This window comes from Lysinibacillus sp. KCTC 33748 (genome assembly GCF_002237755.1).
GTDB lineage: Bacteria > Bacillota > Bacilli > Bacillales_A > Planococcaceae > Lysinibacillus.
In genome coordinates this window covers 1-57671 of sequence record NZ_MWSJ01000007.1, presented here as the reverse complement: position 1 = coordinate 57671, position 57671 = coordinate 1, and the positions used below count along the sequence as shown (strand labels likewise).

The window sequence follows — 57671 nt, the reverse complement described above, 5'->3', positions numbered from 1 at the left end:
TTAATTAGCAATTATTAAAATTAAAACCAGTGACCGTAAAAGGCACTGGTTTTAGTTTGTTTAAAATGTTTATTTTTTATCCCGTATTAACGGGCAGTAATTTAAAAACCCGATTGAAAGACGCCCCCTGATTAAAAGTTTCAATTTATCCTACAAATGCTTTAAATGTAGAGACTGTATTCGAAATATCTTCACTTTCGCAAATTGCGGAAATAACTGCTATTCCATCTGCACCTGCTTTAAATACCGTATGTGTATTCGAGCAGTTTATGCCTCCAATTGCAACGATAGGCAGCTCTGGGTATTGTCCGCGAACTTGCTGTAAAAATTCAGTGCCACTAGGCGGTTTGGCGTCACTTTTAGAAGTAGTTGAAAAAATTGGACCAATTCCTACATAGTCAGCACCATATTGTAAAGCAGTTATTAATTCCGCTTGAGAATGAACAGAAACACCTAGTATCATGTTGCCAATTTTTTTACGTACCATTGACACAGGAAAATCTTCTTGGCCAATATGAACACCATCTGCTCTAAGTTTTATAGCTAGCTCTACATCATCATTAATAATAAATGGAACATGATACTGTTGACAGAGCTTTTGACATTTACGAGCAAAATTTTCATAGGCTCGTCCAGTAAGGGTATTTGGCCCTTTTTCACGGTATTGAAACATAGTAATTCCGGATTGGAGAGCTTTTTCTAATACAATTATTGGCTCCTGATTGAAAACATTACCTGTACCCATAATAAAATATAGCTGTAAATCGTCACGTTTCATGTATGATCACCTCGCAGGAATCCTTATACTGTTGATAAGCAAAATGATTTGTTGGACCATGGCCATTCCCAATAGATAAATCATGAGTTATTGCTAATTGAATAAATTTTTTAGCTTCCTCAATTGCCTTTTCTATAGGTAGCCCAAGGCCAAGAAAAGCAGTTAATGCAGCGGAAAATGTACAGCCTGTACCATGCGTGTTTGCTGTTGCAATACGAGTAGATTGCATAGAAAATGATCCACCATCTTGAAAAAATACATAATCAGTAGCATGACATATATCCTCTAAATGACCGCCTTTCATAACGACGCATTGAACACCTGTCTGTAATAAAATCTGGGCTACTTCTTTAATATCTGCTATAGAATTAATTTTTCTTCCAGAAAGGGTTTCGGCCTCAGGAATGTTAGGTGTTACAATTGTTGCTAAAGGTAGCAAATAATTTCGTAATGCCTCAATTGCTTCTTGCTGTAATAAGCTTTCGCCACCTTTTGCAATCATAACAGGATCTACAATAAGTGGAATATTTACTTCGGCTAAAATATGTGCAATTGATTGGATGATTTCGGAGGAAAACAACATTCCTGTTTTAATAGCACTAATTGAAAAATCCTCGATTAGCGCTTTCAGTTGTTTTTCAACAAAGCTCACTTCAATTGGTAAAACATCTGATACACCCAAAGTATTCTGGGCCGTTAAAGCTGTAATGACAGACGTTCCAAATACTTTTAATTCCTGGAATGTTTTTAAATCAGCTTGTATACCTGCACCGCCGCCACTATCTGAACCGGCAATTGTCGTTACAGTATGCATTATTCTTCACCTTCCTTTGAAAGGCGATGTAGTTCATTCAATACAGCTATTTGAAAATCGCCAATGAATCGAGTAGAAGAAGCGGCTTTTTCTGCTAATTTTTTATAAAGTGATAATGTTTCTAGTAATTGGTCAAATGGTTGATCTCCTGCGGTGATAGAGGCACAACATATTGCACTCAATAAGCAGCCTGTTCCAGTAACTTCTGTCATTTGCGAATTTCCACCTGTAACCCATTGCTGAAGTTTGCCGTCAGTAATAAAATCCTTTTCACCGGTCACAATAACAATACAATTGTATTGCTGAGCTATTTTTTGTGCCTCCATTTCTAAAGAAATTGAACCACTACCACTATCTACGCCTTTTTGTTGCCAGTCTACATTGGCAATTGCTGCAAGCTCTCCGATATTGCATCGAATCGCCGCAAATTTTATTTCCTCCAATAATTGCTGTACCGTTTGTTTCCGGTAAGTCGTTGCACCGGCTGCAACAGGATCTAAAACAACCGGAATGCCAAGAATATTTGCTTTTTTCCCTGCAAGTAACATGGATTCTTTCATTCGCTCATTAAGGGTCCCAATATTGATCAATAAGCCTGAGGCGATTGTGACCATTTCTTCAACCTCATGACCGTCATCAGCCATGACTGGAGAAGCGCCTATTGCTAATAAGCCATTTGCTTGGAAATTAGCAACCACATAATTCGTTATGCAATGAATAAGTGGATTTTGTTTACGGATCGTTTGGAAAATCAATTTAAGTCCTCCTCGTTGGATGGACGTAAGCGTGCAAAAAAGGCCCTTTTTCGTGCAAAAAACACGTAAAAGAGCCTTTCATCAGTAAGTCGATGTGAATTGCTCCCTACGTCAGTATTAACTAACAGGTTCAAAGGGTCAGGTTTTACCTTCTCAACTCTTAATGAGTCCCCCTGCAATCATGCTTTTAGTTGACCAAAATGTACCATATTATTCATTCGCGTTCAATAGGGAGTTTTTTATTTTCATTCAGCAACTCTGTACGAAAGCGACGATTACGCCAATTTGAAATGAATAGAAGCAATACGTGACTGATGCCATATAGCGGAGCATGATAGTTGTCACGACTTTAATGAATTAGAGTGAATTCAATTGAAAATGATAAAAATTGAGTTTTATAATGGGCGTAACAAAAGGGGGCAATTGCCATGAAAAGAGAAGATTTAATCGCACCAGAATGGTATAACATTTCAGAAGAAATTGAAAAATATGCACAGGATCCTACGAAAAATGCATTATTAGTTTATAGCGAAGACGAGGAAATTCAGTACTTAACATATACAACTTTACTTGAAAAGGCGAATCAGGCAGCACATGTATTTACCTCCCAAGGTTTAAAAAAAGGCGATGTTATTTTAGTCATGGTACCGAGATCAGTGGAAGCATATATCGTGTATATTGCAGCTTTGAAGGCAGGTTTAACTATTATACCTAGTTCAGAAATGCTGAGAACTAAAGATATTGAATATCGAATCAATCATGCCGATGCAAAAGGAGTTGTTGCATTTGAGCCTTATATTGAACAATTTGATAATGTGGAAAATTTACAAGCAATAAAGCAATTTGTCATTGGTCATGCACATGAACCTTGGCAACCGTTGCTTGAAAGAATGCATAGCCAACCAACATCTTATATAAGCTCTACTCCAACTAAGAGTACAGACATTGCATTTTTAGCATATACAAGTGGTACAACAGGCAATCCAAAGGCAGCGGTACATACACATAGCTGGGGTTACGCACACTTGCGAACTACTGCACCAAATTGGTTAGGTGTTCAAGAGGGTGACATTGTTTGGGGAACAGCAGCTCCAGGCTGGCAAAAATGGATTTGGAGTCCGTTCCTCGCTACTTTAGGAAGTGGTGCAACAGCATTTGTTTACAAAGGTCACTTTGATGCGGCAACTTACTTTACACTGATTGAAAAATTCAATATTAATATTCTGTGTTGCACACCAACCGAATATCGATTTATGGCGAGTCTTGAAAATTTACAAGATTTTAATGTAAGTACAATACGTCAGGCTGTGTCAGCGGGTGAACCTTTAAATAGTGAAGTGATAAAAGTATTTTCCGAAGTTTATAATTTACAAGTACGAGATGGCTATGGACAAACAGAGAATACATTACTTGTTGGTACAATGGTAGGGATGGAGTCTAGAATGGGATCAATGGGCAAACCTACTCCGGGTAATACTGTTGAAATTATAAATGATCTTGGAAATCCTGTTGCGGTTGGGGAAATTGGAGATATTGCTGTACACTGTGAAACGCCCGCGTTATTTAAAAAATATTTAAACGATCCAGAACGGACAAATTTACAATTTAGAGGCGATTGGTATATTACCGGAGATCGTGCATACAAAGATAATGATGGTTATTTTTGGTTTGAAGGACGCGGGGATGATGTCATTATTTCGTCTGGGTATACGATTGGACCATTTGAGGTAGAAGATGCGTTGTTGAAGCATCCTGCAGTGAAAGAAACTGCCGTTGTTGCAAGTCCAGATGAGATTCGTGGAAATCTCGTGAAGGCGTTTGTTGTGCTCTGTGAAGGAGAAGTTGGTAATGAAACACTTATAAAAAAACTACAAAGCCATGTAAAAACTTTAACAGCCCCATATAAATACCCTCGTAAGATTGAGTTTGTTACTGAGCTGCCAAAGACCTCATCAGGCAAAATTCGTCGTGTCGAATTACGAGAGCAAGAAAAAATCCATTTTATCAAGCATCATTAATTTCCTGGGAAATAATGTCGAAAATCAAAGTTCCTGCTTTTTTATAATATTAGGTAATGTATTATAGGTTGAATAAGTTAAAGCTTTTGCAAAGTGTTGGAGATCAACTTCGTATTAGGGTGATAAGCCATATTATTTGGGGGAGACATCATTAGTTAGTTGGAAAATCAACCCTACATTATTTTAATGAACTTGGAAAAAGGTGCAACCTTAAGTAAACATGGCTGAATAGGTGCGAAAAGATTTTTCAAAAATATTTTTGATAAGCTGTCTCAGTTGCAATTAATTCCCTCCATTTAGTAATATTAAGTACATATGATGATTAGGAGGCGTTTATATGGCACAAGTAACATTTAAAAATGGTCAAGTAACACTTGTAGGGAACGAAGTAAAGGTTGGAGATCAAGCACCAGATTTCTCTATATTAGCGAATGACCTATCACCTGTTACATTAAAAGATTCAGAGGGGAAAATTCGTTTATTTAGCGTGGTACCATCATTGGATACTGGTGTATGCGATGCACAAACACGTCGTTTTAATGAAGCAGCAGCTGGCTTAGGTGATAATGTAGTAATCTATACAGTATCTGTTGACCTTCCATTCGCTCAAAAACGTTGGTGTGGTGCAGCAGGTATTGATGCTGTTCAAACAGTTTCAGATCACCGTGACCTGTCATTTGGTGAAGCATATGGTGTCTATATTCAAGAGTTACGTCTTCTAACACGCGCAGTATTTGTTGTGGATGCAAATGACAAAGTGACATATGTGGAATATGTTCCTGAAGCAACAGACCATCCAAACTATGAAGCGGCAATTGCAGCTGTCAAAGCACTAGCATAATTTATTGATTTTAGGCTAAGATATTACTAGACAAAGGGGCTGTGACAAGTTTTTGTCACGGCTCTTTTCTGCGTGAAAGGAAGTTGTGTATGGAAAACATCGAGAAGTTGTTTGGTATGCTAAATGAACATGCTGAAAAGATAGAAAAAGAACATAATATTACATTGCTAGAGGGTATTCTAGATGGCTTAGAGGCATGGCTAGGTGGGGAAGTTGATTTTTCACAAGAAGGTGCTACGAAGGAAGATGTGCGCAAAGCGATTCAAATTGCTGTTTTAAAGGGAATGCGAAAAGGCTCTCAGCCGAATCATCAGATGACACCAGATACTCTTGGGTTATTAGTTGGTTATTTTGTGGAGCAACTATTTGCAGATCGTCTAAAAACCGAAAAAATTTCGATTTTAGATCCAGCAGTAGGTACAGGGAATTTACTCCTAACAGTTATGAACTTATTAGACGAGAAAATAGAGGCAACAGGTGTAGAGGTTGATGAACTGCTTATTCGTATAGCTGCTGCTACAGCTGATTTGACAGAGCAGCCTGTTTCCTTATACCGTCAAGATGCGTTACAAGATTTATTAGTAAGTCCTGCAGATGCTATTGTTTGTGATTTACCAGTGGGATATTATCCGAATGAAGATATCGCATTAGACTATGAGCTGTGCCCTTCAGAAGGGTTGAGCTATGCGCATCATTTATTTATTGAGCAATCCATTAACTACACGAAGGATGGAGGCTATTTATTTTTCCTTGCACCAACGCATCTCTTTGAATCTGAGCAATCGAAACAACTGCATAAATACATTCAAAAGCATGCTTGGATTCAAGCAATTATACAATTGCCAGATACAATGTTCGCCAATAAAGCACTAGAAAAGAGCATTGTCATTTTACAAAAACAAGGTAAGGATTTCAAAGCCCCAAAAGAGGTGCTATTAGCAAAAGTACCAAATATGCAAAATAAACAAGCTCTAGCTATGTTCTTTGAAAAAGTGAAGATGTGGCAAGAAGGGAAATAAGTAAAAAAGGTATCCGAAATTGGATACCTTTTAGTTTATCTATAATAAAATATGTATCAATGAACAACTGTTGGTTTTCACCCTGAGTTTTCACACCCTAGAATAGGTGAAAAAGTTAAGCCGAAATAGTATTAATTATAATTAATACTAAAAAGATTCAGCTTAAGACTTCCTAATAGAAAAAAGAGAAAATTTTATGTTCCCTAGTGCTAACGTAGCGGCAGCAACAAAGCGCCCAGTCGTAACGGAAATCAACCCCCTCGTTTTTTACCAGAGAGCCATACTTTATTTAATAAGAACTTTAATCCCATTCACATATTAATTTTTCAACAACAAGAAAAAGGTATCTAATATTGGATACCTTTTATGTAATACAAAATTAATTTTCAGGTGTGCGGATAACAAGTACGTCACATTTAGCTGAGCGTACAATCGCTTCAGATACTGAACCGATTAGGAAGCGTTCTACTGCATTTAGACCAGTTGCACCACAGATAATTAAGTCTGCGTCTACAATTTTAGAAAGCTCTTTTGTAATGATATTTTTTGGTGAGCCATATTCAATTACAAGGTTAATATTTGTTAAGCCTTCTTCTTCAGCTTGCTTTTTGTAACCATTTAGTAGCTCTTCAGAGAATGCTTGAGCACGCTCTGCAATTGAACGGTCATATGCTTCAATAGCAGCGAAAGAACGTGTATCAATAACATTTACTAAATTTAATACAGCACCATCGTTACGTTTTGCTACGTCAATTGATTTACGGAAAGCGTATTCAGCTTCCTTCGAACCGTCTACTGCAACTACAATGCTTTTATATTTATTAGCCATTTGTATTACCTCCCTGATTTGTATATGTTGATTATACCAAATGATTTTCTAAAGGAAATACTTTCCGGAAGAAAAAATGTGAAAAAATGAAGACGTTTACAGTGATTCAGTTAATCATCATAACATAGGAGATTCACATTCCTCTAAGGTGCTGCGAACTCCAAAGAGCTGTACAACCTTCACTCTTATTAACTAATAAAGGGAATATGTTTTAATAAATGTCATCCTGGAAGAAAGATAATTGTAGGAAAATTACCACTTTATTAATTTGAATATTTAGCATTATAAAAATATTTTTAATTTTATCTATTATTATTTTAATTAAAGCATTTTTTGTTTATGTTTGGTAATATGGAAATGCAAGGGGTGCATCAATACATCGAAGAGTATGTAACAATATGTGCTTATTTTTTAGGTAATGGAAGGGGATAGGGAAGATGAAGATTGGTATTCCAAAAGAGATTAAAAACAATGAAAATCGTGTAGCCATGACACCAGCAGGGGTTGTTACATTAACAAATTCAGGTCATGAAGTGTTCATTGAAACGGGAGCAGGTTTAGGCTCAAGCTTTACAGATGCAGACTATGTTGCTGCAGGCGCTCATATTGTTGATACGGCAAAAGAAGCATGGGCGCAAGAAATGATTATGAAAGTAAAAGAACCTGTAGCGTCAGAATACGATTACTTCTATGAAGGTCAAATCTTATTTACTTATTTACATTTAGCGCCAGAGCTTGAATTAACGCAGGCACTTTTAAATAAAAAAGTTGTAGGCATTGCTTATGAAACTGTGCAATTAACAAATGGTTCTTTACCGCTTTTAACACCAATGAGTGAAGTTGCTGGTAAAATGGCAACACAAATTGGTGCACAATTCTTAGAGAAAAATCATGAAGGTAAAGGTATTTTACTAGGCGGCGTATCAGGTGTACCACGTGGTAAAGTTACAGTGATCGGTGGCGGTATAGCTGGAACAAACGCGGCGAAAATAGCTGTCGGAATGGGTGCTGATGTAACGGTAATTGATTTAAGCCCAGAGCGTTTACGTCAATTAGAAGATTTATTTGGCCGTGATGTACAAACATTAATGTCTAATCCATATAATATTGCAGAATCAGTGAAAAACTCAGATTTAGTAGTTGGAGCTGTTTTAATTCCTGGAGCGAAAGCACCAAAGCTAGTTTCTGAGGAAATGATTCAGTCAATGCAACCAGGCTCAGTAGTAGTCGATATTGCTATTGACCAAGGCGGTATTTTTGCGTCATCTGATCGAGTGACGACACATGATAATCCAACTTATGTAAAACATGGAGTTGTGCATTATGCAGTAGCGAATATGCCAGGAGCTGTACCACGTACATCAACAATTGCTTTAACAAATAATACAATTCCTTATGCACTTCAAATTGCTAACAAGGGTTATAGACAAGCATGTGTTGAAAACGCTGCATTGAAACTAGGTGTTAATACAATTGATGGACATCTTGCTTACAAGGCTGTTGCAGATTCTCAAGGGTTGCCATATGTAAATGTTGATGAATTAATTCAATAAATAAAGTAATAAAAGGAAGCACCGTGTTTAATTATGGGTGCTTCCTTTTTATGTTGTTGAAAAACTATTCCCTTAGCAAAACGAGGGTTGATTTCCGTTCCAAGCTACTCGCTTTGTTGCTGTCGCTGCGCTTTCGCACAATCAAAACCCTCTGCTGCCGCTTCGTTAGCACTACGCCTTCGCGTAAAAAACATCTGTTGGCCCAAGCGGCTCATCGAACGCCCTCAGGAAAGCGCCCAGCTGGAACGGAAATCAACCACTCGTTTTGCCGGAGAGCGTACTTTAAACTAAAAGAGGAAGCACCATGTTGGTTGCTTCCTTCCTTTTCCTTAAATAAACTTACAGTACAATCAAATCTTTCGGGAATTTTGTAAGTATTTCTACGCCATCTTTTGTTACTACTACATCATCTTCAATACGGACACCTGTCACATCGGACTTATAGATGCCTGGCTCAATTGTAAAGACCATGCCTTCTTCCATAGTCATTTCATTTGCGCCTGTAACAGATGGGAATTCATGTACAGAAATGCCGAGTCCATGACCAAGTCGGTGTGTGAAATAATCGCCATAGCCTGCTTCAGTAATAGTATCACGAGCGATCTTATCTAAATCCATTGCACGAACACCTGGCTTCACAGCTGCAATAGCATTTGTGTTAGCAGATAGTACTGTGTTGTAAATTTCCTTTTGTGCTTCACTAGGTTCACCAAAGGCAACTGTACGTGTAATGTCAGAACAATAACCATCGTAAATTACGCCAAGGTCGAATAAGATCATATCGCCTTTTTCTATTTTTCGAGCACCTGGTTTACCATGTGGAGAGGCTGTTTTTGGACCGCTCAATACCATTGTCTCAAAGGACATCTTGCAGCCTTTATCCTGAATAGCACTTTCTATTGCTGTTAAGATTTCCATTTCTGTTTTGCCTTCTGCGATTTCTTTACAGCCGATTTCAATAGCATAGTCAGCTAGTGCAGCGGCTTTACGTAATTTTTCTAATTCATTTGCCTCTTTAATTACGCGCATAGCATTGATTTTTTCATCAAGGCGGACAAAACTTGCCTGTGGAAATGATTGTTGTAGAGCTTCTAAACGCTCTACAATAAGTTGACCTTTTTCAATAGCAAACGTTTGTGGATTAACATTACGAGCTTTTATCGCTTGTGCAAGAACTTCCATTGAATTTTCAGTATCTTGGTGGCCGATGACTTCATAAGACCAACCTGCATCCTTCGCATCTGGGATCTCCATTTTTGGACAAATTAAAAAAGGTTCTGCCTCTTTAAAAATCATCACGCCTAGCAATCTCTCATGTGGATCACTTTTAAAGCCTGAAACGTAAAAAACATTGTCTGGTGTCGTTACGAAAGCGGCATCAATTTGGTTTTGTTGTAAATAACTTTGAATTTCTTTAACCTTTGACATAAACAGTTCCTCCTCTTATTGCACTGAAAAATTTCCATGTGCTTGGCTAAACTAATAGCTTAACCGGGATGAGGCTTCGACTTTTGAGCGATTTATAACTCTAATTCGATGCTTCATTTTTGTACAAATGAATAAATGTCTTCCCACAAGGTATGCTTTGTTGGGAAAGAATCTATTATTCTCTGTACAAGCATATCAAAAAAAGGGAAAAATCGCATGGATAGCGAATAAAAATGGTGTAGAACAATATGTACCGCAGGGAGGAAACGTAAATGGAAATTAGTTATCATGGACATTCTGTTGTCAAAATTCAATCAAATGGGAAAACAATCTTGGTAGATCCATTCATTAATGGGAATGGACAAACAGATTTAAAGGTTGCTGAGGAAGCACCGGATATAATCTTACTTACACATGGTCATAATGATCATGTTGGTGATACAGTGGAGCTTGCAAAGAAAAAAGATGCACTTGTCATTGCGCCAAACGAGTTAGCCAATTGGATTTCTTGGCAAGGAGTGAAAGTGCACCCGATGCATATAGGGGGAGCCAAGGAATTTGATTTTGGTAAAGTGAAGTTTACGCAAGCTTTCCACGGTTCGTCATATGTAACTGAAAATAACGAAATTATTTATATGGGAATGCCTGCTGGAATTTTACTATTTATCGAAGGATTAACAATTTATCATGCAGGGGATACAGCTTTGTTTAGTGATATGAAACTAATTGGAGAACGCCATCCTATTGACATTGCATTTTTACCAATTGGTGATAATTTTACGATGGGTCCAGAAGACGCAGCTTGTGCCGTGTCATTTTTGAAGCCGAAAATTGTCGTACCAGTTCATTACAATACATTCCCACCAATCGAGCAGGATCCACAAATTTTTGCGGATTTAGTGCAAAATGCAGAGGTTCAAATTTTAAAAGCGGGTGAAAAAGTAAACTGTTCCTAATCAGCGACACTGCTGTACTATATGAGTTGGCACCACGTGCGTAGTTGAAACGATGGGGAAAGTATAACAAATTCATCACTTTATATTAAATATTTTTATAAAAAATATGGTACACTAAGAGCAGAATTGATGATTGAGAAATAGGTGATATTTTGTCTACAAAACATGAGAGAATTTTACAATACATCGAATCATTACCCGTTGGTGATAAAATTTCAGTACGTCAAATTGCAAAGGAAATGCAGGTGAGTGAAGGAACGGCATACCGTGCTATTAAAGAAGCGGAAAATCGTCGTTTAGTAAGCTCTATTGAACGTGTTGGAACAATTCGTATTGAGAAGAAAAAGAAAGAAAATATTGAGCGATTAACCTTCGCAGAAATTGTAAATATTGTAGATGGCCAAGTTTTAGGTGGAAAAACAGGTCTACATAAAACGTTAACGAAATTTGTTATTGGTGCCATGCAATTAGAAGATATGATGCGTTATACAGATGCAGGAAGCTTGCTGATCGTTGGTAACCGTTTTAAAGCGCATGAAAATGCACTTCGAGCTGGTGCAGCTGTTTTAATTACAGGGGGCTTTGATACAACTGAGGAAAACAAATTACTTGCAGATTCCTTGGACTTACCGATCATTTCAACAAGCTATGATACCTTTACTGTGGCAACAATGATTAACCGCGCAATTTATGACCAATTAATTAAAAAAGATATTTTATTTATTGAAGATATTTTTGTGCCGATGACTGATACTTCTGTTCTTCGAAATGATGAAACAATTCAACATTTCCACAAGCTAAATGAACGAACAACTCATGGTGCATTTCCTGTTGTGACAGCAAACAATAAGCTTGTTGGGATGATTACAGTAAAAGACGTTATCGGTCGCGAAGAAAACGAGTTTATTGAAAAAGTTATGACGAAAAATCCGATTGCTGGATCGATGAAAATGAGTGTTGCTTCTGCAGGGCATCGTATGATTTGGGAAGGGATTGACCTGTTACCAATTGTCGATGATGATAATATTTTGCAAGGTGTAATTAGTCGACAAGATGTACTAAAGGCGCTTCAGCTTGCTCAAAGACAACCTCAGCATGGTGAAACGATTGATGATTTAGTGAAAAATGAGATGAAGGTGCTTGGCGATGAAGAATTAATCGTAGAATTTAAAGTAACTCCTCAAATGACCAACCAATACGGGGCAATTTCTTATGGAGCATTTACAACTTTGCTAGCGGAAGTTGGTTCATTCTCATTAAAGCGTCGTAAACGTGGAGATGCAGTTGCCGAAAACATGACGATTTATTTCATCAAACCTGTGCAAATGGAAAGCACACTTACTGTAAAGCCTCGAATATTAGACATGAGTCGTAAGTTTGTGAAAATGGACTTCGAAGTGTTTAATCAACAAATGCTTGTTGGGAAGGCAATGATGATGTTCCAACTACTGGAACGTTAAGAAAACAGAAAAAGGGATGGTCTAGGGTACATGCTAGACCATCCCTTTCATTTCTTTCAGCGGGTGTCATGGAATTATGCCGAGGCATAATTGATTATTTATCGGTTAATACGGTACTCTTCTTCAACAAATTGACCGTAGTGACGAACCTTTTTAGTGTTTTCGACAATAACAAAGATGCCTAAAACGACAAGAATTGCTACAATAATAAATGTAAATAACCCTGGGAATAAATAAGCTTGGTTTAAACCAAACAAAAGAATAAATGCACCGAAACTTACATTGGCTTTACTCTTGTACCAATTTTTAGCGATTGGTAATGAAGAACGAAACTGTTTTGTTTTAAAATAAAAATAAAACACAAATGATATGATTATTGTAAATACAAATATTAAATTGAGCATAGTAAACCTCCTAGCATAACTAGTCATTATTGTAACGATTATTGAAGAAAAATGCTAACGGTTATTACTATCAAGTTGGGGGAAATTAATTTGAAAAGACAAATCATCGACACAATTGCTTCATATGAAACAATCATTATTCATCGCCATGTGCGACCAGATCCAGACGCTTATGGATCTCAGCAAGGCTTAAAAGAGCTTATTTTAGCAAATTATCCGGAAAAGAAAGTTTTTGCTGTAGGTGAGCATGATGAATCATTATCATTTTTAGTAAATCCCGATGACATTACAGATGAAATTTACGATAATGCTTTAGTTATTGTGACAGATACGGCAAATACAGAACGTGTGGACGATCAACGCTATATAAAAGGTAAAACGATTATTAAAATAGATCATCATCCAAATGACGATGCGTATGGTGATTTACTATGGGTAGATACGAATGCGAGCTCTTGTAGTGAAATGATTTATGAGCTCTTTGAGGAAGGGAAACAAGTAGCCAACTGGATTCTACCAGATGCCTCCGCAAGATTATTATTTGCTGGTATTGTAGGAGATACAGGACGTTTCCAATTCCCTAGCACGACCGCAAAAACGTTTAAAATTGCAGGGGAGCTTGTTTCATATGATTTTGATCGAAATCAAATTTTCGATGGAATGTATGAAATGGAGCAAAAGCTATTAAATTTACAGGGCTATATTTATCAAAATTTCAAAATGGATGAGTACGGAGCAGCACATATCAAGCTGACAAAGGAATTGCTAGCAGAATTCAATGTTGTACCGTCAGAGGCATCCCTGTTAGTTGGCTGTCTTGGAAGTGTGAAAGGTATTTGTGCATGGGTGGTCTTCATTGAAGAGGTCGATCAAATTCGTGTGCGTTTACGCTCAAAAGGCCCTGTTATTAACACTTTGGCGAAGGAATTTAACGGTGGTGGACATCCGCTCGCTTCAGGAGCTACAGCTTATTCATGGGAAGAAGCAGAGCGTGTTATAACGAGATTACAGGAAATTTGTAAGGCGTATCGATAAACATTTTTTCATACCTAGAAAGGAAGGGATTCATTTGACACATGTATATACGAAAATGCATACGAGTGCGGATTTATTGCAAAGTACGATTCGGCTTGAGCAATTGATCCCTTTTTTACAAGAGCAAAATACTCAGGCCTGTGCAATCGTCAATTCAAAATTGTACGGGCTTTTGCCTTTTTGTAAAGCATTGCAGCAAGCGAATATTCATGCTGTATTAGGGCTCTCGATAAACGTACAGTGGCAAGATAGAAAGGTTCCAATTGTGCTGTATGCTCAGACGCAAGAAGGCTACCAGCATCTTTTAAAGATTAGTAGTGCAGTTTCGATAAGAGAGGATAATACGCTTCCGTGGAAATGGCTTGAAGGATATGCGGCGGGCTGTGTGGCATTACTTTCTTCGGATGATTTAGTAGAAACTGAGGATTGGACAGAAGTAGCAAGTGCTTTAAACAAGGTATTTGGCAAGCATTTATTTATGGGAATTGCAAGACCAGCAGGAATGAAAGCCGAAAAAGAAGAAACGTTTGTGACGTGGTGTGAAACTATGAATATAACGTTAGTTGCCTCCCAAAGCTGTTATTTTTTACGACCAGAAGATCATTTCGCCTTTGAGGTTGCAAGAGCGATAGATTCAGGTGAAAAGCTTACTGATACAATGCAATCAGCTCATTTACAAGGATATTTCGCTCCGACAGAAGAGGAATGGCGAAGCTGGTTTGCTGATCATCCAGAATGGCTAGCATCTAGTGCAACGATGCTAGCGAGCTGTACGGCGGAAATTCCTGAAATGCACGTTCAAATGCCTAAATTTCCTGTTCCTACAGGTGAAACAGCCGAAAGCTTGCTTGTCAAAGAGACTTTTGCAGGATTGGCAGAACGATTAAAGCAAGCAGAGATTCCTAAAGTTTATCAGGAGCGGCTTCAATACGAGCTTGAGATTATTTGTTCAATGGGCTTTGCAGATTATTTTTTAATTGTTGCAGACTTTATGCACTTTGCTAAAGAAAATCGTATTTTAACAGGTCCTGGTCGTGGTTCATCAGCAAGTTCTCTTGTAGCTTATAGCTTATCTATTACGCAAGTAGATCCATTAGTTTATGGCTTATTATTCGAACGATTTTTAAACCCGGAACGTGTTACACTGCCGGATATCGATATCGACTTTGTCGACAGTAAAAGACAAAAAGTAATCCATTATGTCGCTCAGAAATATGGCAAGGCAAATGTGGCGCAAATTATTACGTTTGGCACTTTATCTGCAAAGGCAGTAGCTAGAGATGTTGCGCGTGTTTTTGGTTTTGACGCTGAAACGTTAGAGAAAATCTCGAAAATGATTCCCAATAAACCAGGAATAACATTGCAAAAAGCAGTAGCCGAATCACAAGGCTTACAAGGCTGGTTAGCTGAGGATGAAAAACATCGTCGTTGGTTAGAGGTGGCGTTAAAACTTGAAGGGGTGCCAAGAAATTCTTCCACTCATGCGGCAGGAATTGTGCTGTCACCTTCTCCATTAGTTAATACGATACCGATTGAAGAAGGGCATGATGGAATTTATTGTACGCAATGGCCGATGGGAGATGTAGAAGCCTGTGGACTTGTCAAAATGGATTTTTTAGGATTGCGCAACCTGACAATTTTAGAGCAAGTGCGTTGGTCAATTTATAAATCCGGTGGTCCTTGGATAGAGTTTGAGCTTATACCGATGCAAGATGAAAAAACATTTCAACTTCTTCAAATGGGAGATACATTAGGGATTTTCCAATTAGAATCGGAAGGTATGAAGCAAGCTTTAAGTGATATTCAGCCAACCCATTTTTTAGATATAGTAGCAGTCAATGCGTTGTATCGCCCTGGTCCAATGGATTTTATTCCGATGTATGCTAGACGGAAAGCGGGAAGGGAATCGGTTACTATGCCTCATCCGGCATTAGAGCCCATTTTACGAGAGACATTTGGTGTCATAGTTTATCAAGAACAGATCATGCAAATTGCCTCGGTGATGGCTGGATTTACAATGGGACAAGCGGATTTATTGCGTCGAGCGGTAAGTAAAAAAAATCGTCAAGTATTAGAAGAGCAACGTACCGCATTTGTAGATGGAGCAATGAAGCAAGGCTTTGACGTCCATGTGGCGGAAGAAGTGTATGCATTAATTGTACGCTTTGCAGACTACGGTTTTCCTAAAAGCCATGCTGTCGCATATAGCGTTATCTCCTACCAAATGGCCTATTTAAAGGCACATTTCCCGCAAAGTTTTTATTCTGCGTTATTATCAAATGCAACAGGAAATGTGGAAAAAATTCTGCAACTTGAGAATGAGGCAAAAGAGAAAGGAATTTCGTTTTACCCGCCATCATTAAAACAAAGTACAAAATTCTTTACTGTTGAGAAGGATGGAATTCGCTACAGCTTGTCCGGAATAAAGGGTGTTCCTTATACATTTATAGAGAAAGTATACGCCTTACGCCAGGCGAAGCCAGAAGCATTGGATAATATATTTGACATGGCAGTTGCATTAAGCGCACAGCATTTTAAACCAAAAGTAATGGAGTCTTTAATTTTCGCGGGGGCTCTCGATTATTTAGATAAAGATCGTGCGGTACTGATAGCGACATTGGAGGCAGCTTTGAAGCATGCAGAACTGCTAAGACCAACTGAGGATATTGATATTGAATCGACTACTACCTTTAGCTTTGGTAAGCCAAAGTATATGGAAGCAGAAGCGATGCCACAAAAGGAAAAATTGCTACGTGAAAAGGAAAGTCTTGGTTTTTATATATCAGCCCATCCGGTTACAGAGGAAAGAGCTTTTTGGAATGAGGTAAATAGTACGTGCAGAGAGTTAAAACAAGCGCGTGACGGAACGTATGTCAAAATGCTTGGCATGATAGAAGAAGTGAAAAAAATACGCACAAAAAAAGGTGAGCAAATGGCCTTTGTTCAGCTTCAGGATGAGTTTGGAGCAATATCTGTAACCTTATTCCCTCAGGTTTTTCATCTTGTTCAAGAGCTGTTACTTGAAGATGAATTGCTTTACATTGAGGGGACACTTGAAAGACGCTTTGGTAAACCTCAAGTGAAAGTAAAACATGCGCAAGCGACGAAAAGAATATGAAATTGAAGAAAATATTAGAAACTGCATAAATTTTTTATGCAGTTTTTTCTTTACTTTTTAACAGTTATTTTGTAAGCTAGAGTCAATGTTCAAAAGTGGCCAGACCACTTTCGGTATGTTTATGTAGCGACAGATACAATTACGCCAAGGCGAAATTGATAATAGGAGTTGATCGTATGGATAAAAAAACCGAACAAAAAAAAGTGTTTTTGGATATCGTCCAACAATTACGACAACTTATTAAAATGGAAGAAATACAGGCTGGAGAAAAACTACCTTCCGAACGAGTCCTTTCAGAGCGTCTAGGTGTCGGGCGATCCTCTGTGAGAGAGGCATTGCGAAGCTTAGAATTGTTAGGTCTTATTGAAACGAAACATGGGGGAGGTACGTTCCTAGCTTCCACGCATAAGCATCAGCTCGTAGAAATACTGTCGATGTTTATACTAGAAGATGAAAAATCGAAAAAAGATGTCGAATTAACGCGACAAATTCATGAAAAGGAAGCCATTCGCGTAATAAGTTGTACAGAGACTCTGCGAACACTACCGGTGTGGGACAGTTTTTTTGTAAAGCTAGAGATAGAGGATGCGATTAGTTGTCGAGATGTATTACGAGAAATAATCATCACGGCGGGAAATCGTCTTTCACTAAAAGTCTGGTTTCAGTTAGCAGCTTATGATGGTGACCGTTTAAATCGAAACTCAACAGAAGAAGAAAAATTGATCATTCAAACTATGTTGAAATCGATGCAGCTTGGCTATGAAAAAGAAGCACTAAAAGCTTACGAGCAATGGATGAAGACTTTACGAAGTAATTAGACAACAAAGGGGGAGTCAAACATGGCAATTCGCAGCATATTTAGTAAAAAGAAAGAGGACGGACAAGAAAAGGGGTTTCCAGAAGGACTTATGACAAAATGTCCAGAATGCCGTCACATTCAATTAACGAAAGAATTAGAAAAAAATAACAAAGTGTGTACAAAATGTGACCATCATTTCAAAATGACTGCACAGGAGCGCGTAGCATGTTTTTTAGATGAAGGTTCATTTGTTTCAATGGACGATCATTTACAAACAAGTAATCCTCTTAATTTCCCTGCTTATGTTGAAAAAATTTCAGCGGACCAACAAAAAACGGGATTAAACGAAGCCGTACTGACAGGTGTGGGTACCCTTGATGGAGAAGAAATTGTTGTAGCAATTATGGATTCTCATTTCCGTATGGGTTCAATGGGCTCAGTTGTTGGAGAAAAAATCACAAGTGCCGTAGAAAAAGCTACGGAATTACGAGTACCGTTTATTATCTTTACTGCAAGTGGTGGGGCGCGCATGCAAGAAGGTGTACTATCATTAATGCAAATGGCGAAAACGAGTGTGGCATTAAAACGTCATAGTGATCATGGACTATTGTTTATTTCAATATTAACGCATCCTACAACAGGTGGCGTTTCTGCAAGCTTTGCCTCTGTTGGAGATATTAATATTGCGGAGCCACAAGCATTGATTGGCTTTGCTGGTCGTCGAGTAATCGAAGAAACAGTAAGAGAAAAACTACCAAATGATTTCCAAACAGCGGAATTTTTATTAGCACATGGACAGCTTGATGCAATCTTCCATCGAAAAGATTTACGAAACCAAGTAGCAGTGCTTGTAAAAATGCATACAAAAGGAGGCGTGCAACATGTCTAAAAATTTAGCTTTTGAAGAACCAGTAGTACAATTACGTGAAAAAATTGATGAATTAAAAACGATTGCTACCGAGGCAGATGTAGATATGACAGGCGAAATTGAAAAGCTTGAAACACGTCTAACACAGCTAGAACAATCTATTTATGCAAATATGAAGCCATGGGATCGTGTACAGGTTGCTAGACATCCAGAACGACCAACAACTTTACAATATATAGAAGCTATGTGTGAAAACTTTATTGAGTTACATGGAGATCGTACGTTTGGTGATGATGCGGCTATTCTTGGTGGGATTGCTCTTTTTGAAGGTCAGCCAGTAACAATTATTGGACACCAACGAGGGAAATCAACGAAAGAAAACATTCGTCGAAATTTTGGTATGCCACACCCAGAAGGATATCGTAAGGCATTACGCTTAATGAAGCAGGCGGAGAAATTTAAACGACCAATTATTTGCTTTATTGATACGAAAGGTGCTTATCCCGGTAAGGCAGCTGAGGAACGTGGTCAAAGTGAAGCGATTGCTAGAAATCTTGTCGAAATGGCGGGCTTAACAGTACCAGTTATTTCAATCGTTATTGGGGAAGGCGGAAGCGGTGGTGCACTTGCATTAGGTGTAGCAAATCGTGTCTTTATGCTAGAAAACTCAACATACTCTGTAATCTCGCCAGAAGGGGCAGCGTCGATTTTATGGCGTGATGGTAGCCTTGCAAAGCAAGCGGCAGAAGCAATGCGTATAACAGCACCTGACTTAAAAGAGCTTGGCGTTATTGATGGAATTATCCCTGAAATAACAGGTGGAGCTCATCGCAATGTAGCAAAACAAGCACTTTATTTAAAAGAATGTATAAGCGACACACTAAAAACATTGAACTCTTTAAATGGCGACCAATTAATTGAAGACCGTTATGAGAAATTCAGAAAGATTGGACAATATACAGAAGCTTAAATCCATTTTTAGGTTTTTGGACATATAAATTTGCTCGTAAAGAGTTAAAAATTGTTTCTTTAAAAAATAAATAACCTAATGATGGAAGAATAAATAGTGCGAAAAATATTACCAAACACTTCAGAAAAATGTTAAATTCAGGATGTTTTTGAATAGAAAGAGTGTGTGAAAGCGCATTCTTTTTATTTTTTATGTAAAAGTTATGTTTTTGTAGCCTAAGAACACTTACATAGTTTGTTTTTTCATGTTAATGTGAATAATAATAGTATCTGCAGGAGGTTCGACAATGAAAAAAATTGCCGTATTAACAAGTGGTGGAGATGCACCAGGAATGAATGCAGCTATTCGTGCGGTCGTTCGTAAGGCAGCATATCATGGAATTAATGTTGTCGGAATTAAGCACGGCTATGATGGCTTAATAAAAGGAAGTATGGAAGATCTTGATTTAGGTTCAGTAGGTGGTATTATTCAACGCGGTGGTACACATTTAAATTCAGCAAGATGTCCTGAATTTAAAGAAGCCGCTGTTCAGCAACGAGGTATAGACAATATGCGTGAAGCTGGCATTGAGGGACTAGTCGTAATCGGCGGAGACGGTTCATACCGTGGAGCTATGGATTTAGTGAAAAAAGGCTTTCCTGTTGTGGGCGTTCCAGGAACTATTGATAATGACGTACCAGGAACCGAGTATACGATAGGATTTGATACTGCGCTAAATACGGTCGTGGAATCCATTGATAAAATCCGCGATACAGCAACTTCTCATGAAAATTCCTTTATCGTTGAGGTAATGGGGCGAGATGCAGGAGACATTGCTTTATGGGCAGGTCTGGCAGCCGGTGCTGAAACAGTTTTAATTCCAGAAGAAGATTATAATTTGGATGATATTGTGGCACGCTTAGACCGTGGTGCAGCGCGTGGGAAAAAGCATAGCATTATTATTGTCGCTGAAGGTGTCATGTCTGGTAGTGAGTTGGCAAAGCTATTATATGAAAAAACAGGAAAAGAGACGCGTGTTTCTGTTCTTGGACATATCCAACGCGGTGGTTCACCTACTGCGCGTGATCGTGTTCTAGCGAGTCAATTCGGTGCACATGCAATTGAATTGCTAATGGAAGGAAAGTCTGGCAGGGCGGTAGGTATCCGTAATCATCAAGTGATTGACTATGATATGCCTGAGGCTTTCGAAAAAAATCATGAGGCAGATGTAAGCTTATATACTTTAATGAAAGAACTATCCATATAATTTGATATAAAAACGGAGTGGGCAGAAAATGAGAAAAACAAAAATCGTATGTACAATTGGTCCAGCAAGTGAGTCACCAGAAGTTTTAGAGAAACTAATTGAAGCAGGTATGAATGTAGCCCGCTTAAACTTTTCGCATGGTTCTCATGAGGAGCACGAAGTACGCATTAATTTAATTCGCGAAGTAGCACAAAAATTAGGGAAACCAGTTGGGATTTTGCTGGACACAAAAGGTCCTGAAATTCGTACGCATAATATGAAAAACGGAGAATTGCATTTAGCAGCAGGGCAAGTTATTGATATTTCAATGACGGAAGTTGAAGGAACAGAAACTAGCTTCTCTGTAACGTACGAACGTTTAATCGAGGATGTTGAGCAAAACGGCATTATTTTATTAGATGATGGACTTATTCAACTACGTGTATTAGCAAAAGATATGGAAAAAGGTCTTATTCATACGATTGTTGAAAATGCAGGTGTTTTAAAAAATAAAAAGGGTGTTAACGTGCCGGGCGTTTCTGTACAACTTCCTGGAATTACAGAAAAAGATGCACAGGACATTTTATTCGGTATTAAGCAGGGTGTTGATTTTATTGCAGCCTCGTTCGTTCGTCGAGCAAAGGATGTACTTGAAATTCGAGAATTACTTGAACAAAATGGCGGTAACCACATTCAAATTATCCCGAAAATCGAGAATCAAGAGGGTGTCGATAATATCGATGAGATCATCTTAGTTTCAGATGGGTTAATGGTAGCACGTGGTGATCTTGGTGTAGAAATCCCAGCAGAAGAAGTACCACTTGTACAAAAGAAATTAATTTTAAAATGTAATCAAGTAGGTAAACCAGTTATTACGGCTACACAAATGCTAGATTCGATGCAACGTAATCCACGTCCGACAAGAGCAGAAGCTAGTGACGTAGCAAACGCAATTATCGACGGTACAGATGCAATTATGCTTTCTGGTGAAACTGCAGCAGGACTTTATCCAGTAGAGTCTGTACAAACAATGAATAAAATCGCACAACGTACAGAAAATTCATTAGACTATAAGGCCATCGTCTCTACTCGTAGTCGTGAAAAAGAAGCAAATATGACGGAGGCGATTTCTCAGGCAGTAGCGTACACTTCGATTAACTTAGGTGTAAAGGCCGTGCTTGCACCAACAGAAAGTGGTAACACAGCTAGAATGATTGCAAAATATCGCCCAGGTGTACAAATTGTCGCGGTTACGGGTTCTGCCAATACAGCTCACGCATTAACACTAGTTTGGGGTGTATTCCCAGTTGTTTGCCAACGTGTTACGACAACAGATGAAATTTTAGAGCTAGCTGTTGATGAAAGCTTGAAACATGGCTTTGTAACGCATGGTGATGCAGTTGTTATTACAGCAGGTGTACCAGTAGGGGAAGCAGGTACTACTAACTTAATGAAGGTACACATCATCGGAGATTTGTTAGCCCGTGGTCAAGGTATCGGTAAATCTTCAGTAGTAGGTAAAACAGTTGTTGCTAAAAATGCAGCAGAGGCACTAGCTTATGATACAGACGGATGCATTATAGTAACGGTTGGTTCAGATCGTGATATGATGCCAGCGCTTGAAAATTGCATTGGTCTGATTACGGAAGAGGGCGGGCTTACAAGTCATGCAGCAGTTGTAGGACTAAGCCTTGGCATCCCTGTTATCGTTGGAGTAAAAGAAGCTACTACACTGATTCGCCACGGTCAAGAAATTACAATGGATGCTGAAACGGGAGTTATTTACAAAGGGCATGCAAGTGTTCTTTAATTTCTTTAGTAAATGTTTTTATCTATAACAAAAAGCTCTAGTGCAAATAATTGTACTAGAGCTTTTCTTATAAAGATGAAGTAAATAGCATTTTGCGGTTTATCACCGACATCTAGAGATGACATAGATTTAAACAATATTTAACCAACATAAAAATAGTTCCCTCATGGAATGAGAATTTACTATAAAAATAATAACGTCGTCTTCTCTTTAATAGGGCCCATTGTTTTTTTATGAAACTTAATGGGCTATAATAACGTATATAAGGTATAGCGTTTTCAGCTAGAAAGGAGAAAAATATGAGAAAAATTTTTCTTGGTTTCATTGTCTATGCATTAGCCGAGTTGGCGTTATTAATAGTAGTTGGTCAAAATATTGGTATTTTAAATACATTACTGCTTATAGTCGCTACGAGTATTATAGGTATTTATGTAGTGAAAAATAAAGGTATGAATTCTGTGCAAAAGGTTAAAAATACGATAGCACGAGGAGAGGCTCCAGGGCCAGCATTAGTTAACACAGTTTTGAATTTTAGTGGTGGTGTACTACTAGTATTACCAGGTTTTATAACAGACCTTGTTGGTTTATTATTGTTACTGCCTTTTTCTCGCAAAATGTTCCAACCAATCTTTTATTATTGGATGCGGAAAAAAATGAAAAAGGGTCAATTTATCATCGTTCAAAAATAGCATTTTCCTTTAGTTTAACTGCTAAAAATAAAAATATGGGGCTAAGTAAAATGCCGTAAAAACCAAATAATAAAATAGAGGCAGCACTGATGAAAAAGGTGTGGAAAGTCCGTAATTGTAATGTGTTTGACCAAAGCATGGAATCAGCTAGCTGCCTTGTTAATTGAACGAAGAGATATAAAAGTAAAATAGCTACACATAAAAAGGTATTGCCTTTTAAGTAAAAATAAATGCTCATGGGTACAAGAAATACACCAATCCCAAAGAACGGAAGTACATCTGCAAATGCAACTATAAAAGCTTTGATGATGGCTTGTTCAAATTGAAGAATCATGAATCCCGCACAAAGGATGAGCAGAGTAATTGTGAACAGTTGAAACTCCACATACAAAAAGTAATGAAATAGCTGCATAATTTTAGAAAAATGCGACTGCCACTCATTGCGAAATTTTTTGGGCACATATTGAAAAAACCAATACCGGGATTTGCGAGTTTCCAATAGGGCAAAATAGTAAGCGACAAGGAATATAAATACTTCAATTACATGTTTCATTAATAGTTGGAAAATGTTTGCCATGTATAAAAAGATTGAATCGAAAATAGAAAGCGATTTTTCCTTTAAAACTTGGATAAACATTGATTCATATTCGTTGAAAAGTGGGAAATTTTGTAGTGTATCTCTGATTTCTGGGAAGATAAGAATAATACTGTTTATAGAAATGATAACGAGAAGAAAAATGCAAGTTAGAATAAGTGCTTCCACGATAATTGCTGCAAGCCAATAGGCAATCCTACAATAAGAATGAAGGAATTTTATGATAGGATACGTAGAAAAAGACAAAAAAATCGCGAGAGATACAGGTAATACGAACCACAATATTGTTAAGTAGAATATGAAAAACAAAACACTTATAGTTCTTTCGTATGAAAAAAATTTAATATTCCTCATTTTTACAAATTCACCCCATTTCAATTGATAAATTAATGTCAAAATACGAAAAAGAATCTCTTTCAGGCGTATATATAATCGCTCATGCACCTTTTTCTTTATTCGGAGGTTTTTCATTCACAAAGCTGTCAAAAATGATTATAATAGCAATTGTAAGCGATTTACTTAATGGTTCATATGAGCAAAAAACGTAAATGCGACCTAATAACTGCATTTACAACTAAAAAATATAAATATGAGGGAGCGATAATTTATGTCAGCAACTAAAGGTTTAGAAGGTATCGTAGCAGCGGAATCTAAAATCAGTTCAATTATCGATGACACACTTACATATGTTGGTTACAACATTGATGATTTAGCAGTGAACGCGTCATTCGAAGAGGTAATTTATTTATTATGGCATACTCGTTTACCAAAAGCAGACGAGCTAGCTGAATTAAAACAACAATTGGCAGACAACATGTCTATTCCGCAAGCAATTGTAGACCAATTCAAAACATACCCACTTTCAACTGTACATCCAATGGCTGCACTACGTACTGCAGTATCTTTACTTGGTGTATTCGATGAAGAAGCGGATGTTATGGATACAGAAGCTAACTATCGTAAAGCTATCCGTTTACAAGCTAAAATTGCAACTGTAGTTACTGCATTTGCGCGTGTTCGTAAAGGTTTAGAGCCAGTTGCTCCAAAACCAGAATTAGGATATGCTGCAAACTTCTTATACATGCTTAAAGGTGAAGAACCAGCAGCAATCGAAGTTGAAGCATTCGACAAAGCGTTAGTATTACATGCTGACCACGAATTAAATGCATCTACATTCACGGCACGTGTTTGTGTAGCTACATTATCAGATGTTTATTCTGGTGTAACTTCAGCTATCGGAGCATTAAAAGGACCACTTCACGGTGGTGCAAACGAGCAAGTTATGAAAATGTTAACTGAAATCGGCTCACTTGAAAACGTTGAATCTTATATTCAAAATAAATTAGATAACAAAGAAAAAATCATGGGCTTCGGTCACCGCGTATACCGCAAAGGCGACCCACGTGCACCACACTTACGTGTAATGTCACAAAAATTAACTGAGCTAACTGGTAAACCAGAACTTTATGAAATGTCAGTTAAAATCCATGACATGATCGTAGAACAAAAGAAATTACCTGCAAACGTAGACTTCTTCTCTGCGTCAGTGTATGATTCTTTAGGTATCGATCATGACCTATTCACACCAATTTTCGCAGTATCACGTACTTCTGGTTGGGTAGCTCATATTCTAGAGCAATATGCTAACAACCGCCTAATCCGTCCACGTGCAGAGTATGTTGGACCAGGCATGCAAAAATATGTTCCAATCAGCGAGCGCTAATTCGGAAAATATGCTAGAATATTTGGGACTGTGTTACATAACACAGTCCTATGATTATGAATTTAGGAGGCAACATCAATGTCAAACAAAATTGTAGTTGAAAATGGCGTACTTAATGTACCAAACAATCCAGTGATTCCTTTCATCGAAGGTGACGGAATTGGTCCAGATATTTGGGCTGCAGCATCACGCGTAATCGACGCAGCAGTAGAAAAAGCTTACAACGGTGAAAAGAAAATCGAATGGTTAGAAGTTTTAGCTGGTGAAAAAGCATTCAACCAAACTGGTGAATGGTTACCACAAGAAACTTTAGACAAAATCAACGAATACCTAATCGCAATCAAAGGTCCTCTTACTACTCCAATCGGTGGTGGTATCCGCTCTCTAAACGTAGCATTACGTCAACAACTTGACCTATATGTATGCTTACGTCCAGTACGTCACTTTGATGGAGTACCTTCTCCAGTTAAACGTCCAGAAGACGTTGAAATGGTTATCTTCCGCGAAAACACAGAAGACATCTACGCTGGTATTGAATTCGAATCTGGCTCTGAACAAGCACAAAAAATCATCAACTTCTTACAATCTGAATTTGGTGTTAACCAAATCCGCTTCCCAGAAACTTCTGGTATCGGTGTAAAACCTGTATCTAAAGAAGGTACTGAGCGTTTAGTACGTTCTGCTATCGAATATGCTATTAACCATAAACGCCCATCTGTTACTTTAGTACACAAAGGTAACATCATGAAATTCACTGAAGGTGGATTCAAAAAATGGGGTTATGAATTAGCTGAAAAAGAATTTGCTGATCAAACATTCACTTGGAACCAATATGATGCTATTAAAGCTGAACAAGGTGAAGAAGCAGCGAACAAAGCACAAGCTGACGCTTTAGCAGCTGGTAAAATCTTAGTTAAAGATTCTATCGCTGATATCTTCTTACAACAAATCTTAACTCGTCCAAATGAGTTCGACGTAGTTGCTACAATGAACTTAAACGGTGACTATATCTCTGACGCATTAGCTGCACAAGTTGGTGGTATCGGTATCGCTCCAGGCGCAAACATTAACTATGTAACTGGACACGCGATCTTCGAAGCTACTCACGGTACAGCTCCAAAATATGCTGGTCAAGATAAAGTAAACCCATCTTCAGTATTACTTTCAGGCGTATTAATGCTTGAGCACTTAGGATGGCAAGAAGCAGCTGACATGGTTACTAAATCTGTAGAGAAAACAATCTCTTCTAAAGTTGTAACTTACGACTTCGCTCGTTTAATGGACGGCGCTACAGAAGTAAAATGTTCAGAATTCGCTACTGAATTAATCAAAAACCTTTAATTTTCTATTTTAAATAGAAATTATAGTTAAAGCGGATGTATATTCTGCCGATATAATTAGGGTGAAATGTAAATTTCTATTGAACTTAGCTTAATAAAATATTTACGATGAACTTGTTTAATCGAGGGAGGAGAATTTATTCTCCTCCCTTTTTTAAATTCTTACAGCAGGTGTTTAAACACCCGCTGAAAGAAGCCTCCGGTGGATGTCACGGAATCGGAAAGGAGTTCTTTGTGCTTGCACAAAGCCGATTCTTGACGCAATTATGCCGAGGCATAATAGATTATATAACCTAATTTAAAGGAGCGTATTCGAATGTCTCTGAAACGAAAAAAAATCTCAGTAATCGGTAGCGGTTTTACTGGCGCTACTGCAGCATTTTTAGCAGCTCAAAAAGAACTTGGTGATGTAGTGTTAGTGGATATCCCTCAAGCTGAAAACCCAACAAAAGGTAAAGCTCTAGATATGTGGGAAGCTGCACCAGTGCAAGGCTATGATTCTTATGTTAAAGGTACTTCTAATTATGCGGATACTGCAGATTCTGATGTAGTAATTATCACTGCTGGTGTTGCTCGTAAACCAGGTATGAGCCGTGACGATCTTGTTCAAATTAACCAAGATGTAATGAAAGCAGTTTCCAAAGAAATTGCTAAGTACTCACCAAATGCAACAATCCTCGTTCTTACAAACCCAGTTGATGCAATGACTTACACAGTATTCAAAGAAACTGGTTTCCCTAAAAATCGTGTAATAGGTCAATCAGGTGTACTCGATACGGCTCGTTTCTGTGCGTTTGTAGCTGAAGAACTTAATATCTCCGTAAAAGACATCACAGGTTTTGTTTTAGGTGGGCATGGTGATACAATGGTGCCACTAACACGCTACTCATTTGCTGGAGGTATTCCATTAGAAACGTTAATCCCAGCAGATCGTCTTGAAGAGATTGTTGACCGTACACGAAAAGGTGGCGCTGAAATCGTGAACCTTCTTGGGAACGGTTCTGCATATTATGCTCCTTCAGCGGCGCTTATTGAAATGGCGGAAGCTATCATTAAAGACCAAAAACGTATACTTCCATCTATTGCATACTTAGAAGGCGAATATGGCTACAACGATTTATACCTAGGTGTTCCGACATTATTAGGTGCAAATGGTGTAGAAAAAATATTTGAACTTGAATTAACAGACAATGAAAAAGCAGCTTTAGATAAGTCGGCAGAAGCAGTCCGCGATGTTATGAAAGTTTTAGCTTAATAAAAGTTTATGAAATCGAGTAGGATTCATTCCTACTCGATTTTTTTTTGAGTATTTAGCTATCAAAAAGTAGAGCGATAAATGTGGAAAAATAAGATGTTCTTACAAAATACAGGATACCGAAAAATAGAGGTGGGTGGCACAAATCCCTCCTCTTTTTTGTGTTTTTATGGAAAATAAAATAATTTATGAAGGATTTTTTATAATATGTAAACTTTTCTTTGAGTTCTGCGTTGTATAGGCAGAAGGGAGATAGAAATGGCAAATCAATCAATGAATGAATTTCTGCAGCAAGTAGGTACCATATTATACCGATATTTAAGAAAACGTGGATTAGCCCATGAGGATGCAGAAGATATCGTTCAAGATACATGTTATAAATTTTTATTACATAAAAATGGAATTCAATCAGACAAAGTAATGAGCTGGTTATACCGTGTGGCTACCAATCAGTTTTATGATCTCAAGAGAAAAGAAAAGCGTCATCCAACAACCGAATTTGATGAAGTCCAATTGACAGCATTGACTAATATACCTGAAATTCAGGTTCTAAAAAAAGAAAAATTAGAGGACATAAGAGACACTCTTGAAACGCTGTCTAACTTGCATCAGGAATTATTAGTTCTGAAATATGAGATGGGATTATCGTATAAAGAAATTTCAGCTTTAATGAATAAGAATGAAAACACTCTAAAAACACACGTCAGACGTGCTAGGGAAGAATTTACTGAAAGATTTAAGGAGGACACTGATTATGAATAAAGGGCAAAATGATTTTTTATTTGATGAAAAACAGACGAAAAAAATAATGAGAAAGGCAAAGTTTTGGTCAACAATAAAAATTATTGGCATAACGATCATCGTTACGCCAATTGTTCTAGTAGTAGTATGGTACGGTCTTAGGAACTTATCAATAAATAGTGCTGAGAAAGTAAAGGACGATATTAGATTGTTTAACGCAATTAGCGCCCCAAATGTTCAAATTAGTAATCAAATGTATGACTATAATTTGTTTGGAGGGAAAATAAAAACGACAACATTTAAGGTACTTGGAGATAAGCATAGACCTTATATTTGGGAACCTCTCGAAAGTGATTACAATCTATTTGGAACTCTTACAAGAAATTATGTTTCAGGCTCGATCCAAATAGAAGGTTCAGAATCACTAGCGGAATCAAATCAATTTGAACAATTTAATGAATACACTGGCGATAGAGAAATGTTTTTTTATTACCCGGAGATTTCATACGATGTTTATAAAGGTAGTATCAGTGAACTCAATCAATTGGAAGAAAATACTTTCGTAGAGCTAGCAATATCTTTTGATAATGCATATAGCTTTGACGACATTAAACGCAAGTTGCCTTCTGATGTGCAAGTAGATTGGTGGTGGGTGGATGCCTTTACAGAGGAAGGATTGAATTTTATGAAGCAAGGACAGGGTACTATTGCAGCTAATTCTCCGTTCATTTTCGGATTTCAATCGGAACAATCAAAACCAGTACCCCGACAGTCTCAAAGCGACGAGGTTGACACCTTTATTCAAAACCTTGAGCTTCTTCGAGGGAGCAAGAACTTTGAGTGGGAAACAAACCAAGTTTACCAATCCTTAATAGGGGAAAATGGAACCCTGGAAAGAAGTGATGTGAAAATTATCGGGGCCGTAGTAACTGGCACACCAAAGCAATTGGAGTTATTACAAGGGCAAACATACATTAAAGCATCTACATTTGGGGTAATATCTAATCGAAAATAGGAGACTTGAAAGGCAATAAAATAGCTCTCCTATAAATCATCTCATATACTTATTTTACCCAAACATATATTGTCTGACATAGTAGTTCATCAGGTAAAATGAATGGTTTTAATGAAAATCAATTGATCGTAAATAGTAGCTAGAGCGTCTTGCATCGTAATGAAACACGATAGCAGGACGCTTTTTGTTTCTGCAAAAATTGGAGGCAACGACTTTGAAAACATTAACAAAATCCTATCAATAAAGTGAAATTAACTTAAGTAGTGAATAGCTTACCCTCTATAGCATTTATATACCTTACAGCTGAGTTATGAACAGATTGTTTTGCATCTTTTTTCACAATACGGAGAAAAGCATCATATATTCGTTCAAAATGTAGATCCTCTACTTGACTTAAGATTCTTTCCACTGTTTTAACAGGAAGTGGAATAAAATTAGGGAAACTATACATAAATGTTACCCAATTGCGGTCAGCCACTACACGAATGATATCTCCAACTAGTAATATGCCTTTTTGTTGATTACCATTTTTCCATTCTAGTACAGTGGCTCCTTTAAAATGACCACCCATACGATAAAGAGTTAACCCATTCTGTAAAGTAAGAGATTCACCAGACCAAAAAATAATCTTGTCACTAGTTCTTGTAACCCATTTTTTATCATCCTCATGAATATAAATAGGTGCGTTAAAAGTTTCTGCCCACTCCACTTGACTTGAATAATAATGAGGATGAGATAATGCGATGGCATCAATTCCCCCCAACCTCTCTATTTTATCAATAGTTTCTTGATCAATATATGAAATACAATCCCATAACAAATTAAAACCCTGTTCTTGAATTAAATAAGTTGTTTGTCCAATTCCAAATGTTGGACTAGTTGTTATGCTAAATAATCCATCTTCTTCAAGATTAAAGTCATTTTTATAAATTTCAGAAGAAATCATTTTGTTCAAAGTTGTCCAAGTTTGCCCATTTACATCGACATATTGTCTTTCTTCTGAGCAAATAGTACATTGCTTTGGCTCTTCCATTGATTTTTCATACTGCACCCCACATGTTTCACAAATATAGTAATTCAAAATTACTCCCCCTTTAAAATCCTTGACCTCAATTCACTACACACCATATATTACCAACGTGATTCGGAAAAGTATTTACAACTTTAGTCTGAACTTCATAATTATGTTAAATTAGCAGTTCGTTAATTTTTAGTTCTTTCGGCGATTTTCTAAGTAAGGAATTGGTGAAATCCGCAAATATGAAGGGTAGATGTCTTTTGTATTTTTTTCAGCTACGCTTTGGAGAATCTGGTCCTTCAACATTCATCAGCTAAATATCAAAAAGAATGGCAACACCATTCTCGGTTAAAAGACAAAGGAACCGATAAATAATGCTGAATGAAGATTACATGGTTATTCTGCTTTTCGTTGTACTTTTGGAATAAAATTGATACTATGAAGGTATATGATAGAAAAGGGGTTGGCGTATTTTTGCTTCAAAAAAACAGTAAGCTTGGTCTCTCTATTGATGAAATTACAGTTGGCGAGAAGATTCATATAACCGAAAAGATAGAAGATAAGGATTTATTGCTTTATTTAGGACTGACGAATGATAATAATCCACTTTATATTCAACATGATTATGCTGCAATGACACCTTTTCAAAAGCCAATCGTACCAACAATCATGTTAAATGGCATTATTACTTCAGCTGTGTCAAAGTATATTCCTGGACCAGGTGCACGAATTATTGAGCAACATATAAAATATTTAGGACCGCTCTATCATTATGAATTATTTGATACTCTTTTAGAAGTAACAGAAGTAAATAAATTACAAAATACGATTACAGTATGTGTACACTCATATAATGAGCAAAAGGAGCTTGTGATTGAAGGTACTTTACTGGTAACACCACCACTTACTTTATAAACGTCTTGAGATTTGAAATGGGGGTTTCAAATCACTAACGGAGGCATTACACATGACAAAAACGATTTTAGTTGTAGAAGATGAATTTTCTATTGCGACATTATTGAAATATAATTTAGAGCAGGCTGGATATGTTGTCGAAACAGCTGCAGATGGTCAAGAGGGTCTTGATAAGGCAATTGACTTACAGCCAGATTTAATTTTATTAGATTTGATGCTTCCAAGACTTGATGGTATGGAGGTTTGTAAGCAAATTCGTCAACAACGTATGAATACACCTATTATTATGCTAACAGCAAAGGATGACGAGTTCGATAAAGTACTTGGTCTAGAGCTAGGGGCAGATGATTATATGACGAAGCCCTTTAGTCCACGCGAAGTGTTAGCGCGGGTAAAGGCTGTTTTAAGACGTTTCACACAAAATGTAGTGGCTGAAGATAAGAATGGGTCACAAGAGAAAATGTATGAATTTGGACAATTACGTGTTTTTCCAGAGCGTTTTGAAGTGTTTTTACAGGATGAAGCACTGGAATTTACGCCAAAAGAATTTGAACTACTCATTTATTTACTTGAAAATAAAAACCGTGTTTTAACGCGTGATCAACTATTAAGTGCTGTATGGAAGTATGACTTTGCTGGCGATACTCGAATTGTGGATGTGCATATAAGCCACCTTCGCGATAAAATCGAGGAAAATAGCCGTAAGCCGATATTCATCAAAACAATTCGCGGCCTTGGCTATAAATTCGAGGAGCCGAAAACGACATGAAATCAATGAGCAACCGCTTATTCTTGACATTCATGCTATTGCTTGGAACGATATTAGCTGTCCTAATGGTTGTAATAGGTCAGCTTTTTCCTGTTTATATAGAACAGTACAACGAACAGGCTAGTGTAGAGATGCAAGAATCTATTAACCGAGTATTAGATGAACGAAAGATTGAACTATCTAAGGAAGATAAAGAGGCGCTATATACTGCGCAAAACATTGAGGTAAAAGATTCTCTATTATCGACTGTTCATACGCGACTTTATGTAGTGCTAGCGATACTTTTTATCATAGCACTTATGTTAATGGCTATTGTAAGTCGCTATATGATTAGAAATTTCACTGCTCCTATTGATAACGTGACAGATACGGCACTTGAGCTGGCAAAGGGAAATTACCGTGCTCGTGCCCATGAAAATGAGCATGAACGCATGATGCCGCTTAGTCACTCCATCAATATTTTAGCGCGTAATTTACAGGATATTACGACGATTCGCGAGGTAGAAGAGGAAAGGCTTAAAACGTTAATTGAAAACATGGGAAGCTCCCTCATGATGATAGGACGTGAGGGCAATATATCTATTGTGAACCGTGTATTTTTAGAGCGTTTCGGTATGCAAATTGACGATGTACAAGGGAAAGTTTTTCGTACAATTGGTTTACCAAAATCACTAGAGCAATTTATTGACCATGTGTTTCTAACGGAAATGCCTTATCGACAACAAATTAAAATGGAGGTCCAACAGGAGCTGTATAATAAGGAAGTGTACGGAGCACCTGTTATAGGGGATCATGGTCGTTGGCTTGGTGTCGTTATCGTTATGCATGATATTACGGAGCTTGTTCGTTTAGAGCAAATTCGTAAGGACTTTGTAGCAAACGTATCCCATGAATTGCGTACACCTATTACCTCTATTAAAGGCTTTTCTGAAACATTATTGGATGGTGCGTATAAGGATGAAAAAATGCTCCTATCTTTTTTAGAGATCATTTATAAAGAAAGTAACCGTCTGCAGATGCTTATCCAGGATTTACTAGAGTTATCGAAAATTGAACAGCATGGTTTTACCGTTAATATTATGCCGATGGGCTTGCAAGATGTACTTATACGTGGAGCAGAGCTGACAGGTCCACGTCTGGATGAGAAAAATATGAGCTTTTATGTTGATATAGAGCGTGATGTTCAAGTTATGGGTGATGCCAATCGCATTATTCAAATTGTCACTAATTTAATTACCAATGCCATTACGTACTCTCCGGAAAATACAACCGTTACGATTCGTTTAAAGGAAAATGAAACGTACGGCATTCTTGAAATAGAAGACCAAGGTATAGGAATTGAAAAACATGAAATTGCTCGTGTCTTTGAACGCTTTTACCGTGTGGATCGTGCGCGAAGCAGGAATTCTGGGGGAACAGGTTTAGGACTTGCTATTGTGAAACACTTAGTAGAGGCGCACCATGGTCGCATTCAGGTAGAAAGTGAAGTTGGTGTAGGGACAAAAATGATTGTTATGATTCCGAAAAATTAACGAATTCTTTACAATAGCACAATTTTAGATTCACAATGGGGTCTTATACTTGTTAGTAGAAACCCCCTTATAAAATTGTTAAGACTATAAAATAGCAAAAAAATCTTTATTTATATATAAATTAGATTTTTTATTTGTTGCTTAATTATCGCCACAATAGTAAGAATCTATTACCAGACTTTTTGGTAATAGATTCTTTTTCTGTTTTACACGTAACAAAAATAGGTGTAAAGTATAGTAGCATAATATTCACCTAATAATATTGTACTGATTGTTAGTTCATAGTGTTGAGAATAAAATAGCCAAGGAAATCTTTGCTATAGCGATTTAAAGAAGGGAGATTTTCATTGCAGATTTCACTTTTCGCACTCTCATGTTTTTGTTGCTGTCACTTAGTTTTTTTAAACATCTGTTAGCTTCATTTTATTACAGTAAATTAGAGTGACACACTAGAAGATACATGTTAAGAGAAGCGGCTCATCGGACGCCCCCAGGAAGCTCTGCTCTGCGCGAAAGCGAAGCGTCAGCAAATGTTTTATCTGTGCGAAAGCGAAGCGACAGCAACAACAAAGCGCCCAGACCGAACGGAGATCAACCACCTCGTTTTGCCGGAGAGCCACAATTTAATAAGACATCTTAATTCCACTAACACCTCAACAACATGAACTGACAATCAGTTTACTTGTTAGTTGAATCAATCGGGCATTAACGGTCAGTTAATAAGTCCATTTTATCTAGAAGTGGTCTACTGATAGTTATAGCAAGATAAAAAATTGAAAGAAGGATGACCATGAAAATCGTCAAAAGTATCGTGCAAATCGGCTATCTTTATGTAATTTTATTTGTTGGGAATAGTATTGCACGCCTACTTCACTTGCCGATTCCAGGGAGCATAATTGGACTAGTCTTATTGTTTTTACTATTGCAGTTTCATATTATTAAGCTTGAATGGATTGAGCTAGGTGCAGGTTTATTACTTAGTGAACTATTACTATTTTTCATTCCATCTGCTATCGGAGTAATCGATTATACCGCATTATTCGGTGTGCAAGGTGTGAAAGCTGTGCTTGTAATTGTATTGAGTGCCATCGTTGTTATGTTTGCAACAGGTTTCACAGCACAATTGCTAGGGCAACGAAAGAAAGGTGATACTGCATGAGCTTTTTAACCGCTATAGTAAGTTTACTAGGTACTATCGCAGTTTTTTATATTTGTAAAATGTTTTATAAAAAGTATCAGAAGGAATGGTTATCACCTATATTGATCACACCGTTAGTGGTCATTGCCATTTTGTTACTAACGGGTACATCTTATAAATCCTATACTGCAGGAGCCGGTATTTTATCAAATTTACTTGGACCAGCAACAGTAGCATTTGCGGTACCAATTTATAAAAATTTTAATCTATTAAAGAAACATGCTTTTGAAATTTTTCTAAGTATTGCAGTGGGCTCAGCTGTTGCTATTACATCTTCATTTATCATTGCCGTAGTAATTGGATTAAATAATGAGCTTGTGCATAGCTTAGTTCCACGTTCAGTTACGACACCAATAGCAATGGACATTTCCAACATGATTGGTGGCTCTCCTACACTTACTGCTGTTTTCGTTATGATAACTGGTATTTTAGGGAGTCTAATAGCACCGTTAGTGATTAAAGTATGTCGTTTCCATCGACCATCCTCTAGAGGGCTAATGTTAGGAATGGGAGCTCATGGCACCGGTACCTCTAAAGCATTTGAACTTGGTGAGTTGGAAGGTACTTTTGCGAGTCTTGCGATGATTGTAGCTGCATTAATTAGCATTGTTTTATCAACAACCTTTTTCCCAGCGTTTGAACATCTAGTTGTCAATATCCTGTTACCTTAACTGGTAACGGGATATTTTTTTGCGGATTAAAGATGGAGGACCGGTGCAAAAAAATGATGAGCTTCACATTGTCCTTATGTAAAACTGCCTAAAATAAAAAAGTGGTTTATTAAAATATTTTGAAACTTTTAAGTAAGTGTCACGTATACAATAGTACTAAGTTTAAGGGAGGATTAGACATGAGTGTGAAAAGGTCACTAATGATGGTGGGACTTGGCATTTTCGGCATTGTTGCAATTATTGCGGTATTTACATCGTGGTACACAGTAGATGAATCAGAACAAGCAGTTGTCATTACGTTCGGTCGTGCCGATAATACAGTTACAGAACCAGGTTTACATTTTAAATTACCTTGGCCTGTACAATCGGTTCAGGTTTTATCGAAGGAAACGTTTAGTTTAAAGTTTGGCTATAAGCAAAATGAAAATGGGGAATTGGAAACTTATGATGCTGAAACGAAAATGATTACAGGGGATGAGCATATTGTATTAACAGACCTTGTCGTTCAATGGAAAATTACAGAACCGAAAAAGTATTTATTCAGCTCACAAGATCCAGAAAAAATATTACATAGCGCTACGTCGAGTGCGATTCGATCCATTATCGGAAGTTCCAAAATCGACGCCGCGTTAACTGAAGGAAAAGCGGACATAGAAGCAAAATCACGAGATTTACTCGTTTCTCTTCTAGAAAAGTACGATATAGGTATAAGTGTTTTAGGGGTAAAACTACAGGATGTTGAATTACCGAACGCAGATGTGCGAGCAGCCTTTACAGCTGTTACAGATGCACGCGAAATGAAAAATACAAAAATTAATCAGGCGAAAAAATATAATAATCAGCGAATTAGTGAGGCTGAAGGTGAGAAGGATGCAATTATCTCGAAAGCTCAAGGTGAAAAAACAGCGCGTATTGAGCAGGCTCAAGGGGATGTAGCTGTCTTTAATAAAATGTATGAGCAATATAAGGGCAATCAACAGATTACACGCGAACGTTTAATTTTGGAAACACTTGAAAATGTATTACCTAAAGCGCAAATTTATATTATGAATGATGATGGTAATACAATGAAATACTTACCTCTTCAAGCATTGCAACCTGCAAAACAGGAGACACCTGCAACACAAGAAACACCTGCAACACAAGAAACTTCAAAAGAGAAAAAAGAAGGGAGCGGTAACTAATGGATCAAAAAAATAAGGATCTTGAAAAATTCCTGAATTTTTTATCGGGTAAATCCAAAAATACTGCTCCAAAAGAAGGGGATAATGTGGTCAAAATGTCGAAAAAAGGCCCGATGAATCCGAAAAAATATATTTCTTTTGCTGTAACATTAACAGCCGTTTTTGCTATTGCCATTATATTATTTGCTAATGTTTATATAGTTAAAGAATCCGAATACGCAGTTGTTAGACAGTTTGGAGAAGTAGTGAAATTTCAGAGTGAGCCCGGCTTGAAAATAAAGGTTCCATTTATTCAAAGCGTAACGAGGCTACCAAAAAACCAAATGACATATGAAGTTTCTGAAGAGGAAATTAATACAAAGGATAAAAAACGAATTATTATTGATAATTATGCAGTTTGGCATATAACTGATCCAAAGCAATTAATTTCAAATGCAGGAACAATAGAAAAAGTTGAATCACGTATGGAAGAGTTTATTTATTCAGTTATTCGCTCAGAGCTTGGTCGAATAGAATATAAGGCGATTATTAATGATGAAGGTTCTTCACGTGGGAGTATCAATGATCAGGTAACTGCACGTGTCAATGAGTTACTTTCAAATGATAAATATGGAATTGAAGTAGTAGATGTTCGTATTCGTCGTATCGACTTGCCGACTGAGAATGAGCAATCCGTGTTTACGAATATGATTTCGGATCGTGAATCAATCGCACAGAAATATTTATCTGAAGGTGACGCTGAGAAACGTCGTGTTGAAGCTCAAACAGATCAGCAGGTTCAAGAAATGCTAGCAACAGCGAAAAAGGACGGTGCGTTGATTCAAGCGGATGGTGAAGCAGAAGCTGCGAAGATTTACAATAAATCATTCTCACAAGACCCTGAATTCTATTCATTGTACCGGACATTAGAATCATATAAGAAAACTATAGGTGAAGATACGGTCATTATTTTGCCATCCACTTCACCATATGCAAAGATATTATCTGGCTATATAAAATAATACTATTATCCTTGCAGGGATAAGTATATGAAGGCGTCTCAATTTTTTGAGACGGCTTTTTTTACTCCTTACATAAATTTAGCAATACATTTTGTATGATATTTTTATATTCTGGTTTCGAGCTTTTGCAAGGATTATTTAATGAATGGCAATACTAATATAAGTTGATTGAAGTGGAGACTGGGCGACTCCTTGGGGATCAGTAAATAGAGGAACGAAGGCTAAGACCATCACATCCTGTGATAACGCCTTCGTGACCAACATCGTGCTGTTGCTGTCGCTGCGCTTTCGCACAAACAAAACCAAAACCCTCTGCTGTCGCTACGTTGCACTCACGCTTTCGCGCAAAAGACATCTGTTGGCCCGAGACCCTGGAGCGAGCCTTGCGAGTGAAGCGGCTCATCGGACGCCCCCAGGAAGCTCTGCTCTGTGCGAAAGCGAAGCGGCAGCTACAAAGCGCCCAGTCGGAACGGAAATCAACCCCACTTTATGGTGATAGGCATTTATAATGGGGTTTTGGGGTTTTGAATCGTATATTTTATAAATATCTTTCATTTATAGATGGTATGTTATGAAAATGATAGAAATTTATAATTTTGTGTTTCGTATATGACTATTATCTGATAGAATGATAATGTTGAAAAATAAAAATGGGGGTAATAGTTGTGAAGTTGCAAATTAGTAAGTGGCTCCAGAATTTAGGGATAGCCTGTAGTATTGCATCGTTATTTACACTTTTCTTCCGTCTATCAGATTTTGCATGGATCACAAAAAGTGTTTATCATATACCAGTATTTTTTGTTATTTTGTTTTTACTAAGCTTGGTCATTGCTGAGGATGTACGAAAAATATTTAAAAGAATATTTTGGTACGAAAAGCGAAAAGTTAAGCGTCCTATTTGGCAAGTAGGGATTGGCTTCATTTTCTTTTTAGCACAAATCAGCGCTGTAATGGTGTTCGATACAGAGCTTACACATCCACAGCTTGGCGGTATGCCAATGTTTTTAGTGTTTGCCTTTATGAATGCTTTTATTTTGACTGTCATATATGAAGAAATTTTCTATCGTAAAGAAAAAACAAATAGAGTTAGTAAATAACGACAGAGAAGTCAATTACAATAAGTGATTGGCTTTTTTTTGTGTAGTTAAACATACGTTAATCTATTGCTGTAGAAATTTTGGCGATTTTCAACGTTATGATTGGTAAAATACCTGTTTTCTCGATAAAGTAAAAGGAAGAGGCATTTTCAAACATACGTTTTCGTTTTACAATTAAGAAGACGAAAACGCAGGAGGATAAAATCATGACAAAGGATAAATTGCTATTATTGGACGGCAATAGTTTAGCGTATCGCGCTTTTTTCGCGTTGCCATTATTAACGAATGATAGTGGAATTCATACGAATGCAGTGTACGGCTTTACAACGATGCTACAAAGAATATTGGAGGAAGAGCAACCAACGAAAATTTTGGTTGCCTTTGATGCGGGTAAGACAACCTTCCGTCATGAAACATTTACGGAATATAAGGGTGGTCGACAAAAGACTCCACCAGAATTATCTGAGCAGTTCCCTTATATACGCAAGCTTATCGATGCTTATGGTATTAAGCGATATGAGCTTGAAATGTACGAAGCGGACGATATTATAGGGACACTTGCCACTGAAGCTTCGACTCAGGATATGGATGTCATCGTTGTATCAGGAGATCGTGACTTAACACAGCTCGCGACTGAGCAAGTAACAGTATACATTACGAAAAAAGGTATTACTGAAATTGAAAAAAATACACCTGCTTTTATTGCAGAAAAATATGGCTTAACGCCTGGACAAATTATTGATATGAAAGGTTTAATGGGGGATTCTTCAGATAACATCCCTGGTGTACCAGGTGTCGGTGAAAAAACGGCTGTTAAATTACTTAAAGAGCATGGTTCAGTAGAGTCGCTTTATGCGGCAATGGATACGGTGAAGGCTTCTAAAATGAAAGAAAAATTAGTTGCCAATGAAGAACAGGCACTAATGAGTAAAAAGCTAGCTACTATTTTTACAAAAGCGCCGATTGATATAACGCTTTCTGATCTTGCTTACAATGGTCCGAATGAGGAAGAATTAATTAGTGTGTGGCAAGAGCTTGGTTTTAAATCACTACTAGAAAAAAGTGATTTTACTGTCCAAGAAGAGGAACAGGCACCTTTTGACTATGAAATTGTGGAAGAAGTAAAGCAAGAGCATTTAAAAGATGTAATGGCAGTGCACTTGGAGTTAGAGGACGAGCATTATCATACTTGCCAGCAACTAGGTATTGCATTAACAGATGGAGAGAAAACAATGTACGTGCCTTTTGATCTTGCGGCTAAATCAGATGTTCTTCGTCTCTGGTTAGAAGATGCTACTAAAATAAAGTACATGTCTGATTCAAAAGCATCTCAAGCTGCGTTAAAACGTGCGGGAATACGTTTAGCTGGTGTGGAATTTGACTTATTGCTTGCTTCTTATATTAATAACCCTGCGCTAAGTGGAGATGATGTGGCAACTCTTGCAAAAGAACTGGGCTATCGCAATGTGCAGGCAAATGAGGCTGTTTATGGTAAAGGCGCGAAACGAGCTATACCAGCTATAGATGCACTTGCTGAGCATGCTAGCCGCAAAGCCTTTGCTGTGTGGTCTTTACAGCCAAAGCTTGAGACATTGTTAAAGGAAAATGAACAATTCGAGCTCTATAAAAACTTAGAACTTCCACTTGCTTCTATTTTAGGGGAAATGGAAAGTGAAGGGATCACGGTCAATCGTGCCACATTAGAGAAGATGGGTCAGGAATTGAATGACAAGCTAATTGTTATTGAACAAGCAATTTATGCTGAAGCAGGAGAAACCTTCAATATTAATTCACCAAAGCAATTAGGCGTTATTCTCTTTGATAAGCTTGGTCTTCCTGTTATTAAAAAGACGAAAACAGGTTATTCCACTGCAGCGGATGTATTGGAAAAATTAAAACCAGAGCATGCGATTATTGAGCATATTCTTTTATATCGCCAGCTAGGAAAATTACAGTCAACTTATATCGAAGGCTTACTAAAAGAAATCCATAAAGAGGATGGTAAGGTGCATACGCGATTCCAGCAAGCGTTAACAGCTACAGGGCGTTTAAGCTCAACGGATCCGAATTTACAAAACATCCCGATTCGTTTAGAAGAAGGGCGAAAAATTCGTCAGGCATTTGTGCCATCGAAAGAAGATTGGATATTATTTTCTGCCGATTATTCGCAAATCGAATTGCGTGTATTAGCCCATATGTCGAATGATAAAAATTTAGTCGAAGCTTTCCGTGAAGGTATGGATGTTCATACACGTACAGCAATGGATGTATTCCATGTTTCAGCAGATGAGGTCGATAGTAATATGCGTCGCGCTGCAAAAGCGGTGAACTTTGGTATTGTCTATGGGATTAGTGATTATGGCTTATCACAAAACTTGGATATTACTCGTAAGGAAGCTGCTACATTTATCGAGAAATATTTTGCGAGTTTCCCAGGTGTAAAACAATACATGGATGATATCGTCCAAGATGCGAAGTTTAATGGTTTTGTGACAACGATTTTAAATAGACGTCGTTATTTACCTGACATTACGAGCTCGAATTTCAATCTACGAAGCTTTGCAGAGCGTACTGCGATGAATACACCAATTCAGGGAAGTGCAGCTGATATTATTAAAAAGGCAATGATTGATATGGATGCTCGTTTGAAAAAAGAAAATATGCAGGCAAAAATCCTTTTACAAGTGCATGATGAATTAATATTTGAAGCACCTAAAGAGGAGATTGCATTGCTTGAAAAAATAGTACCAGAAGTTATGGAGAACGCAATCGAGCTTTCAGTACCATTAAAAGTAGATTTTAACTACGGTGCAACTTGGTACGAAGCAAAATAAGGAGAGGTTAAAATGCCTGAATTACCAGAGGTTGAAGGTGTCGTCCAGGCATTAAAACCTAAAATTGAAGGGCGGACAATTCAACAAGTTCAACTATCTGAAATTATTCGTTTTTCCTTTGGGGAAGGAAAGCAATGTATCGTGAAGCAAGCCGAGCCTGATGCATTTGAAATATCGTTGTCTCAAATGACGATTACAACAATAGAACGACGAGCAAAATACATCTTCTTTCATTTACTGAAGGAAGATGTCCCTTATGTGCTTGTTAGTCATTTAGGGATGACAGGTGCTTGGTTTGTGGTAAATTCGCCTGAGGAAATCCAAGAGGTGAAATTTAAAAAGCATATTCATGCTACATTTCAAATGGTAGATGGTGGCTATTTAATTTATTCAGATATACGCCGCTTTGGTGAACTACGTTTTCTAACAAAAATTGAGGAACATGCACCATTAACAAAAATGGCACCAGAGCCATTCGATGAAATAGCATGTGATTATTTTATTGCGAAATCAAAGTTGCCGAAATATGAGAAAAAGGCCGTTAAAGATGTAATTATGGATGGGCAAGTCATTTCGGGCTGTGGTAATATTTACGCAACAGAAGCATTATTTGCGCAAAAAATTCATCCGGCCCGTACAATGAACCGCATTAGTGAAAAGCGTAAACGTGAATTGTTCGAGGCGATTGTCGCTATTTTACGCCAAAGCATTGAAGCAGGCGGTTCAACAATTTCAGATTATCGTAATATAAATGGTGAGGCTGGAAGTATGCAGAATCGACTGCAAATGTATGGGAAGAAGTTGTGTCCAACGTGTGGAACTGCAACGAGCCAAATGACGATAGGTGGGCGCACATCAGTCTTTTGCCCAAATTGTCAACATTAAAGGGGATTTAACTATGATTATCGGATTAACAGGAAGTATAGCGAGCGGAAAAAGTACAGTAGTAAAAATGATGACAGCACTTGGTTTACCAATTGTCGATGCAGATATTGTAGCGCGTGATGTTGTTGAACCAGGAACGGAGACTTTAAAGCTAATTGTTGAAAATTTTGGACAAGATATATTGCTAGAAGACGGGAGTTTAAATCGTGCTAAGCTTGGCGATATTATTTTTCACGAGCCTGTTAAGCGTAAAATGTTAAATGATATGATGCATCCTGCTATTCGCAAGGAAATGTTACGCCAGCGCGATGCGTATATAGATGCCGGAGAAAAGCATGTTGTGATGGATATTCCACTTTTATTTGAAAATAAATTACAGCATTTTGTCGAGCACATTATCGTGGTATCGGTTAGTGAAGAGGTACAGCTCCGTCGATTAATGGAGCGTAACAACTTATCAAAGGAGGATGCACTAGCACGAATGCATTCTCAGTTACCAATGTCAGTCAAAGAAAAAGGTGCCCATGCGGTTATTTACAACAATGAAAATTTAGAACAAACAGAGCACCAACTGAAAAAAATCCTGACATCTTGGGACGTATTATAATTAATTAAAAATCTGTAAAATCATTCGATGCGTAGCAATGCCATATTGCTACGCATTTCATATTGTTAAAAACTATTAAGTCATTGAAAATAAGGTGTCACATTAAATAAAGTATGGCTCTTTCGGCAAAACAGGGGGTGATTTCCGTTCCGGCTGGGCGCTTCGTTGTTGCTGTCGCTTCGCTTTCGCACAGATAAAACATTCGCTGCCGCTTCACTTTCGCGCAGAGCAGAGCTTCCTGGGGGCGTCCGATGAGCCGCTTGGGGCAACAAATGTTTTCTGTGCGAAAGCGTAGTGCTAACGTAGCGGCAGCGACAGGATGTTGGTCACGAAGGCGTTATCACAGGATGTGATGATTTTAGCCTTTGCTCCTCTATTGCTGTTCCCCAAGGAGTCGCCCAGCCCCCACTACAATCAATCTACATGTATTCTAATGCGTCACAATTATAAGTTTTTTCTGTTTGGTGAGTAGCATAACTTTTACTTTTTACCTATAGCATTAAATTATATTTATAAAAATTCTACGCTATTGCTGATTGGAGTGGAAGGCTACTCGACTCTCGTGCGAAAGCGAGTAGCCCGGAACGGAAATCATCCTTTAAAGAGCCATACCATTCACTGAGATTTCCTTGCCAATTTTGTTTTTTAATACTATGAATGCATAGCAAAAACACTTTGTTATGCATTTTTTTGTGAGTTTATACCATAATAAGGACTAATTTAGGCGATTTTATTTTTCAGAAAATAAGAACTTTAATATTATGAATATATAATGTTCATCTTTTTTGAAATTGTGTTATACTAATCACCATAAAGTATATAATTAATCTGAGTTTGCACTCACAGGAGGATTTTATAAATGACAGTATCAGTTGCTATTAATGGTTTCGGACGTATCGGACGTATGGTTTTCCGCCAAGCGATCGTACAAGAAAGTTTAAATATCGTTGCAATTAACGCCAGCTACCCAGCTGAAACGTTAGCACATTTGATAAAGTATGACACAAATCATGGAACGTTCGAGGGTTCAGTGGAGCCTGCAGGCGATGCTTTAATTGTAAATGGTAAACGTGTTCAAATTATTAGTGAACGCGACCCATTAAAATTACCATGGGCAACAATGGGTGTGGATATTGTTATTGAAGCAACTGGTAAATTTAATGATCGTGAAAAAGCAGCAATGCACTTAGAAGCAGGCGCAAAGAAAGTTATCTTAACTGCACCTGGTAAAAACGAGGACGTAACAATTGTTTTAGGTGTAAATGATGAGAAACTTGATATCACAAAACATGATGTTATTTCAAATGCTTCTTGTACAACAAACTGCTTAGCACCAGTTGCTAAAGTATTAAATGACACATTTGGTATCGAAAACGGTTTAATGACAACAGTTCACGCTTATACAAATGACCAAAAGAATTTAGACAATCCGCATAAAGATTTACGTCGTGCACGTGGTTGCGCACAGTCTATCATTCCAACATCTACAGGTGCTGCAAAAGCATTGAAATTAGTGTTACCGGAATTAGAAGGCAAAATTCATGGTATGGCACTTCGTGTTCCAACACCAAACGTATCATTAGTTGACCTAGTAGTTGATTTAAATACTGATGTAACTGTAGATTCTATCAATGCTGCATTCGTTAAGGCAGCTACTGAAGGTCCAATGAAAGGCATTTTAAACTTCTCAGTTGAGCCTCTAGTATCTTCTGATTACAATACAACAACTTACTCTTCAACAGTAGATGGACTTTCTACAATGGTATTGGGTGACCGCAAAGTGAAAGTGCTTGCTTGGTACGACAATGAGTGGGGTTATTCAGCACGCGTTGTAGATCTTGTGAAAAAAGTGGCAAAAGCATTAGAAACGGTTAATGCATAATCAAGCAAATATGTTGAGCACATTGAAATCCGAGTGATTTCAATGTGCTTTTTGTATTAGATTGTAAAATCTATGCTTGTACTTTCTGCTTTCAAGGCTTATCATGAGCACACTATCGTCAATGCGCTTTTCTTATACATAGGAAATTTGTTATAATAGAAATACTAAATTGTTGTGAAATCAGGAGAGTAATTATATGAGATGTCCATCTTGCCAATTTAACGGAACGCGTGTTGTGGATTCGAGGCCAGTTGATGATAATAAAGAAATTCGTAGACGTCGTGAATGTGAGTCATGTGGCTTCCGATTTACAACGTTTGAAAAAATTGAAGAGACACCGTTAGTTGTAGTGAAAAAAGAGGGTTCACGAGAAGAATTTAGCCGTGAAAAGGTACTTCGTGGACTTATTCGTGCTTGCGAAAAACGTCCTGTTTCTCTTGAAGTACTTGAAGGACTAGTAATGTCTATTGAAAAAGATCTTCGCCGTATTGGGAATGCTGAAGTCCGATCTGAGGATGTAGGAGAAATGGTAATGGATCGCTTAGCGAAAATCGATGAGGTTGCGTATGTGCGCTTTGCATCGGTTTACCGTCAATTTAAGGATATCAATGTCTTTATTGAAGAAATTAAAGAAATTATCCAACGTCAAACAGAGCAGAAATTATAGGAAATAGAGAGGGGAATGACGTTGATCCATTTGTATAAGGAATTACAGCCTGCTGATTCTTTTGACATTCGTCTACCTCATGCACTTTCTACGCAGGAACGTCAATTAGTAACGCTTTTTTATCAGCCTTTAATTGGAGCGGAACCAATCAGCCTTTATTTAACATTATGGGCAGAGGCTGAGCAAATGCCAAAGCAGCAAATGACACATTATTATTTAATGAATGTGTTAGGTCTTCCTATTGGCAAAGTATTTGAGGCACGTATTGCGCTTGAAGCAATTGGCCTGTTACGTACATGGAAAAAAGAGGATGATGGCGAGCGAAGCTTTTTATATGAGCTGATACGTCCACTTGATGCGGATAGTTTTATGAAAGACCCACTGCTGTCGATGTTTCTATTTAGTAAAATCGGGGAGCAAGCTTATCGGAAGTTACGTCAGCGTTTTATTCCATCTACAAGAGATGCAGAATTTAAAGATGTATCGCGTGCCTTCATAGATGTTTTTAAGCCTGTAAGTACAAGGATTCCAGATGATTTACAAGTAGATACTAGTCGTAAGGACACACAGCAAAAGATATATCCGTTTTATTTTGACCAGTTTGACTTTGAACTGCTGCAAGCGGGCTTATCGGAGCAACTAGTCCCGGCAAGCCTACTTACATTTGAGGTGCGCGAAACAATAGCGAAATTAGCATTTTTATATCGCTTAACGGCACTCGATATGCAAAAGGTAGTAATTCTGGCATTAGATGATGATCTAGGCATTTCATTGGAACGTTTACGTAAGGCCGCTGCGGATTTTTATAAGCTAACGGTATCAAAGGAACCACCAAAGCTTGCTAGAGTGACTGAGACGTCATCCGTAGAAGAACCGGGCCAAAAAACAAAGGACCAGGAGCTTCAGCAATATTTAGAGACGACTCCCCCAGTGCAAGTATTGCGAGATATCAATAATGGCAAAGAACCGCTACAGACCTCCGTACAGCTTGCAGAGAGTTTAATTGTCCAGCATGGAATGCCGGTAGGGGTTGTTAATGCTCTTCTGGAATATGTAATGCTAACAACTGATATGAAGCTACCTAAGAAATATGTGGAAACGATTGCGGATCATTGGGTACGTAAAAATATTCAAACAGCAAAAGAAGCAATGGAGCTAGCACGTAAAGAACATGATAAGTACACTACGTGGAAAAATAAACCTCAGTCTTCGGCAAAAAAGAACTCTTACACAAAAAATCGCCGAGAGGAAAAAGTACCGGATTGGTTTTATAAGCGTAATGAAAAATCAGAGGAAGTATTAAAAGATACACCAAATACTGGCGCTACTGATTTTGAAAAGGAAAGACAAAAGATACTAGAAAAATTAGGTAATATTCAAAATAAGGTAGGTGAATGACAATCGAACCGATTAATGGACCATTGAAAAGAGCAATTAAGGTACCATCATTTCAAGAACGATATGAAGCGATGCGTAAAGAAATATTAGAAAACCCTCGTGTGCAAGAGTTTTTAGCTGAGCATATGGATGAGTTAAGCTATGATGCGGTTGAACGTAATTTACCGAAGCTTCATGAATTTATTAGTCAATCTACAGTCTGTTGTGGCTGTGACAATACAGAAAATTGTACAAATTACTTAAAAGGTTTTTTACCTACTTTACGTGTAGTAAGGAGTACTGTTGAAATTGATTATGTACAATGCGAGCAAAAGATACGTGAAGATGAGCGCCGTGATGTTGCTAATATGATAGCAAGTATGCATATGCCAAAGGATGTGCTACAAGCTACTATCAGTGATTTATTTATTGATGATCATACACGTGTTGACATTGCAAACCGTGCGACTGATTTTGTTCAAAATGTACTAGATACAGGGGATTTGCCTGCTAAAGGCTTTTATTTATATGGTCAATTTGGAGTGGGGAAATCTTTTGTGCTAGGCGCATTAGCTAATGAACTTGCGAAAGCTAAAGTAAAGTCAGTTGTAGTTTTCGTACCTGAATTTTTACGAGAAATGAAAAATGCAATTGGCGATAACACATTGAATGAAAAAATAGACTATGTGAAAAAGGCACCAGTGCTAATGCTTGATGATTTAGGAGCCGAAACAATGACTGCTTGGACGCGAGATGAAATTTTGGGAACTATTTTCCATTACCGCATGGCAGAGCAATTGCCAACATTCATTACATCTAATTTTAATTACGATGAGTTGGAGCATCATTTAGCACAGTCACAAAAAGGTGACATAGAAGTCGTGAAGGCTGGGCGTGTTATGGAACGTATTAAAGCCTTGACAGAGCCGATTAAAATGGGCGGGCAAAATAGACGTCTGTAAGATTGGCAGTTGCATTTTATGACAATCGAGCGTATACTGTCACATATAATAATTAACTTCTTTCAACCGGTGTCCAAACACTTACTGAAAAAGTTAAAGCCTTCGGATTATGCCGAGGCATAATTGATCAAATGCATTGATGAGGACATGAATTTTGTGTAAGGCTTTTAGAGAGGGAAGTCATTGGCTGTAAGCTTCCTAGTTTGAGCACATTATTTACTACCTGCTGAGCAGCGAAAGGGATAATCTTTCGCCGGTCCCTAGCCCGTTAGCTAGCCTTGAGCTTCGTCTGACTATAAAAAGTCGGAAGGAAGAAGGGTGGAACCACGAGCATACGCTTCGTCCCTTTCGTAGGGACGGAGCTTTTTTTATTTTCGTTCAGTGGAAAATAGTGGTGAACGAATGCGGATGTAGTTTCTTTTCAGTGAGTGTCCAAACACCTATTGAATGAGGATCAATTCCGGGGATTCTTTGACTTCAATCATGCATCACAACAAAACTATAAGGAGTGCAGAAAAATGTCAGATATGATTAAATTAACTTTCCCAGATGGCGCTGTAAAGGAATTTGCAAAAGGCACATCTACTGATGACGTAGCATTATCAATTAGCCCAGGACTTCGTAAAAAAGCATATGCGGGTAAAGTAAATGGTGTCTTAGTCGATTTAAAAACACCAATTGAAGGGGATGCAACAATCTCAATTATTACTCAGGATGATAAGGAAGCATTGGAAATCTTACGTCACTCTACTGCGCACTTAACAGCACAAGCGATTAAACGTTTATTCCCAGATGTTAAACTTGGTATCGGTCCAGTTATTGAAGGTGGCTTCTACTACGATATCGATTCACCAACTCCAATCACTGCTGAAGACTTACCAACAATCGAAAAAGAAATGAAAAAAATTATCGCTGAAAACCTAGAGATAGAGCGCAAAAATGTAAGCCGTGCAGATGCACAAGCGATCTATGAAAAAATCGACGATGAATATAAATTAGAATTACTTGAAGCGATTCCAGAGGATGAGCAAGTTTCTATTTACCATCAAGGCGAATTTTTCGACCTTTGCCGTGGTATCCACGCACCATCAACTGGCAAGCTTCGTGAGTTCAAACTACTTTCATTAGCTGGTGCATACTGGAGAGGTAACTCAGATAATAAAATGCTACAACGTATTTATGGTACTGCTTTCTTTAAAAAAGAAGAATTAAAACATCATCTACAAATGCTTGAAGAAGCAAAAGAACGTGATCACCGTAAAATCGGTAAAGAATTAGAGTTATTTACAACTTCTCAAAAAGTTGGTCAAGGTTTACCGCTTTGGCTACCAAACGGTGCGACAATCCGTCGTGTTATTGAGCGCTATATTGTAGATAAAGAATTATCTCTTGGTTATAAGCATGTTTATACACCAGTACTTGGTTCTAAAGAGCTGTACCAAACTTCTGGTCACTGGGATCATTACCAAGATTCTATTTTCCCACCAATGGAAATGGACAATGAAACATTAATTATGCGTCCGATGAACTGCCCTCACCATATGATGGTGTACAAAAACAGCAAGCATTCTTATCGTAACCTACCATTACGTATTGCTGAGCTTGGTACAATGCACCGTTACGAAATGTCAGGTGCTGTTTCAGGTTTACAACGTGTACGTGGGATGACTTTAAATGATGCACATATTTTCGTTCGTCCAGACCAAATTAAAGTGGAATTCCAAAAAGTAGTACAATTAATTTTAGAAGTTTACAAAGACTTCGATTTAAATGATTACTCATTCCGTTTATCTTACCGTGACCCAGCGGATACTGAAAAATACTTCGACGACGATGCAATGTGGGAAAAAGCACAAAGCATGTTAAAAGAGGCTATGGATGAGCTTGGCTTAGAATACTTTGAAGCTGAAGGTGAAGCGGCATTCTACGGTCCTAAACTAGACGTACAAGTAAAAACTGCAATAGGTAAAGAAGAAACTTTATCAACAGTTCAGCTTGACTTCTTATTACCAGAACGCTTTGACTTAACTTATGTAGGAGAAGATGGTAAACCACATCGTCCAGTTGTTATTCACCGTGGTGTAGTATCAACAATGGAACGCTTCGTTGCCTTCTTAATCGAAGAATACAAAGGTGCATTCCCAACATGGTTAGCACCAGTACAAGTTGAAGTCATTCCAGTTTCAAACGAAGCACACTTTGATTATGCTAAACAAATTGAAGAGCAATTAACTGCAGCAGGCTTACGTGTTGAAATGGATGACCGTGAAGAGAAACTAGGTTACAAAATCCGTGAAGCACAAATGAAAAAAATCCCGTATATGCTTGTTATCGGAGACAAAGAAGTAGAGGCTGGTGGCGTAAATGTACGTCGTTACGGCTCAAAAGATTCAGAAACAATTAGCTTCCAAGACTTCTTAGCTAACATTAAAGCTGAAATTACAAAATAATTTTAATGCTTTTGCAGGCGAATTCGATCAGATTGAAGAAGGATTAGGATTCGCCTGGCAAGAACATAAAAAGTTTGAGATGACATCCGTACGCCATTTATATAAGTTGATTGGAGTGGAGGCTGGGCGACTCCTTGGGGATTAGCGTCACAGATGAGACCCTGGAGCGAGCAACGCGAGTGAAGCGGCTCATCGGACGCCCCCAGGAAAGCGCCCAGCCGGAACGGAAATCAACGACCACACGTTATGATGATAACCACTATAATGGTTTAAATTAAAAGTTTTTAGGTTACTTTATCTTCATTCAGAAGAAGATTCCCCCTCTAAAAGTGTAGAGATAAATGGGGATGTGGTTCCATTTTAGTGTGTAACCAAACTCATACTGAATGAAGATAAAGCCTCCGGCGGATGTCACGGATTTTGAAAGGAATGAATTGTGCTGGCACAATTCAAAATCCAGACGCAATTACGCCAAGGCGAAATTGTTTTAGAAATAAGCTAAAAAACATTTGACAGCTTATAAAAGTACATGTTAATATAGTTAAGGTTAATGAATACAAAGTTTGTGGTTGAAGTAGAGGCTGCCCGCTTCTCACCTGATACAACGCTCTTGGGCTGTGAACAGGTATGACACGTTGAATTGTTTTGCGTAGACTTGCGCATGCACATATAGCGGGCGGACATCTTCAAAGTGTCCGTCCTTTTTTTATGGACATGACAAGATGATGTACCGTTCAACCGGGCAAGGCTTTGCCCAAACCATGTATTCGCGACAACTACTTGGAGGTGGATTACTATTAGCAAAGACATGTATGTAAACGAAGGCATTCGCGCACGTGAACTTCGATTAATCGATCACAATGGTGACCAGCTTGGTGTAAAGACACGTAACGAAGCGCTAGAAATCGCCACTCGTGTAAACTTGGATCTTGTCCTTGTGGCCCCTCAAGCCAAGCCGCCAGTCGCTCGTATCATGGACTATGGTAAATTTAAGTTTGAACAGCAAAAGAAAGACCGTGAAATTCGTAAAAATCAAAAGGTCATCGTAATGAAAGAGGTTCGTCTGAGCCCAACAATCGATGAGCATGATTTCCAAACGAAGCTACGTAATGCTATTAAATTCCTTGAAAAAGGTGATAAAGTTAAATGTAGCTTACGTTTCAAAGGTCGTGCGATTACACATAAAGACATTGGTCAACGTGTGTTAGATCGTTTTGCTGAAGCTTGTGCTGAAGTATCGACGGTTGAACAAAAACCGAAGATGGAAGGCCGAAGCATGTTCTTAGTTCTTCAACCAAAGAACGAGAAATAATATTAGACGAACAGTTTAGGAGGAATTCGACATGCCAAAAATGAAAACTCACCGTGGAGCTGCGAAACGTTTCAAAAAAACGGGTTCAGGTAAATTAAAATATGACCGTGCTTATGGAAGCCACTTATTCGCAAACAAATCTACAAAACAAAAACGTCACCTACGTAAAGCAAACATCGTTTCATCTGGTGACTTCAAACGCATCAAATCATTACTTGTATACATGAAATAATTTGACAACACAAAATAACTAATATTCATTTTTTAATGAAAAGCAGGAGGTAATTCATATGCCACGCGTAAAAGGCGGAACAGTGACGCGCAAACGTCGTAAAAAAGTATTGAAATTAGCTAAAGGTTACTACGGTTCTAAACATACATTATATAAAGTTGCTAACCAAGCAGTAATGAAGTCAGGTCAATATGCATACCGTGACCGTCGTCAGAAAAAACGTGATTTCCGTAAATTATGGATCACTCGTATCAACGCAGCTGCTCGCATGAACGGTCTTTCATACAGCCGTTTAATGCACGGATTAAAAGTTGCTGGTATCGAAGTTAACCGTAAAATGTTAGCTGACCTAGCTGTAACTGATGCAGCAGCATTCACTCAATTAGCAGACACTGCAAAAAAAGCAGTAGCTAAATAATTTTTGACAAAGTCAAAAATTATTTCTGCACCGAAAGCGAAGCGACAGGTGCAAAGTTATTGAAAGACTGATGGATTTATCCGTCAGTCTTTTTTGTGTTAGAGTAGTAGTAAATAGAAAATTAAAAGGAGTATTCAATGGGGCAAGCATTATTGGCTTATATGGCGATTGTTTCTATCGTCCTGCTCGTTATGATGGGCATGGATAAATCAAAAGCAAAAAAACATGAGTGGCGTATTGCAGAACGTACGTTATTTACATTAGCAATTGCTGGGGGTGCAGCAGGTGGCGTGCTAGGAATGTATTTATTCCGTCATAAAACACGACATAACAGCTTTGCATTTGGTTTCCCACTGCTAGCAGCTATTCAAATATTTATCTTAGTACAATTATGGTGATAAAACCGGAAAATGTTCCGATAAATCACAAAAAGATTCCGATAAAACCCGAGAATGTTCCGATAAAACTCAAAAACATTCCGATAAATAAAAACACATCCTCATTCTGAGGATGTGTTGTGCATAAGCTTTTCAATGGGCTGCTTCCAATTTATTTTTGCGCTCGGATAGTTCAATAGAATTTCTTGCTGTAAGTATACAAAGTCTTTTTTCGTAAAACCTTGCAGTGTAGCGGCGTCACGGGCGCCAACGAAAATCGTCACAACTTCAAAGGCATCTTCAGTCGTGCCGAGGTATTTTTCACCTTCGAAAAGAGCACCCTTGTAAGAGATAAAGAAATTTTTCCGGACATTTTTGACGTCATCATAAAAATAATACTGGCCTTTTTCATAGGCCTCATCAAGTTTTCGCTTAGGATCGGTTATATAACGAATCGCTTTATAAAATACATAGATAATAAGCGTAATAACAGCAAGACGAATAAGTAACGGCAACATTTTTAATTTCCCCCTTGAAGAAAGGTTATTCCTTCCTATACGATTGTAAGGGGCAATTAGTTTCACTTTATATAAATATTTTTAAGAAATTTAGGAGAAAAAAATGAATTTACAAAAATTGTTTAAAATGCAAAAAGAGCTTGATGACTTCATCGAAAAAACTCAAAATATTGAACGTGATGTATTTAAAGAAAAAGGTTTAGCCTTAATGGTAGAGCTAGCAGAACTTGCAAATGAGACACGTTGCTTTAAGTTTTGGAGCACAAAGGGAGCTTCGGAACGTGATGTGATTCTAGAAGAATATGTGGATTCGATTCATTTTATATTATCACTGGGCCTATTAAAAGGTTATACAGCGATAGAAAAATGGCCTGTGATTGAAGAAAAGAGAGATTTAACAGAGACATTTTTAATGACACAAGACAATATTTTAAGTTTTATTAGTCAACCAACTGAGGATAGATATTTAGTGATCTGGCAATGCTATGGATTACTTGCGTTTAATCTAGGCTTTACGTTTGAGGACGTAGTTGCGGCATATATAGAGAAAAATGAAGAAAATTATAATCGTCAGCGTTCGGGGTATTAAAGTAAGAAATCCAACAATTTTCAGACGATTTAACTAGGAATATTTCGGTAAACGAAGTATAATAGAGGAGATACAAGAGTCGGGAGGTAAAAGGATGACACAGCTAGATTCAACATTACAAATGTTTAAAGATTTAACAGATGCGAATGGTATAGCAGGTAATGAACGTGCACCGCGCGAGGTCATGAAAAAATACATTGGACCATATGCAGACTTAGTTGAACAGGATAATTTAGGTAGCGTCATTGCTAAAAAAGTTGGCGATGAAAATGGCCCTAAAATTATGGTTGCAGGTCATTTAGATGAAGTAGGCTTCATGGTTACTCAAATCGATGACAAAGGGTTCATCAAATTTCAAACTGTAGGCGGCTGGTGGAGCCAAGTTATGCTTGCACAGCGTGTAACAATTACAACACGTAAAGGCGATGAAATTATTGGGGTTATTGGTTCTAAGCCACCTCATATTTTACCAGCAGATGTGCGTAACAAAGTGGTAGACATTAAAGATATGTTTATCGATGTTGGCGCAGCTTCAAAAGAAGAAGTTCTAGAATGGGGCGTCCGTCCTGGCGATATGGTAACACCATATTTCGAATTTAATGTGATGAAAAACGAAAAATACTTATTAGCAAAAGCATGGGATAACCGCATTGGCTGTGCAATTGCCATTGATGTTATGAAAGCTTTGCAAAATGAAAAGCATCCAAACATCCTTTATTCTGTAGGGAATGTTCAAGAGGAAGTAGGGCTTCGTGGTGCGAAAACGGCTACACATAAAATCCAACCAGATATCGGCTTTGCTGTCGATGTAGGTGTAGCAGGAGACACTCCAGGGGTAACTGCAAAAGAATCAACTAGTAAAATGGGTGCTGGTCCACAAATCGTTGTTTACGATGCATCGATGGTCTCACACCGTGGCTTACGTGAATTCGTATTAGATGTGGCTGATGAGCACAATATTCCATATCAATTCGAGGCAATGGCTGGTGGCGGTACAGATGCTGGCTCTATCCACGTAACTGCAAATGGTATACCAGCACTATCAATCGGTATTGCTACACGTTACATCCATTCACATGCAGGTATTTTACATCGTGATGATTATGATAATGCTGTAAAATTAATGGTGGAAGTTATTAAAAAGTTAGACCGTGATGCAGTGAATAAAATTATTTTTGACTAAGCGTGGAAAGTACTAAATAGATATACCATAATTTTGCCTTCTAACAAACATGTTAGGGGGCTTTTTTGAAATAAGGACTTGTTTGAAATTCAATCATACACGCAAGTCCTATTCTTATTAAAATATAGCCCCTTTTAGCCATCCGTGAAGCGCAAAATCAGTACTTCAACGGAGCTCAGTAAAATATGTTTTATCTCTTCAACTTTACCCTCAAATTATTTAACTAAGCCCATTTCTAATCTAATTCTGTGAATTGCATATAATATTGCATTGCTTGATTTAACCATTTTTGTTCACCTTCCGTGAAAGGGGAAGATGACATATTTTCGAATTTTTGAATATCCACCTCTTCTATATCTATATCGGCAAGTTTTTGTATCAAATTTTCACCAAGGTATGAAAAAGAAGCTTCTAAATATTCCTTAACCATCTCTTGTACTTTCAAGTCTTCTACTGGATAACCATATAATCTTTTCACTTCTTTAGTTAAATGAATAAATGTTTTATCCAATACAATTTGATCTTCTTCTGATTTCTTTGAGTCTACTTCTCCGTCCTCCTCGACTAATGTAATTACTCTTTTAATTGCTCGCATTGTTTGCTCAATTTGTTCCTTTTCTTTTTCTAAAGCATATAAATGGAGGGACAAACTTTCATTTAAATCCATATTAAAACTTGATTCATTTAACAAAGTAGTAACTTTATCAAGGCTATACCCTAGGAATTTTAGACTGATAATTTTTTGTAAGGTAATAATATCTTGATGATTGTAAATGCGATGCCCTGAAGAAGGATTTTTTTCAGGTTGAAATATACCAATTTCATCATAGTAATGCAAAGTAGGAATTGGTATTCCTGTCCTTTTTGAAATAGAAAACTTTTTATTATTCATCAAAATTCCTCCTATCCATTGGTATAAGTTAATCATAATACATCAAGTAACTAGAGGTTCAAGAGAGAAATTTAAAGTATGAGGTGATAGATAAATGGTAAATGTGCAAAAAATGAGATTGTCTGTTACAGACACCGAGACGGTATGGGGAGGTCTAATTCCCACACACCAATATTTGTGAATATGTTACACTAGATGTAATAACTGATTATTCAGTCATTAAACCAACGGGGTAGGTTAGTTAAAGAAGTGCTTAGAATAATGTTGCGATATGGACGCAAAGCAATGGGGGAGTAGTATGTTTATAGTTAGAACAGTTATTTTATGGATTATTATATCAACGATCATTAATGCATATTTAATGACATTACCCATACCTGTTTTACGAAAAAGAGATTATCCGGCTAACTATCTAATTAAACGAAATAATAGGATAGATATACAAAACAATAGGGAATGTGCAGCATTTTCAACAGCATATGTGTTGCGTCACTTTGGAATGGAGGCCGATGGTGATGAGTTATATACTAATTTCCCTAGTAAAGTGAGGTCAGGCAATGTATATCCAAAAGGAATCCGTACGTTGTTAAGAAAAAAGGGGTTTAAAACAAGCTATTATAAAGGAAATATAAATACATTAAAGTACGAAGTTAGTAAAGGAACTCCCGTAATTGTTTTTATTAAAGTACATAAGGATCGTAATAATTTGCATTTTGTCCCTGTCGTAGGATATGACAAGGAATATGTCTACCTTTTAGAATCACTAAGGGAACTGGCGAATTGTAATGATGATAACAATAGCTATAATCGAAAAGTTCCTATTAATGAATTTAGGAAACTGTGGAATGTGAAAAATATTAATATGGTTCTTTATAGCAATACTTACATAACTGTAGACGCCACGCAAAGATAATGATATTTTTACTCTAACAGCCCCCAAACTTAAATGTTTGAGGGCTGTTTTTTTAGGTTCTATAATATTTTTTGGGGTATTCGCACAATTCCACGCATAAAAAAAGCACAGATTCACCGATTTATATATACTTGAATTGTCGAGAAACAA

At 37.6% G+C, this 57671-nt stretch carries 52 protein-coding genes and 1 riboswitch; of the genes, 42 read left to right on the top strand and 10 right to left on the bottom strand.

The window, feature by feature from the left end:
• Positions 1 to 145: 145 nt before the first annotated feature.
• From thiE to thiM, 3 genes are read right to left on the bottom strand one after another with little or no spacing between them, the layout of a single operon-like run.
• Positions 146 to 778 carry a thiamine phosphate synthase gene (gene thiE / locus B1B04_RS11505; protein WP_079561612.1) on the bottom strand — a complete coding sequence of 211 codons (633 nt, stop codon included), beginning with the start codon at positions 776 to 778 and terminating at the stop codon, positions 146 to 148.
• The gene (gene thiD, locus B1B04_RS11500) at positions 768 to 1592 is read right to left on the bottom strand and encodes a bifunctional hydroxymethylpyrimidine kinase/phosphomethylpyrimidine kinase (protein WP_079561611.1); all 825 of its coding nucleotides are present in this window, start codon (positions 1590 to 1592) and stop codon (positions 768 to 770) included. Before thiD ends, thiE begins: the two co-directional genes overlap by 11 nt.
• Entirely contained in the window at positions 1592 to 2347 is a 756-nt protein-coding gene (gene thiM, locus B1B04_RS11495; protein WP_079561610.1) for a hydroxyethylthiazole kinase, read from the bottom strand. The genes thiD and thiM overlap by 1 nt, the downstream gene beginning before the upstream one ends.
• 86 nt (positions 2348 to 2433) lie before the next feature.
• Positions 2434 to 2532: riboswitch (TPP riboswitch) on the bottom strand.
• Between the two features lie 243 nt (positions 2533 to 2775).
• Here thiM and mbcS point away from each other — a divergent pair.
• The 3 genes from mbcS to B1B04_RS11480 all read left to right on the top strand — a co-directional run bounded on the left by mbcS (position 2776) and on the right by B1B04_RS11480 (position 6225).
• On the top strand, positions 2776 to 4365 hold the full coding sequence (gene mbcS, locus B1B04_RS11490) for an acyl-CoA synthetase MbcS (protein WP_079561609.1): 1590 nt from the start codon (positions 2776 to 2778) through the stop codon (positions 4363 to 4365).
• 337 nt (positions 4366 to 4702) lie between these two features.
• Positions 4703 to 5206, top strand: coding sequence for a thiol peroxidase (tpx, locus tag B1B04_RS11485; RefSeq protein WP_079561608.1), 504 nt, complete (start codon positions 4703 to 4705; stop codon positions 5204 to 5206).
• Between the two features lie 89 nt (positions 5207 to 5295).
• Complete coding sequence (locus B1B04_RS11480) at positions 5296 to 6225, top strand: class I SAM-dependent methyltransferase (RefSeq protein ID WP_079561607.1); 930 nt, start codon at positions 5296 to 5298, stop codon at positions 6223 to 6225.
• A gap of 379 nt (positions 6226 to 6604) precedes the next feature.
• Here B1B04_RS11480 and B1B04_RS11475 read toward each other — a convergent pair whose 3' ends face one another.
• Positions 6605 to 7054: a universal stress protein gene (locus B1B04_RS11475; RefSeq protein ID WP_079561606.1), complete on the bottom strand. Its 450-nt coding sequence runs from the start codon at positions 7052 to 7054 to the stop codon at positions 6605 to 6607.
• 437 nt (positions 7055 to 7491) lie between these two features.
• Here B1B04_RS11475 and ald point away from each other — a divergent pair, with 437 nt between their 5' ends.
• The gene (ald, locus tag B1B04_RS11470) at positions 7492 to 8607 is read left to right on the top strand and encodes an alanine dehydrogenase (RefSeq protein ID WP_079561605.1); all 1116 of its coding nucleotides are present in this window, start codon (positions 7492 to 7494) and stop codon (positions 8605 to 8607) included.
• A 339-nt stretch (positions 8608 to 8946) separates the two neighbouring features.
• Here ald and B1B04_RS11465 read toward each other — a convergent pair whose 3' ends face one another.
• A complete protein-coding gene (locus tag B1B04_RS11465; RefSeq protein WP_079561604.1) occupies positions 8947 to 10035 on the bottom strand; it encodes a M24 family metallopeptidase in 1089 nt (362 codons plus the stop codon).
• A 272-nt stretch (positions 10036 to 10307) separates the two neighbouring features.
• Between B1B04_RS11465 and B1B04_RS11460 the strand changes: the two genes are divergently transcribed.
• Complete coding sequence (locus B1B04_RS11460; protein ID WP_079561603.1) at positions 10308 to 10991, top strand: metal-dependent hydrolase; 684 nt, start codon at positions 10308 to 10310, stop codon at positions 10989 to 10991.
• 152 nt (positions 10992 to 11143) lie between these two features.
• On the top strand, positions 11144 to 12451 hold the full coding sequence (locus tag B1B04_RS11455) for a DRTGG domain-containing protein (protein WP_079561602.1): 1308 nt from the start codon (positions 11144 to 11146) through the stop codon (positions 12449 to 12451).
• A 98-nt stretch (positions 12452 to 12549) separates the two neighbouring features.
• Here B1B04_RS11455 and B1B04_RS11450 read toward each other — a convergent pair whose 3' ends face one another.
• Positions 12550 to 12855: a YtpI family protein gene (locus B1B04_RS11450; RefSeq protein ID WP_079561601.1), complete on the bottom strand. Its 306-nt coding sequence runs from the start codon at positions 12853 to 12855 to the stop codon at positions 12550 to 12552.
• A gap of 90 nt (positions 12856 to 12945) precedes the next feature.
• Here B1B04_RS11450 and B1B04_RS11445 point away from each other — a divergent pair, with 90 nt between their 5' ends.
• The 8 genes from B1B04_RS11445 to B1B04_RS11410 all read left to right on the top strand — a co-directional run bounded on the left by B1B04_RS11445 (position 12946) and on the right by B1B04_RS11410 (position 23369).
• Positions 12946 to 13890, top strand: coding sequence for a DHH family phosphoesterase (locus tag B1B04_RS11445; protein ID WP_094075097.1), 945 nt, complete (start codon positions 12946 to 12948; stop codon positions 13888 to 13890).
• 34 nt (positions 13891 to 13924) lie between these two features.
• A complete protein-coding gene (gene dnaE, locus B1B04_RS11440) occupies positions 13925 to 17008 on the top strand; it encodes a DNA polymerase III subunit alpha (protein WP_079561599.1) in 3084 nt (1027 codons plus the stop codon).
• Positions 17009 to 17184: 176 nt separating this feature from the next.
• Positions 17185 to 17826 (top strand): FadR/GntR family transcriptional regulator, encoded by a 642-nt coding sequence (locus B1B04_RS11435; RefSeq protein ID WP_079561598.1) that lies wholly within the window; start codon positions 17185 to 17187, stop codon positions 17824 to 17826.
• 21 nt (positions 17827 to 17847) lie between these two features.
• Positions 17848 to 18696, top strand: coding sequence for an acetyl-CoA carboxylase, carboxyltransferase subunit beta (gene accD / locus B1B04_RS11430; protein WP_079561597.1), 849 nt, complete (start codon positions 17848 to 17850; stop codon positions 18694 to 18696).
• Positions 18689 to 19645 (top strand): acetyl-CoA carboxylase carboxyltransferase subunit alpha, encoded by a 957-nt coding sequence (locus B1B04_RS11425; RefSeq protein ID WP_079561596.1) that lies wholly within the window; start codon positions 18689 to 18691, stop codon positions 19643 to 19645. The genes accD and B1B04_RS11425 overlap by 8 nt, the downstream gene beginning before the upstream one ends.
• 286 nt (positions 19646 to 19931) lie before the next feature.
• Positions 19932 to 20891, top strand: a complete 960-nt coding sequence (gene pfkA / locus B1B04_RS11420) for a 6-phosphofructokinase (protein ID WP_079561595.1) — start codon at positions 19932 to 19934, stop codon at positions 20889 to 20891.
• A gap of 28 nt (positions 20892 to 20919) precedes the next feature.
• Positions 20920 to 22680 (top strand): pyruvate kinase, encoded by a 1761-nt coding sequence (pyk, locus tag B1B04_RS11415; protein ID WP_079561594.1) that lies wholly within the window; start codon positions 20920 to 20922, stop codon positions 22678 to 22680.
• A 299-nt stretch (positions 22681 to 22979) separates the two neighbouring features.
• Entirely contained in the window at positions 22980 to 23369 is a 390-nt protein-coding gene (locus B1B04_RS11410; protein WP_079561593.1) for an FxsA family protein, read from the top strand.
• On the opposite strand, the gene B1B04_RS11405 is transcribed toward B1B04_RS11410, so the two are convergent.
• Positions 23353 to 24318, bottom strand: coding sequence for an AI-2E family transporter (locus B1B04_RS11405; protein WP_079561592.1), 966 nt, complete (start codon positions 24316 to 24318; stop codon positions 23353 to 23355). The two genes, B1B04_RS11410 and B1B04_RS11405, sit on opposite strands and share 17 nt — an antisense overlap.
• A 253-nt stretch (positions 24319 to 24571) precedes the next feature.
• Here B1B04_RS11405 and citZ point away from each other — a divergent pair, with 253 nt between their 5' ends.
• The 5 genes from citZ (at position 24572) to B1B04_RS11380 (ending at position 30038) form a co-directional block, all read left to right on the top strand.
• On the top strand, positions 24572 to 25687 hold the full coding sequence (citZ, locus tag B1B04_RS11400) for a citrate synthase (protein WP_079561591.1): 1116 nt from the start codon (positions 24572 to 24574) through the stop codon (positions 25685 to 25687).
• A gap of 78 nt (positions 25688 to 25765) precedes the next feature.
• The gene (gene icd, locus B1B04_RS11395; protein WP_079561590.1) at positions 25766 to 27028 is read left to right on the top strand and encodes an NADP-dependent isocitrate dehydrogenase; all 1263 of its coding nucleotides are present in this window, start codon (positions 25766 to 25768) and stop codon (positions 27026 to 27028) included.
• Between the two features lie 315 nt (positions 27029 to 27343).
• Complete coding sequence (gene mdh, locus B1B04_RS11390) at positions 27344 to 28282, top strand: malate dehydrogenase (protein WP_079561589.1); 939 nt, start codon at positions 27344 to 27346, stop codon at positions 28280 to 28282.
• A gap of 258 nt (positions 28283 to 28540) precedes the next feature.
• Entirely contained in the window at positions 28541 to 29044 is a 504-nt protein-coding gene (locus B1B04_RS11385) for an RNA polymerase sigma factor (protein ID WP_079561588.1), read from the top strand.
• Positions 29037 to 30038 (top strand): anti sigma factor C-terminal domain-containing protein, encoded by a 1002-nt coding sequence (locus tag B1B04_RS11380; protein ID WP_079561587.1) that lies wholly within the window; start codon positions 29037 to 29039, stop codon positions 30036 to 30038. Before B1B04_RS11385 ends, B1B04_RS11380 begins: the two co-directional genes overlap by 8 nt.
• A gap of 256 nt (positions 30039 to 30294) precedes the next feature.
• On the opposite strand, the gene B1B04_RS11375 is transcribed toward B1B04_RS11380, so the two are convergent.
• The gene (locus tag B1B04_RS11375) at positions 30295 to 31119 is read right to left on the bottom strand and encodes an MBL fold metallo-hydrolase (protein ID WP_094075096.1); all 825 of its coding nucleotides are present in this window, start codon (positions 31117 to 31119) and stop codon (positions 30295 to 30297) included.
• A 411-nt stretch (positions 31120 to 31530) separates the two neighbouring features.
• Between B1B04_RS11375 and B1B04_RS11370 the strand changes: the two genes are divergently transcribed.
• From B1B04_RS11370 to B1B04_RS11270, 20 genes are all read left to right on the top strand, one after another.
• Entirely contained in the window at positions 31531 to 31971 is a 441-nt protein-coding gene (locus B1B04_RS11370) for a MaoC/PaaZ C-terminal domain-containing protein (protein ID WP_079561586.1), read from the top strand.
• 52 nt (positions 31972 to 32023) lie between these two features.
• On the top strand, positions 32024 to 32740 hold the full coding sequence (locus tag B1B04_RS11365; RefSeq protein ID WP_079561585.1) for a response regulator transcription factor: 717 nt from the start codon (positions 32024 to 32026) through the stop codon (positions 32738 to 32740).
• Positions 32737 to 34272, top strand: a complete 1536-nt coding sequence (gene pnpS / locus B1B04_RS11360) for a two-component system histidine kinase PnpS (protein WP_079561584.1) — start codon at positions 32737 to 32739, stop codon at positions 34270 to 34272. Before B1B04_RS11365 ends, pnpS begins: the two co-directional genes overlap by 4 nt.
• 790 nt (positions 34273 to 35062) lie before the next feature.
• Positions 35063 to 35431 (top strand): CidA/LrgA family holin-like protein, encoded by a 369-nt coding sequence (locus B1B04_RS11355; protein WP_079561583.1) that lies wholly within the window; start codon positions 35063 to 35065, stop codon positions 35429 to 35431.
• On the top strand, positions 35428 to 36141 hold the full coding sequence (locus B1B04_RS11350; protein WP_079561582.1) for an LrgB family protein: 714 nt from the start codon (positions 35428 to 35430) through the stop codon (positions 36139 to 36141). Before B1B04_RS11355 ends, B1B04_RS11350 begins: the two co-directional genes overlap by 4 nt.
• A 179-nt stretch (positions 36142 to 36320) precedes the next feature.
• Positions 36321 to 37325, top strand: coding sequence for an FtsH protease activity modulator HflK (gene hflK, locus B1B04_RS11345; protein ID WP_079561581.1), 1005 nt, complete (start codon positions 36321 to 36323; stop codon positions 37323 to 37325).
• The gene (gene hflC / locus B1B04_RS11340; protein ID WP_079561580.1) at positions 37325 to 38326 is read left to right on the top strand and encodes a protease modulator HflC; all 1002 of its coding nucleotides are present in this window, start codon (positions 37325 to 37327) and stop codon (positions 38324 to 38326) included. The genes hflK and hflC overlap by 1 nt, the downstream gene beginning before the upstream one ends.
• 665 nt (positions 38327 to 38991) lie before the next feature.
• Complete coding sequence (locus B1B04_RS11330; RefSeq protein WP_079561578.1) at positions 38992 to 39423, top strand: DNA polymerase I; 432 nt, start codon at positions 38992 to 38994, stop codon at positions 39421 to 39423.
• A 206-nt stretch (positions 39424 to 39629) separates the two neighbouring features.
• On the top strand, positions 39630 to 42257 hold the full coding sequence (gene polA, locus B1B04_RS11325; protein WP_079561577.1) for a DNA polymerase I: 2628 nt from the start codon (positions 39630 to 39632) through the stop codon (positions 42255 to 42257).
• A gap of 12 nt (positions 42258 to 42269) precedes the next feature.
• Positions 42270 to 43142: a bifunctional DNA-formamidopyrimidine glycosylase/DNA-(apurinic or apyrimidinic site) lyase gene (mutM, locus tag B1B04_RS11320; protein ID WP_079561576.1), complete on the top strand. Its 873-nt coding sequence runs from the start codon at positions 42270 to 42272 to the stop codon at positions 43140 to 43142.
• A 13-nt stretch (positions 43143 to 43155) separates the two neighbouring features.
• A complete protein-coding gene (gene coaE / locus B1B04_RS11315; protein WP_079561575.1) occupies positions 43156 to 43749 on the top strand; it encodes a dephospho-CoA kinase in 594 nt (197 codons plus the stop codon).
• 859 nt (positions 43750 to 44608) lie between these two features.
• On the top strand, positions 44609 to 45631 hold the full coding sequence (locus tag B1B04_RS11310; RefSeq protein ID WP_079561574.1) for a glyceraldehyde-3-phosphate dehydrogenase: 1023 nt from the start codon (positions 44609 to 44611) through the stop codon (positions 45629 to 45631).
• Positions 45632 to 45827: 196 nt separating this feature from the next.
• Positions 45828 to 46298 (top strand): transcriptional regulator NrdR, encoded by a 471-nt coding sequence (gene nrdR, locus B1B04_RS11305; protein ID WP_079561573.1) that lies wholly within the window; start codon positions 45828 to 45830, stop codon positions 46296 to 46298.
• A gap of 15 nt (positions 46299 to 46313) precedes the next feature.
• Positions 46314 to 47696: a replication initiation and membrane attachment family protein gene (locus B1B04_RS11300; protein WP_240518277.1), complete on the top strand. Its 1383-nt coding sequence runs from the start codon at positions 46314 to 46316 to the stop codon at positions 47694 to 47696.
• A gap of 2 nt (positions 47697 to 47698) precedes the next feature.
• On the top strand, positions 47699 to 48637 hold the full coding sequence (gene dnaI / locus B1B04_RS11295) for a primosomal protein DnaI (RefSeq protein WP_240518281.1): 939 nt from the start codon (positions 47699 to 47701) through the stop codon (positions 48635 to 48637).
• 518 nt (positions 48638 to 49155) lie between these two features.
• Positions 49156 to 51087 carry a threonine--tRNA ligase gene (thrS, locus tag B1B04_RS11290; protein WP_079561570.1) on the top strand — a complete coding sequence of 644 codons (1932 nt, stop codon included), beginning with the start codon at positions 49156 to 49158 and terminating at the stop codon, positions 51085 to 51087.
• Positions 51088 to 51895: 808 nt separating this feature from the next.
• Entirely contained in the window at positions 51896 to 52399 is a 504-nt protein-coding gene (infC, locus tag B1B04_RS11285) for a translation initiation factor IF-3 (RefSeq protein ID WP_024363824.1), read from the top strand.
• 31 nt (positions 52400 to 52430) lie between these two features.
• Positions 52431 to 52631, top strand: a complete 201-nt coding sequence (rpmI, locus tag B1B04_RS11280) for a 50S ribosomal protein L35 (RefSeq protein WP_004226312.1) — start codon at positions 52431 to 52433, stop codon at positions 52629 to 52631.
• A gap of 58 nt (positions 52632 to 52689) precedes the next feature.
• A complete protein-coding gene (gene rplT, locus B1B04_RS11275) occupies positions 52690 to 53049 on the top strand; it encodes a 50S ribosomal protein L20 (protein WP_053592414.1) in 360 nt (119 codons plus the stop codon).
• Positions 53050 to 53186: 137 nt separating this feature from the next.
• Entirely contained in the window at positions 53187 to 53447 is a 261-nt protein-coding gene (locus B1B04_RS11270) for a DUF1294 domain-containing protein (RefSeq protein WP_079561568.1), read from the top strand.
• A 101-nt stretch (positions 53448 to 53548) separates the two neighbouring features.
• Here B1B04_RS11270 and B1B04_RS11265 read toward each other — a convergent pair whose 3' ends face one another.
• Positions 53549 to 53944, bottom strand: coding sequence for a sigma-w pathway protein ysdB (locus B1B04_RS11265; RefSeq protein ID WP_079561567.1), 396 nt, complete (start codon positions 53942 to 53944; stop codon positions 53549 to 53551).
• 103 nt (positions 53945 to 54047) lie between these two features.
• Here B1B04_RS11265 and B1B04_RS11260 point away from each other — a divergent pair, with 103 nt between their 5' ends.
• A complete protein-coding gene (locus B1B04_RS11260; RefSeq protein WP_079561566.1) occupies positions 54048 to 54533 on the top strand; it encodes a dUTP diphosphatase in 486 nt (161 codons plus the stop codon).
• Between the two features lie 94 nt (positions 54534 to 54627).
• Positions 54628 to 55716, top strand: coding sequence for a M42 family metallopeptidase (locus B1B04_RS11255; RefSeq protein WP_079561565.1), 1089 nt, complete (start codon positions 54628 to 54630; stop codon positions 55714 to 55716).
• Between the two features lie 235 nt (positions 55717 to 55951).
• Here B1B04_RS11255 and B1B04_RS11250 read toward each other — a convergent pair whose 3' ends face one another.
• The gene (locus B1B04_RS11250) at positions 55952 to 56608 is read right to left on the bottom strand and encodes a MerR family transcriptional regulator (protein WP_079561564.1); all 657 of its coding nucleotides are present in this window, start codon (positions 56606 to 56608) and stop codon (positions 55952 to 55954) included.
• 298 nt (positions 56609 to 56906) lie between these two features.
• On the opposite strand from B1B04_RS11250, the gene B1B04_RS11245 reads away from it, so the two are divergent.
• Positions 56907 to 57521, top strand: a complete 615-nt coding sequence (locus B1B04_RS11245; RefSeq protein WP_079561563.1) for a cysteine peptidase family C39 domain-containing protein — start codon at positions 56907 to 56909, stop codon at positions 57519 to 57521.
• Positions 57522 to 57671: the final 150 nt, after the last annotated feature.

What these genes read in the sequence shown, in the direction of transcription:
- B1B04_RS11465 (WP_079561604.1), bottom strand. Translation starts at nt 10,035, where the DNA reads ATGTCAAAGGTTAAAGAAATTCAAAGTTATTTACAACAAAACCAAATT.
- pnpS (WP_079561584.1), top strand. Translation starts at nt 32,737, where the DNA reads ATGAAATCAATGAGCAACCGCTTATTCTTGACATTCATGCTATTGCTT.
- pfkA (WP_079561595.1), top strand. Translation starts at nt 19,932, where the DNA reads ATGAAAAAAATTGCCGTATTAACAAGTGGTGGAGATGCACCAGGAATG.
- accD (WP_079561597.1), top strand. Translation starts at nt 17,848, where the DNA reads ATGGCAATTCGCAGCATATTTAGTAAAAAGAAAGAGGACGGACAAGAA.
- infC (WP_024363824.1), top strand. Translation starts at nt 51,896, where the DNA reads ATGTATGTAAACGAAGGCATTCGCGCACGTGAACTTCGATTAATCGAT.
- B1B04_RS11355 (WP_079561583.1), top strand. Translation starts at nt 35,063, where the DNA reads ATGAAAATCGTCAAAAGTATCGTGCAAATCGGCTATCTTTATGTAATT.
- B1B04_RS11260 (WP_079561566.1), top strand. Translation starts at nt 54,048, where the DNA reads ATGAATTTACAAAAATTGTTTAAAATGCAAAAAGAGCTTGATGACTTC.
- B1B04_RS11475 (WP_079561606.1), bottom strand. Translation starts at nt 7,054, where the DNA reads ATGGCTAATAAATATAAAAGCATTGTAGTTGCAGTAGACGGTTCGAAG.
- pyk (WP_079561594.1), top strand. Translation starts at nt 20,920, where the DNA reads ATGAGAAAAACAAAAATCGTATGTACAATTGGTCCAGCAAGTGAGTCA.
- B1B04_RS11405 (WP_079561592.1), bottom strand. Translation starts at nt 24,318, where the DNA reads ATGAGGAATATTAAATTTTTTTCATACGAAAGAACTATAAGTGTTTTG.
- mutM (WP_079561576.1), top strand. Translation starts at nt 42,270, where the DNA reads ATGCCTGAATTACCAGAGGTTGAAGGTGTCGTCCAGGCATTAAAACCT.
- polA (WP_079561577.1), top strand. Translation starts at nt 39,630, where the DNA reads ATGACAAAGGATAAATTGCTATTATTGGACGGCAATAGTTTAGCGTAT.
- B1B04_RS11245 (WP_079561563.1), top strand. Translation starts at nt 56,907, where the DNA reads ATGTTTATAGTTAGAACAGTTATTTTATGGATTATTATATCAACGATC.
- B1B04_RS11410 (WP_079561593.1), top strand. Translation starts at nt 22,980, where the DNA reads ATGAGAAAAATTTTTCTTGGTTTCATTGTCTATGCATTAGCCGAGTTG.
- B1B04_RS11425 (WP_079561596.1), top strand. Translation starts at nt 18,689, where the DNA reads ATGTCTAAAAATTTAGCTTTTGAAGAACCAGTAGTACAATTACGTGAA.
- thiD (WP_079561611.1), bottom strand. Translation starts at nt 1,592, where the DNA reads ATGCATACTGTAACGACAATTGCCGGTTCAGATAGTGGCGGCGGTGCA.
- B1B04_RS11450 (WP_079561601.1), bottom strand. Translation starts at nt 12,855, where the DNA reads ATGCTCAATTTAATATTTGTATTTACAATAATCATATCATTTGTGTTT.
- B1B04_RS11385 (WP_079561588.1), top strand. Translation starts at nt 28,541, where the DNA reads ATGGCAAATCAATCAATGAATGAATTTCTGCAGCAAGTAGGTACCATA.
- rpmI (WP_004226312.1), top strand. Translation starts at nt 52,431, where the DNA reads ATGCCAAAAATGAAAACTCACCGTGGAGCTGCGAAACGTTTCAAAAAA.
- B1B04_RS11250 (WP_079561564.1), bottom strand. Translation starts at nt 56,608, where the DNA reads ATGAATAATAAAAAGTTTTCTATTTCAAAAAGGACAGGAATACCAATT.
- icd (WP_079561590.1), top strand. Translation starts at nt 25,766, where the DNA reads ATGTCAAACAAAATTGTAGTTGAAAATGGCGTACTTAATGTACCAAAC.
- B1B04_RS11310 (WP_079561574.1), top strand. Translation starts at nt 44,609, where the DNA reads ATGACAGTATCAGTTGCTATTAATGGTTTCGGACGTATCGGACGTATG.
- mdh (WP_079561589.1), top strand. Translation starts at nt 27,344, where the DNA reads ATGTCTCTGAAACGAAAAAAAATCTCAGTAATCGGTAGCGGTTTTACT.
- mbcS (WP_079561609.1), top strand. Translation starts at nt 2,776, where the DNA reads ATGAAAAGAGAAGATTTAATCGCACCAGAATGGTATAACATTTCAGAA.
- nrdR (WP_079561573.1), top strand. Translation starts at nt 45,828, where the DNA reads ATGAGATGTCCATCTTGCCAATTTAACGGAACGCGTGTTGTGGATTCG.
- rplT (WP_053592414.1), top strand. Translation starts at nt 52,690, where the DNA reads ATGCCACGCGTAAAAGGCGGAACAGTGACGCGCAAACGTCGTAAAAAA.
- coaE (WP_079561575.1), top strand. Translation starts at nt 43,156, where the DNA reads ATGATTATCGGATTAACAGGAAGTATAGCGAGCGGAAAAAGTACAGTA.
- thiE (WP_079561612.1), bottom strand. Translation starts at nt 778, where the DNA reads ATGAAACGTGACGATTTACAGCTATATTTTATTATGGGTACAGGTAAT.
- B1B04_RS11265 (WP_079561567.1), bottom strand. Translation starts at nt 53,944, where the DNA reads ATGTTGCCGTTACTTATTCGTCTTGCTGTTATTACGCTTATTATCTAT.
- B1B04_RS11460 (WP_079561603.1), top strand. Translation starts at nt 10,308, where the DNA reads ATGGAAATTAGTTATCATGGACATTCTGTTGTCAAAATTCAATCAAAT.
- B1B04_RS11300 (WP_240518277.1), top strand. Translation starts at nt 46,314, where the DNA reads ATGACGTTGATCCATTTGTATAAGGAATTACAGCCTGCTGATTCTTTT.
- B1B04_RS11365 (WP_079561585.1), top strand. Translation starts at nt 32,024, where the DNA reads ATGACAAAAACGATTTTAGTTGTAGAAGATGAATTTTCTATTGCGACA.
- B1B04_RS11255 (WP_079561565.1), top strand. Translation starts at nt 54,628, where the DNA reads ATGACACAGCTAGATTCAACATTACAAATGTTTAAAGATTTAACAGAT.
- B1B04_RS11350 (WP_079561582.1), top strand. Translation starts at nt 35,428, where the DNA reads ATGAGCTTTTTAACCGCTATAGTAAGTTTACTAGGTACTATCGCAGTT.
- B1B04_RS11480 (WP_079561607.1), top strand. Translation starts at nt 5,296, where the DNA reads ATGGAAAACATCGAGAAGTTGTTTGGTATGCTAAATGAACATGCTGAA.
- B1B04_RS11270 (WP_079561568.1), top strand. Translation starts at nt 53,187, where the DNA reads ATGGGGCAAGCATTATTGGCTTATATGGCGATTGTTTCTATCGTCCTG.
- B1B04_RS11435 (WP_079561598.1), top strand. Translation starts at nt 17,185, where the DNA reads ATGGATAAAAAAACCGAACAAAAAAAAGTGTTTTTGGATATCGTCCAA.
- citZ (WP_079561591.1), top strand. Translation starts at nt 24,572, where the DNA reads ATGTCAGCAACTAAAGGTTTAGAAGGTATCGTAGCAGCGGAATCTAAA.
- hflC (WP_079561580.1), top strand. Translation starts at nt 37,325, where the DNA reads ATGGATCAAAAAAATAAGGATCTTGAAAAATTCCTGAATTTTTTATCG.
- B1B04_RS11380 (WP_079561587.1), top strand. Translation starts at nt 29,037, where the DNA reads ATGAATAAAGGGCAAAATGATTTTTTATTTGATGAAAAACAGACGAAA.
- tpx (WP_079561608.1), top strand. Translation starts at nt 4,703, where the DNA reads ATGGCACAAGTAACATTTAAAAATGGTCAAGTAACACTTGTAGGGAAC.
- thrS (WP_079561570.1), top strand. Translation starts at nt 49,156, where the DNA reads ATGTCAGATATGATTAAATTAACTTTCCCAGATGGCGCTGTAAAGGAA.
- hflK (WP_079561581.1), top strand. Translation starts at nt 36,321, where the DNA reads ATGAGTGTGAAAAGGTCACTAATGATGGTGGGACTTGGCATTTTCGGC.
- ald (WP_079561605.1), top strand. Translation starts at nt 7,492, where the DNA reads ATGAAGATTGGTATTCCAAAAGAGATTAAAAACAATGAAAATCGTGTA.